The sequence below is a fragment of the Salmonella sp. 3C genome, from assembly GCF_025426275.1.
Taxonomy (GTDB): Bacteria; Pseudomonadota; Gammaproteobacteria; order Enterobacterales; family Enterobacteriaceae; genus Salmonella; species Salmonella enterica.
In genome coordinates, this window is record NZ_CP104858.1 from 1,499,081 (window position 1) to 1,556,751 (window position 57,671).

A 57,671-nucleotide genomic window follows, 5' to 3' on the forward strand; every position below is an offset into this window, starting at 1 on the left:
TCCGCCGGGATCAAATTCATCAGCGGATAACGCGGCATGGTACGGTTGCGGGAGTGCGACCAGGATACCGAGCCGCCCAGCTCCCACGACCAGTTTTCCGTACGCTGCCGCCACATCACCGGCACCGCAAACGACAGGTATTCCTGCGGGCTATAATAACCGCCCTGACCCAGTGAATAACCGCTCAAATCTTTGTCGTAATGCCAGATCATGTTATTCAGCCCGACGGTAACGCGGCGGTTATTCTCGTTAATCACCTTATAGTAATAACCGGTCATCCAGCGCACGCGCCAGTTATCTTCCACATTTTTACCGCTCAACTGGTCGCCGCTGAGCGACGCCCAGACACCGTTTGCTTCGCCTTTATCATAGCTGAGACTGACGCCGCCGCCGTTGGCCCGCACGCCGCCCCATTTGGTGCCGGTATTGCTGCTGGCGTCCTTTTGCCCGCCAAACGCCAGCAGCGAGCTGGAGATCGGGCGACGATGCGCGTTCAGGGTATAACCCAACGGCCCGATATCGTCGCTATAGCTGACGCCGCCGACCACATCAACGACATTAAAGCCCATCGGCGTCGTGCCGATATCCCAGCGCCAGGTCTCATTCTGCCAGCCGACCGCCACGCTCGCGCCCGTATCGGCCTGGCTACGATGTCCGCTGCATTTCTCCAGCGTACAGGTACCCCAGTTATTATCGTATTTTCCATCCGCATCCGTAGAGAAGCGGCCAACATCCATATTCACCATATCAGTACGAAAGAACGCCCGTCCGTCCGACCAGGGCGCATCCACCTGAAGCATCGTGGTATGCGCCTTCAGATCGGAGTAGCCGCCAGTCCCGCTCGACCCCCAATAATCGTGCGCCAACGTGACATTGAGATCCTGCTGACGGTACAACTCCGCCGCATCGCTACGCACGCCGCGTTTTAGCCAGTCATCTTTTTCATCATTGCGCGTCAGGCGGGTAAAGGTATCGTTATCCAGGGGACGAACCGGCGTAATCGCCGCGGCGACCATTGCCTCTTTGTAGGTTTCCAACGCCCGCTGCGGCTCGCCCGTTTGCGCCTGAAAAGCGGCGGCGTCACGCAATACCATCGCGCTTTCCATTGATGGCGGCTGTGCTTTTGCCTGCGGCGTAATGCGGTTGAAGGTCCGCGCCGCCGCCGTGATATCGCCAAGCTGGAGCTGCGCCAGCGCGACGCGGCGCTGCATGTTAATAGAGGTGATTTGCGACGCAGGCAGCGCCGCCAGCTGAGCGCGCGCCGCAGCGTTATCGCCCTGTGCGATGTCGATTTCCACCCGCCCCAGCATGGCATCGACATTACCCGGTTCCCGCGCCAGAACGGCGTCATAAGCGGCGCGGGCCGCCGCATTATCGCCACGCTGCTGCGCCCAGTCCGCCAACGTTAACGCAATGCGCGTAGAGGGCGGCTGCTGACGTAACAACGCTTCCGCTTCGCGTTCTTTGCCGCTATCGCGCAAGCGGTTAGCGCTTTCCAGCACCTGGTTACTTTGCAATCGGCCCGCCAGTTCCTGAATATTGCTGTTCCACTGGCTGGTCGGTAGGGTATTGAGATGCGCCAGCGCCGCCCGGTCCCGATCGCTGCCGGAAAGATAAAGCCCATAAGCATAGACCTGTTCCGGATCGTTTGGCTTCTGCTGCGCCAGAGAGCGCATTTGCGCATCGGCCTGGGCGTGCTGCCCGGCCTGCCACAGATCGCGTGACAGTCGGTACGTCACCCACACGCTCCCCGGATCTAATGCCAGCCGGCGACGGTGCAGTTCTGCGGCCTGCGCCCATTTGCCCTCGCTTTCCAGCGTTTCCGCCTGCTGCGCCAGACGGTCATTTTCCAGACTGCGTTCGATATCGTCGATACTGCGCCGCTGGCTGGCGGAAAGAGAAGCGATAAACGCGGCGGCTTTTTGCGGCGACTGCTGGCGATAAAGATTCGCCAGCCCGCGTACAGCATTGGTATTACCGCTATCCATACGCAGCGTCTGCTGATAATAACGTTCGGCGGCGGCATTATCTTTGCGCGCCATCGCCACATCCCCCAGCCCCAGTACCGCGTAGCTGTCGGTGTTATCCACCGCTCGCGCCTGCTGATAGAAACGCTCCGCCTGGGCCAGATTATTCGCTTTTAAGGCCGCGTCGCCCTGCTGAATTAACAGCCAGTAGCGATTGACCTTCAGCAGGCTCTCCCACTTATCGCGGCTGCTGCTGTGCGGCGCCATCGCCAGCGCTTTTTCAAACTGCGCGACGGCGCGGGCGCGATCGCCACGCTGTGAGTATGCCTGCCCCAGCGCGCCGACCGCCTCGCTGTCGTCCTGCCGGGCGCTCACCGCCTGCTGCAATTGCGCAATGGCCTTACCGCCTTCTCCGGCATTAACCGCCGCGATGCCCTGCGAGCGCGCGCGGAACGCCGGATCGGCTAACTGTTTTTGCTGCTCGCTAAGCTGGGCGCGGGCGGCAGACACGCTATCGCCTTCGCTAAACTGCGTCAGATAGTCTTGCAACGCTTTTACGCTGGCGTCGCTCACCGGGAGAGCTTTTATCTGCTGGTACCAGATGGCGGAGGCCGCGCTGCGTCCCGTACTGGATTTCGCCATCTGTTTTAGCACCGCAAATCCCTCATCGCGCCGCCCGCTGGCGAACAACAGTTGCGCCAGCGCATTTTGCAGAGCGTTATTACCCGGACTGACGGCATTGATTTTCTGTAGCTGGTTAATCGCTTCGTGACGGCGGGCGGGCAATTTCGCCACGGTCGTCCAGTATTCGACCGCCAGTTCGCCCTCCGGCGGATAACCTTTAAACAACTTGTCGTAGCTGGCGATCGCTTGTTCAGTATGGCCGGTCGTCGCCAGTAAACGCGCCTCCTGCAAAGACTGACGTCCTTGTGGCGTGGAGAGCAGCATCGCGGTGCGGGAAGATTGATACGCCGTCGACTCCGGCGCCAGTTGCGCCAGCCGGTCAAGTAGCTTCTGTGCCCCGTCGCTATCCCCCTGGCGCAACAGATAGCGGAAACGGGCGGCGATAACCTGTGGATCATTGGGGTCGATCAGCTCCAGGCGATAGAGCGACTGACGGACTAAGTCCTCACGGTGCGTGGCCTCGCCCAGCCGAACCTGCTCCAGCAACTGTTGCTGCGCGGAGGTCGCTGCGCCGGCAAGCGGTGTTAGCACCATACCAAGCGATAAACCCAACAATGCCCGAGAAACGCCTCTTTTGCCAGGTAAAGCGTTTCGACCGCCAGCCGGCAAAAAAGCGTGCATGAGACTTAACGTGAACTTACGCATTCCTGGCCCCAGTCAGGTAATAATTCACCTTTGACGGTGAAGCGAAAACGGTGCTGATCCCAGCCTTGTCCAAAGAGAGTCAGCACATAGTTGTAATAGGCATCGCTGCCAGGAAAATGGTCTGCGACCCGCTGTCGCTGCACGGCCTGGGCGTCGCGATTTTGCAGGAAAGGCAGTAAAGCGGCGGAAAACCCGACCGGCCCCGTCCCCTGCGCATTCCCGCTGACGACATCCACTTTCTCCGGTGGAACGCCGTTTTTCATCGTTAACGTCGCCATCGGTTTAAATCGCGCCAGTAAACGCGCTTTTTGCGGATCGCCATCATGCATCATTCCCGTCCATAAATAGACGCGAATCGCATCGTAGCTACTGATCAGCGTCTTTTCCGCTTTCAACTGCCAGCCTTGCTTGCTTTCATAACGCACCCAGTCCGGCGAGAAACCTTTCGGCGCGGTTTCCAGCAAAAGCCGCAAATTGGTTTCCCGTAGCGTCGACCACGGCGCGCCAAAACGGCTAAAGTATTGCGCCAACTGCGGCGGCAGATAGCTTGGGTTAAAACGCCAGCTATTCGCCTCGGCAAAGCCGATTTTGCCAGGTAGCAGCATTGAGCCCAGCCCCGGCACATTCACGACCTCTTCGCGGGCGATGCGTTTTAGCAACGCCGTGCCCACCTCGGTATAACGCGTCTCTTTCCACAGGCGACCGGCCTCCAGCAGCGACCATGCCATCCAGATATCGCCGTCGGACGCGGAGTTGCTGTCCAGCACCGACCAGGTGTCGGGATCTTTTTGTCCCCACAGCCAGGCGGGCAGATGTTCACGCAGCGATCCCTGCGCCAGATTGTTTTGCGTCCAGTTAAACAGTTGCGCGAACGCCGGTCGATCGTTCGCCGCCAGGGCAAAGAACATGGCGTAGCTTTGCCCTTCGGAGGTGGTAATTTTTCGCGCATCGCCCGGATCGATAACGCGTCCCTGCTGGCTAATGTAATCTTTCTTGAACTGTTCCCACGCAGGCCAGCTACAGGCCGCCTGCGCATTTATTGCCGTCAGCATGACGATCATCGTTATCCATCCGCGCAGCATAGTCATCATGCGTTACTCATGGTCAGGGTCGAGACGACGGCGACTGAGAATACGTAGCAGACGCCACAATACCCACGCCAGTAATACCACACTGAGGGCCGCCAGTACCGCCAGCAGCACCGGGTGATTCGCCAGCGCATACCACAGCCGCTCAAACCACGGCAGATGTCCGACGTAATAGATATCGCCAACGCGCAGACTGTGAACGCCGGACTCGCGGATCACCGCCACGGAACCAAACATCGCGGCGCGTTTACCGCTGTCGTTCACAGCGTCGTTCAGTAGCTGGTAACCGCGCGGGCTATCAGCCAGCAGAGCAATCACGCTGCGCTGATCATTAAACGGCGACTGGAAGCCCACCACCGCCGCCATCGGGCCGCTGGCGGTGACGGTGGACTGCGCATCCGCCGCGCGATCGGCCTCATCCGGCATAATCGACGGGAAAGCGGTCTGCCGCATCGGGGTTTTTACCCAGCTTTGTGTCGCCTGCACCAACAGATCGATACGCTTATCATCTTTTAGCTTGCCCGGAATAGCGCCAATAATCAGCAGATCGGCGTCTTTGTCGGCTATCTGAGCGCTATCATCGGTGATGGTCAGATTAATTGCCGGGAAACCGGTCTGCCCGCCAATGGCACCGACCGTATTCAGCAGCGTTTCCATTTGCGCTTCGGTTGGGGTCTTCGGCATCACCGCCAGCGTGTCAGACAAGTCGGCCATCCGGCTGAACGGGAAACCCGCATTGGCGAACGCGCGTAAATCCGGCATCGCGATAAAGTGGTAATATTTCGAAAAATCGATAGTGGAGTCATCCCCTATCACCACATGATTCGGTACCGGCTGGAAGGTAATACAGTTGTCCACCGACCCGCCCGGCATCGGATTCATGTAGCGGAAGTCAAAACGTAGTTGGTTCATCGCCCCCAGTTTGAGCGCCGGAATAGACACATCTGTTTTACCATCCAGCAGTCCCTGAAGTACCGGCAAGCGCAACAGGAGTCGATTAGTTTCCTGCGTGCTGTTAAGGCTAAAGGCTTGCAGGAACTGGTTATTCAGACTGATGTCCAGTCGTGAACTGTCTTTGGTCGGCGGCGAGGTATAACGGTAGTTGAGATCCATATCAATACCGTTGCTACGCAGCAAATAGAGGTCCGGCGGCAGATTCAAAGAAACATTGATGGGCGCCGGCTCCAGCCCACTCGACTGGAGCTGCTCTTCATAGGTTTTCAGCTCGCCAAAAGTGACCGGGCGATCGGTACGCACCCAGTTCGGCGCATCATACGGTTTGCGCGCCAGCAGCGGTTTTACATCGTTGACCACCACGCTGGAACCACGGAAGAGAATATTCCCTTGCGCGATACCTTTTGCCGCTTGCAACAGGTCTTTATCATCACGGCCAAACACGACCAGCAACTTCACATACGGATTATCCGGATGGCTCATCATCTCGATAACCGGCGCGTTAACCGCAGGATGATCGCGCAGGAAATCGGGGCGTCGATCGTTGGTGGCGAACACGATCGCATTGCGATCCGGCAGGTGATTATACAACACCGGGAAGCGCTGACCGCGCCAGCCCGCCCGCGAGCCAAACCAGGACGCGACAATAGAAGCCGCCTGCTGCTGCGCCAGATCCGGCATGTCAGCAAACACTATCGGCAACGTCACCGGACGGTTATCCCGCGGCTCGAAAAACGGCACCGGGAAGTGGGACAGATCGTTATTCACCGCCAGCATGTTATAGGTCAGATCCAGGGCGCTATTTCGCCCGATGTCTAACCACAGAGTACTGCTGGCCGGATTTTCACACACGTCGCGATAGTGGCCGACAAACTCCAGCCGCACCCGGTTAAAATCGGTGATAAATAGCGGATTGATAGGTACCTGCGCCAGCGTCTTTTTCCCCAACTGCTCTTTTGTCACCGGCAGTACGCCCATCAGTTCATCATTGAGATAAACCTTGAGCTGCGACTGAACCGGCAGGAGCGACGGCGAGGGCGTATATTCCAGATTCAGCACCGCTTTCGACGCCACTTCATCGCTGCGCATACCAAATTCAATGCCGCCGTTAGGGTTAACGCCACGCAGCGCCATACTACCCGGCGGCGGCGCGATTTGCGCAAAGGTCAGCTTGACCTCGCGCGAAGGCGCGGTCTGTGCCACGACGGGCGCCTCAGTTGCGGGCGACGGCGCAGGCTCGGTGGGTTCAGCATTTATCAATGGCGGCGTAGCAGGCGCCGCCGCCGTCATGAAAGCAGGAAACGCGCTTAATCCTATTACCGCCGCACACATCCAGGACAATTTTCTTTTCATCGCATTATCATCATTGTTGAGCCTGAGCCATAACCCGATCCGACGGCTGTATCGCCGCTTGCCGCTCCGGGCGACGCGGAATAAACGATACAATCCAGGCAATTAACGCCGTCAACGATCGGAAAATTACTTTTACTGAAGGCGGCGCGAATTCCGCGAGGTGGCGATATCCGCGGAAGCCCAGCTTCAGAATATCCAGCAAGCTTTCCAGCGGTTTATCTTCCGGGAAGCTATCTTGCCAAAGCGCCCACGTATCGGCGCGAGCGAAGGTACACTGCACAAAATCAATATGTTGTTTGGTGGTGAGCGGCATCAGTTGCAGCCCGACCTCATTGCCCGTTACGCGCACCACCTGCGTTGGAAAGACATATTCCTGCTGCCCGCGTTTAAGCAACAGATTCACTTTCTGCCCTTCCAGCACCTGCGCCTGACCGTTGATCTTGATGCCTAACCCGCCGTCGGAGAAGTCATGTACGGTACAGGAGAACAAATGTCCATCTTCGCGGGCGATGGCCCCCGGCATGGCAATCTCGACCCGATGCGCGCGTCTGACCTGTTTACTCTCTACCGAAACCGCAACCGCGCCGCCGAGAATGACCAGGTTATAGAAGACCCACACCAGGCTAACGATGACGGTCAGCGTTTCATTTTCCGGCCCGTAATAGTATCGCCATACGCCCGCCGCCACGCCGAGCAGGTTAAGCAAGACAAGGAAGATATACGGACGCGAGATTACCCAGTCGACGTACTTCTCTTCCACCAGCCCGCCTTTCGCCGTGACGTTAAATTTCCCTTTGTGCGGATTGATCAACGCGACCAGAGTCGGCGGTGCGATATACCATGCCAGTACCGTTTCATAGATTTCACTCCAGAAAGAGTGACGATACTTGCCCTGAATCTTCGAGTTAGTCAGGCTGGCGTGGACCATGTGCGGTATCACAAATAGCGCAATCATCAACGCAGGCGCATAAATGATATAGGCGTGCAGCAGCAGAAAAGCCAGCGGCGCGGTCAGAAAGATCAGGCGCGGAATGCCGGACAAGAAATGGAACATCGCGTTGAGGTAGCACAGCCGCTGCGCCAGTTTTAAGCCTTTACCAAACAGAGGGTTATCGAGGCGGAAAATTTGCACCATGCCCCGCGCCCAACGAATACGCTGCCCGATATGCGCCGACAGGCTTTCCGTCGCCAGCCCCGCCGCCTGCGGAATGCGCATATACGCTGAGGTATAACCTCGCCGGTGCAGCCGGAGCGAAGTATGCGCATCTTCCGTCACCGTCTCAACGGCGATACCGCCAATCTCATCCAGCGGCTTACGGCGAATCACCGCGCACGATCCGCAAAAGAAAGTGGCGTCCCACATATCGTTACCGTCCTGTACCAGTCCGTAAAACAGCGTGCCTTCGTTAGGCGTTTTACGAAAACGTCCCAGGTTGCGCTCAAACGGGTCCGGGGAGAAGAAATGATGCGGCGTCTGCATCATCGCCAGCTGTTTTTCTTTCAGGAACCAGCCCATTGTCATTTGCAGAAACGAGCGTGTCGGCACATGGTCGCAATCGAAGATCGCCACAAACTCGCCTTTCGCGTGTTTTAGCGCATTGTTGATGTTGCCGGCTTTGGCGTGTTCATGCGTGGCGCGGGCAATGTAATGCACGCCAACATGTCGGGCAAAATGACGAAATGATTCACGCCCGCCGTCATCAAGGATCCAGATATTCAGCTTGTCCTTCGGCCAGTCAATGCCAAGCGAAGCATAAATGGTATTTTTGACCACATTAAGGTCTTCGTTATAGGTCGGTACAAAAATATCCACCGTCGGCCACTGCGACATTTCTTTCGGCAACGGCACCGGTTGACGATTTAACGGCCACACCACCTGGAAGTACCCCAGCACCAGCACAATCCAGGCGTAGGTTTCCGCAAACAGCAGAATCAGCCCGCACACCAGACTGACCGGGTCGTCCCAATTTAGCGTCGAGGTATAGCGCCACCAGATATAACGACAGGAGACCGTTAGCGACAGCACGATGAGCATCAGCGCGGAAAAGCGTCCCGGCATACGTCGTACCAACAGCGCAACGCCCCACAGCAACAGCAGAAAGATAAATTGCGATAGCGGGTTAAATGGCTGCGTAATACAGATCAGCGCCAGTATCAGTGAAAAGGTCACGATAACGCCCAGAATAAAACGCCGGGCACCGTTGCTAAGATGTCCCAGCTCTTTTTCCTTTTCCAGGTGCGTTGTCTTTTGGCGCACCCGTTCCGGTAAGGTATCCATCCATTGATGGTAACGTCCACGAACGTCCTTCAGGCGCGCAAATGACCGCCAGCGCGGTTCATGACGTTCTTTAGTCGACGAGATCATCACCAGCCAGAGGGTCTGAATGAGGTAACGGGCCGGGTCCAGCGGGCGCGGGCGGGCGGCGTTAATATGCGGATAAAGTGCTTTATGCTCGTCGCGAATACGCTGCCAGCGCGGATGCTCAAGCGGAAAAACTATCCACGCCAGAATCATCCACAGGCAGCCGAGCGCTGCGCTAAACGGCGACGCGCCGTGGCGGCGGTAACCCTGATAGCGCTCGCTCAAACGCGCGCTAACCGGCGGGATAAGCAGCCACCGGGAAAGGGCGCTCATCGCAGGCTCCCGGCGGACGTTTTGTCGCCCGCATCATGCAGCGGGCACCAGTTCGCCAGCGTTAACACCTCTTCGGCAGCTAACGAATCGCTGCGATATTCGCCTAACGGCTGTTTCGACGCCATGCACTCCGCCATCGCCTCATCGCGATGGATCACAATGGGCAGCAACCGGCGCTGGCTTTGCAGCCAGACCTGGTACAGATCGTCCTGTAACTGACTGCCAATGCGTAAGTCATTGATCAGAATATGCGCTCCGGCAGGCAACGCCTGCTGATGAAGGCGAATATGGCAGTTAGCGTCAACCCGGGCTACCGCCAGCGTATGGTCGCAGAGGCTCACCAGCTGCCGTGTCAGCGGTGACGCGCCGTAGGGCAAGTCCAGTAAAATCCAGCTATAACGCCCGCTCGCTTTCAGCGCCTGGATAGCCGATCCGATCTCTCCCAGCGTCTCCTGCCAGGACTGCGGATTTTCCCGCTCTTGCGCGGTGAGCTGTCCAAACGGCAGTAGATCAAGCTGTGAGGTATAACGTAATCCGGCATCGCGCCAGTCCTGGCCGTCCAGCAACGATCGCGCCCAACCGCCCTGATGGACGAAGTCGACGTTAAACGACATGCGCAGCAGGTTATCGGGGCTGGCGTCAATCACCAGGACATTTTCCCCTAAGATTTGTAACGCCCAGGCGAGTGCTGCGGTGAGAGATGTGGTTCCCACCCCGCCGCGCACGCCCTGCAGTCCCAGAATCGCCATTCATGGCTTCCTTAATGAATGTGGTTGCGCAAATTCAGCCAGGAGCGGCCATCTTTTAATCGCCGCCGCCAACTGTTCGCGTTGGGAAATATCGGTATAATCTATTTCGGGTAGTGAAAACGCCTGGCTTAATGCCAGAAAATCATTTTGAAAAGTGTAGCCCAACGTTGGATCGGACTGAGCGCCAGGTTCATTGTTATACATTCTGGTTGCTCCTTTTTAAATATTTCTCACTGGCAGCATTACGCCCCGTCGTCAATACGGGAGAACGCGCATTTTTCATCTTTCCGTGACATCATTTATAATGTGTAAAAATGCAAAGCGCAGAGTTACAGGGCATCCTGCCGGGCAAATTGATTCACATGCTAAATCTGATGCGTTTTAATTTCAATGTTAGGTTTATTTCTGTGCTTTCGCTAGTAAACTGATAAACAGTTAAAATAGTGACATGAGGGACACTGTGGACCCCGTATTTTCTCTCGGCATCTCATCATTATGGGATGAACTGCGCCATATGCCAACCGGCGGCGTCTGGTGGGTTAACGCCGATCGCCAGCAAGATGCCATCAGCCTGGTGAATCAAACGATTGCGTCACAAACGGAGAATGCAAATGTCGCCGTCATCGGCATGGAAGGCGATCCTGGCAAAGTAATCAAATTAGATGAATCTCACGGTCCGGAGAAAATCCGCTTATTTACCATGCCGGATTCAGAAAAAGGGCTATACTCTTTGCCCCACGATTTGCTTTGTTCTGTTAACCCGACGCATTACTTTTTCATTCTTATTTGTGCAAATAACACGTGGCGGAATATAACGTCAGAAAGCCTGCATAAATGGCTGGAAAAAATGAATAAATGGACTCGTTTTCATCACTGTTCATTGTTGGTTATTAACCCTTGTAATAATAGCGATAAACAGTCCTCGTTGTTGATGGGCGAGTATCGCTCACTTTTCGGCCTCGCCAGTTTACGTTTTCAGGGCGACCAACATTTGTTCGATATTGCCTTCTGGTGTAACGAAAAAGGCGTCAGCGCCCGACAGCAGTTATTGCTGTGTCAGCAGGACGAACGCTGGACGCTATCCCATCAGGAGGAGACGGCAATTCAGCCGCGTAGCGACGAAAAACGCATTCTTAGCCACGTCGCCGTCCTTGAAGGCGCGCCGCCGCTCTCGGAACACTGGACGCTTTTCGACAATAACGAAGCGCTATTCAACGACGCGCGCACGGCGCAGGCCGCGACAATTATTTTTTCGCTTACACAGAACAACCAAATCGAGCCGCTTGCTCGTCGCATTCATACTTTGCGGCGCCAGCGGGGAAGCGCGCTGAAAATTGTCGTGCGCGAAAATATCGCCAGTTTGCGCGCCACCGATGAGCGCCTGCTGCTGGGCTGCGGCGCGAATATGATCATTCCCTGGAACGCCCCGCTTTCACGCTGCCTGACGCTTATTGAAAGCGTGCAGGGACAGCAGTTCAGCCGTTACGTACCGGAAGACATCACCACGCTACTGTCAATGACGCAGCCGTTGAAACTGCGCGGTTTTCAGCCGTGGGATATCTTCTGCGATGCCATCCATACGATGATGAGCAACACCCTGCTCCCCGCCGACGGGAAAGGCGTTCTGGTCGCGCTGCGCCCGGTGCCGGGCATTCGGGTTGAGCAGGCGTTAACATTATGTCGGCCAAACCGAACCGGCGATATTATGACCATCGGCGGCAACCGTCTGGTGCTGTTTTTATCATTCTGCCGGGTCAACGATCTGGATACCGCGTTAAACCATATTTTCCCTTTGCCGACGGGCGATATTTTCTCTAATCGTATGGTCTGGTTCGAAGATAAACAAATCAGCGCCGAGCTGGTGCAGATGCGCTTATTGTCGCCGGAACTGTGGGGAACGCCGCTACCGCTGGCAAAACGCGCCGACCCGGTAATAAATGCCGAACACGATGGCCGCATCTGGCGTCGTATTCCTGAACCCCTGCGATTGCTCGACGACACCGCGGAGCGTGCATCATGATGACCATCAGCGATATCGTGCAAATTATTCTTTTTTGCGCGCTGATTTTCTTTCCGCTGGGGTATCTGGCGCGTCATTCGCTACGCCGTATCAGTGATACGACCCGGCTGCTATTTGCCAAACCTCGTTATGTAAAACCAGCCGGAACTCTGCGCCGCGCTACGAAAGTCAAGGCAGACAAAAAATGACTCAGCATACTCAAACTCCATCAATGCCTTCTCCGCTCTGGCAGTACTGGCGCGGTCTTTCCGGCTGGAACTTCTATTTTCTGGTCAAGTTTGGCCTGCTGTGGGCAGGCTATCTGAATTTTCATCCTTTACTGAATCTGGTATTCATGGCGTTTCTGCTCATGCCAATACCAAAGTATCGCCTTCACCGGTTGCGCCACTGGATTGCCATTCCCGTCGGCTTCGCGCTGTTCTGGCACGATACCTGGCTGCCCGGCCCGCAAAGCATTATGAGCCAGGGGACGCAGGTGGCGGAATTCAGCTCCGGTTATCTGCTCGATCTGATCGCCCGTTTTATTAACTGGCAAATGATCGGCGCCATCTTCGTACTGCTGGTTGCCTGGCTTTTTTTATCACAGTGGATTCGGGTCACGGTGTTTGTGGTCGCCATCATGGTATGGCTGAATGTCCTGACATTAACCGGCCCGGTTTTTACGCTGTGGCCGGCAGGCCAGCCAACCGATACGGTGACGACAACTGGCGGTAACGCGGCCGCTACCGTCGCGACAGCGGGCGATAAGCCGGTCATCGGCGATATGCCTGCGCAAACCGCGCCGCCGACGACCGCGAATCTGAACGCCTGGTTGAACACCTTCTATGCCGCGGAAGAAAAGCGGAAAACGACGTTCCCGGCGCAACTTCCGCCTGATGCGCAGCCGTTCGACCTATTGGTCATCAATATTTGTTCGCTCTCCTGGTCGGATGTCGAAGCGGCAGGCCTGATGTCACATCCGCTATGGTCGCACTTTGACATTTTGTTTAAACACTTTAATTCCGGTACGTCTTACAGCGGCCCGGCGGCCATTCGTCTGCTACGCGCCAGCTGTGGTCAACCTTCGCATACCCGACTTTATCAACCAGCCAATAACGAATGTTATCTGTTTGATAATCTGGCGAAACTGGGCTTTACTCAGCATCTGATGATGGATCATAACGGTGAATTTGGCGGCTTCCTGAAAGAAGTTCGCGAAAACGGCGGTATGCAGAGCGAACTGATGAACCAGTCCGGCCTGCCAACCGCCCTGCTGTCATTCGACGGCTCGCCGGTATATGACGATCTGGCGGTCCTGAACCGCTGGTTGACAGGGGAAGAACGTGAAGCCAATTCCCGCTCCGCGACTTTCTTTAACCTGCTGCCGCTGCACGATGGCAACCACTTCCCCGGCGTCAGCAAAACGGCGGATTATAAAATCCGCGCGCAGAAACTGTTCGATGAACTGGACGCCTTCTTCACCGAACTGGAGAAATCCGGGCGTAAGGTGATGGTGGTCGTCGTACCGGAGCACGGCGGCGCGCTGAAGGGCGACAGAATGCAGATCTCAGGCCTGCGCGATATTCCCAGCCCCTCCATCACCAACGTCCCGGCGGGCGTGAAATTTTTTGGCATGAAAGCCCCGCATGAGGGCGCGCCGATTGATATTAACCAGCCGAGCAGCTACCTGGCGATTTCCGAACTGGTCGTACGCGCCGTGGACGGTAAGCTCTTTACCGAAGACAGTGTGAACTGGAACAAGCTGACCAGCAATCTGCCGCAAACCGCGCCGGTTTCAGAAAACGCTAATGCGGTGGTGATTCAGTATCAGGGTAAGCCCTACGTTCGTCTGAATGGCGGCGACTGGGTGCCTTACCCGCAGTAAACCGAAAAAGGCCGCAAGGTTTCCCCTGCGGCCTGGTTCGGGCGCATGTTGCCATTACGGCGGACAGACGCTCAAAACGCGTTACTTCCTGTCACGTAGCCAGTTGACGATCACACTGGCGATAATGCCAGCAATGATCGGCGCTGCCAGATCGTGCCAGAAGACCACGCCCAACTGCGTAAGCGTCATATAGCCGCCTTGTTGCAATGGCAACCGTTCGCGGCTATCCTTAAAGTGTTTGGGTTCAAGTTAGCCCCCGTCAGGTTGCCAAGTTTATACCAGTCAACGTGCGGGGGTTTTCTCTATCCAGCAACCTATGCCGCCGGGGATCAACCCCCCGCAACATTGCGCCTCACCGGGTAAACCCGGCTTGCTGCTGATATTACGGCAAAATCCCCGTCCCGGCACGGCGCTAACGTGCAATCTGCGTGACGCTTCGCAGACGATTACTTTTATTTGCCAGAATACATTCAGCATTTCTGAGGCTGGCAGTCAGCCGCTCAATTCTGTAAATTATGCCTCCTCGCGGCCAGTCCCGGTGATACCGAAACCCTCGTTCAGCATCCTGCGTCTATGACATATTCGCCTGTTGCGCCAGAGGAATGGCTAAAAGCAGGTATTACCGACGAACTTATCCGTCTTTCAGCGGGACCTGAAGATCCCGACGATATTATTCATGACCTTGAACGCGCCAGCAGAAAAGCAGCATTCTGACGATTGCTCGGCGAACCGCTGTCACCGGTTTGCCGCATCGGGTATCAAGGCACTATAGCCTGGTTATAGGCAGCATTCTTTATGAGAGAGCTGCCTATATTTTGGGCAGGGGGCTCTATGCAGGACGACACATTACCATTAAATAACAGTAACGCTACGACCACACCGCTTTCAACGAGATTACCGTTTACAAAATATGATTTTGGCTGGGTGCTCTTGTGTATCGGTATGGCGATCGGCGCAGGTACCGTCTTAATGCCAGTGCAAATCGGTCTCAAGGGGATCTGGGTATTTATTACCGCTTTTATCATCGCCTATCCCGCTACCTATATTGTGCAGGATATTTATCTAAAAACGTTATCTGAAAGCGAAACCTGTGACGATTATACGGATATTATCAGTCACTATCTTGGCAAAAACTGGGGCATTTTTCTCGGTGTAATCTATTTTCTTATGATTATCCACGGGGTGTTTATTTATTCCCTGTCGGTGGTGTTTGATAGCGCCTCCTATATCAAAACCTTCGGCCTTACTGAGGTCGATCTTTCGCAGTCTATTATCTATAAAGTCGCGATTTTCGCCGTGCTGGTGGCGATTGCCTCCGGCGGGGAAAAGTTATTATTTAAAATTTCCGGCCCGATGGTGGTGGTAAAAGTCGGGATCATTCTGATATTCGGTTTCGCTATGATCCCACACTGGAATCTTGATAATATTTCCGCCTTTCCCGCCGCATCGGTTTTCTTTCGCGACGTACTGCTCACTATCCCATTTTGCTTCTTTTCTGCGGTCTTCATTCAGGTGCTAAACCCAATGAACATCGCCTATCGTAAGCGCGAGCCTGACCGTGTGCTGGCCACCCGGATGGCGATTCGCACGCATCGCATTAGCTATATTACGCTGATTGCCATTATTCTCTTTTTCTCGTTCTCGTTTACCTTTTCGATTAGCCATGAAGAGGCGGTATCAGCGTTCGAGCAGAATATTTCCGCCCTTGCGCTGGCAGCTCAGGTAATCCCTGGCCATATCATCCACATTACCTCTACCATCCTCAATATTTTTGCCGTACTTACCGCGTTCTTTGGTATTTATTTAGGTTTTCACGAAGCGCTTAAAGGTATTGTACTGAATGTATTGAGTCGTATTATGGATGTCAAAAACGTCAACCCACTGTTACTGACATCTGGTATCTGTGTCTTTATCGTGGTTACTCTGGTTATCTGGGTTTCGTTTCGCGTCTCAGTATTGGTCTTTTTCCAGTTAGGCAGTCCGCTTTATGGCATTGTCGCGTGTATTATTCCTTTTTTCCTGATTTATAAAGTAGCGCAACTGGAAAAATTACGCGGCCTGAAAACCTGGCTTATTCTGTTATATGGAATATTGTTGTGCCTGTCGCCGTTATTAAAATTGATTGAATAAGTCGTACCGGAGAGCCATGCCCGGTGGCGCTACGCTTACCAGGCCTACAGGTACGGTGTAGGCTTGATAAGGCGCAGCCGCCATCCGGCATAAAACGCAATTAACTCAACGGTTTCTGCGGGTTTTCATCCTGATCGACGGCAAAGCAGGCCACCAACTGGCCGTCGTACTCTTTAAGCTGCGGCTGTAACTGCGTACAGGGTCCGAAGCGACGGCTGCAGCGGGCGTTGAAGGCGCAGCCCGGCGGCGGGTTCAGCGGACTCGGCAACTCGCCGGTCAGCTTAATCCGCTCACGGCGATCGTCCGGATTCAGCCGCGGCGTGGCGGAGAGCAACGCCTGGGTATAGGGATGACGTGGATTGTTAAAAATCTGCTCTTTGGTCCCTTTCTCCACGCAGCGGCCTAAGTACATGACCATCACTTCATCGGCGATGTGTTCCACCACCGACAGGTCGTGCGAGATAAAGACATAAGACAGCCCCATATCCTGTTGCAAATCCATCATCAGGTTCAGCACCTGGGCGCGCACCGACACGTCGAGCGCGGAGACCGGTTCGTCGGCAATCACTACGTCCGGATCAAGCATCAGACCGCGGGCGATAGCGATACGCTGACGCTGGCCGCCGGAGAACATATGCGGATAGCGGTCGTAGTGCTCGGTTTTCAGCCCCACCTTCGCCATCATCGCCAGCGCTTTTTCACGACGCTGCGCTTTACTCAGGCTGGTATTGATCAGCAACGGCTCTTCCAGAATTTGCCCCACTTTCTTGCGTGGGTTCAGGGAACCGTAGGGGTTCTGAAACACAATCTGAATTTTCTGCCGCCGCAGTTTCTGCGCGTGCGGATCGTGTTTGAGCAGATCCTGCCCCTGGTAATAAAGCTCGCCGCCGGTTGGCGTTTCAATCATCGTCAGCAGGCGGCCCAGTGTGGATTTTCCACAACCGGACTCCCCCACTACCGCCAGCGTTTTACCGCGTTCGAGATTAAACGACACGCCATCCAGCGCTTTTACCAGCCGTTCCGGAGAAAAGATCCCCTTCTTCACCGGATAGTGTTTTTTCAGGTCGATAGCCCGCAACAGCGGCTGTTGCAAGGTGGCCTCATGCGTACTCATAGTGTGGGCCTCCCGGCATCATCGAGTGGGTAATGACATTTTGACTGACGTCCATCGTCCAGTTGGTTGAGAGCAGGTTCTTCCGCACGACATCTGTCCGTGGCGTAGGGGCAGCGAGGGTTAAGCAGACAACCCGTCGGTCGGTCATATTTCCCCGGCACCACGCCCGGCAGCGACGCCAGACGCGCTTTATCTTGCGCAAACTCTGGTAACGCACGTAGCAATGCCTGGGTATACGGATGACGCGGCGCGCGGAAAATATCCTGCGCAGCGCCGGTTTCGACGACCTGCCCGGCGTACATGACGATAATTTTGTGCGCCGCTTCCGCCACCAGCGCCAGGTCATGGGTAATCAGCACCAGCGCCATGTTCTCTTTTTGCTGCAACTCCAGCAGCAGCTCAATGATTTGCGCCTGAATGGTCACATCCAGCGCCGTGGTCGGTTCATCAGCAATTAACAGCTTTGGTCGACAGGCTATGGCCATCGCAATCATCACGCGCTGACTCATGCCGCCAGAAAGCTGGTGCGGATAGACATCCAGACGAGAAGCCGGATCGGGAATACCCACCTGGTTCAACAGGTCAATCGCTCGCTGACGACGGGTTTTCTTGTTCCCGCCCTGATGTACCTTGATGGCTTCCATAATCTGAAAGCCAACGGTATAGCAAGGATTGAGGCTGGTCATCGGGTCCTGGAAAATCATCGCCACTTCAGCACCCACCAGGTTGCGACGTTCCTTCTCGGAAATGCGCTTCAGATCCTGTCCGTTAAAGAGCAGGTTTTCCGCCATCACGCGGCCTGGGTAATCGATAAGCCCCATAATCGCCAGCGAGCTGACGGATTTGCCGGAACCAGACTCGCCGACAATCCCGACCACCTCACCCTGCTTCACGCTGTAGCTAATGCGGTCGACGGCTTTGAACGGTGTCCCTTCGTCGCCGAAGTGCACCGATAATTGATCTACATTTAATAACGCCATCTCGAACCTCTTACTGCTTCAGTTTGGGATCGAGCGCGTCACGCAGCCCGTCACCCATCAGGTTAAATGCCAGTACCGTCAGCAGAATCGCCAGCCCCGGGAAGGTCACGACCCACCAGGCGCTTTGCGCGAACTGCAGAACGTCAGAGAGCATGGTGCCCCATTCCGGCGTAGGCGGCTGTGCGCCCATCCCCAGGAAGCCGAGGGCAGCCATATCGAGAATGGCGTTAGAGAAGCCCAGTGACGCCTGAACGATCAGCGGCGCAAGGCAGTTCGGGAAAATATTGACGAACATCTGACGCATCGCGCCTGCGCCCGCCACGCGGGAGGCAGTCACATAATCGCGGTTCACCTCTACCAGAACCGCCGCGCGGGTTAAGCGGACATAGTGCGGCAGCGCCACAAACGTCAACGCCAGCGCAGCGTTGCCGATGGAGGGGCCGAAGATCGCCACCAGCACCAGCGCCAGCAGCAGGCTCGGCAGGGCCAGCATAATATCGACCACGCGCATGATGATGTTATCGACCAGACCGCCGAAGTAGCCCGCGACCAGGCCGAGAATGATCCCCATTACCAGCGACAGGACGACCACCAGACAGCCGACCAGCAGTGACAAACGCGCGCCATACATCAGGCGCGAGAGGACATCGCGACCAACATCATCCGTTCCCAGAATATGCGCCCAACTGCCGCCTTCCTGCCAGACCGGCGGTGCCAGCAGCGCATCACGGAACTGCTCTGCCGGGTTGTACGGCGCAATAAAGTTGGCAAACACCGCAATCAGGATCACGATGAGAACATACGCCAGCCCGACGACCGCGCCTTTGTTGCGTTTGAAATAGTGCCAGAACTCCCGCAATGGCGTCATGGGCGCCGGTGCGGCATTAACATTATTTTCAGTAACCTGTGACATGATGGCCCCTTACTTCTTATGCCGAATACGCGGGTTCACCACGCCGTACAGCAGGTCTACCAGCAGGTTGACGAGAATAATCATCGTCGCTACCAGTAACACGCCGCCCTGCACTACCGGATAATCGCGGCGTTGCAGCGCATCGATCAGCCAGCGCCCCAGACCGGGCCACGAGAAGATAGTTTCTGTCAGAATCGCGCCCGCCAACAGCGTCCCGACCTGCAGGCCGATCACGGTGACGACTGGCAGCATAGCGTTACGCAGAGCATGGACGATAATGACGCGCATCCTGGTCAACCCTTTGGCGCGTGCGGTACGGATGTAATCCTCCCCCAGCACTTCCAGCATCGACGAACGGGTCATACGCACAATGACGGCCAGCGGGATTGTGCCGAGCACCATCGCAGGCAGGATCATATGCGCCAGCGCATCAATAAAGTTACCCTCTTCGCCCCAGATAGCGGTGTCGATCAGCATAAAGCCCGTCAACGGATTGGTATCATCAAGGAACACCATATCGCTCACGCGCCCGGAAACCGGCGTCAGGTTCCAGTGGACGGAAACCAGCATGATCAGCATCATGCCCCACCAGAAGATAGGCATAGAGTAACCGGTCAGCGCCAGGCCAACGGCAGTGTGATCGAAGATAGAACCGCGCTTCACTGCGGCCAGCACGCCCACCGGAATCCCCACGGCGACGGCAAAAATCATGGCGCAGACGCCAAGCTCCAGCGTCGCTTTAAAGCGAGGCACGAACTCGTCCCACACGGGGATTCGGCTTTTCAGCGAGATGCCTAAATCGCCATGCATCACCCCCCAGATATAATGGAGGTACTGCTGCCACATCGGTTTATCAAGACCGAGTTCAGCCAGCAGTTGAGCATGACGCTCAGGGGAAATACCTCGCTCACCCGCCATGATCATCACCGGATCGCCGGGGATCATGTGGACAAAGGCAAAGGTGAGAAGGGTAATACCGATAAACGTCGGGATAACGAGTCCCAAACGTCGGAGAATGAACTGCAACATAACCCGAATTCTCTCTCATGACGCACGGCCTGGAACCGTGAGTCTGTATTGCTCACAAATCTTATCCCACGCAAACTGCATCGCGGATAAAGCATTACGCCGGATGGCGCTGCGCTTATCCGGCCTACACAACACCGGGGCGCAGCGCTCTTTTAATTATTCGACAGAGACGTTTTCGAAGTGATGTTTGCCTAATGGATCAACCACATAGCCTTTAACTTCTTTACGCACTGGCTCATAAACCGTGGAGTGAGCGATGATCAGCGCTGGCGCCTGGTCATGCATCACAACCTGGGCCTGTTTATAGAGCTCAATACGCTTGTTGTGGTCATCGGTCGCACGCGCAGGCTGAATCAGGTCTTCAAACGGCTTGTAGCACCATTTTGAATAGTTGGAGCCTTGCTGGGCGGCATCGCAGCTGAACAGAGTGGCGAAGAAGTTATCCGGATCGCCATTATCGCCGGTCCAGCCCATCATCACCGTCTGGTGCTCGCCATCTTTAGCGCGCTTGAGGTATTCGCCCCATTCATAGGTGACAATTTTGGCCTGAACGCCAATCTTCGCCCAGTCCGCCTGGATCATTTCCGCCATACGACGCGCATTCGGGTTATAGGGACGCTGTACCGGCATCGCCCATAGATCGATGGTGAAGCCTTTTTCCAGACCGGCTTCTTTCAGCAGCACCTTCGCTTTTTCCGGATCGTAGCCGTAGTCTTTAATATCGTCGTTGTAGCCCCACATCGTCGGCGGGATCAGGTTTTTCGCCGCAACGCCCGCGCCCTGATAAACGGCTTTGATGATGGCCTCTTTATTCACGGCATAGGTCAACGCCTGGCGAACTTTGACATCATCCAGCGGTTTTTTCTGCACGTTATAGGAGAGATAACCCACGTTCAGACCGGCCTGCTCCATCAGGTTGATGTTTTTATCTTCTTTCATGCGCGCAATATCCGCCGGGTTCGGATACGGCATCACCTGACATTCGTTCTTCTGCAGTTTGGCGTAACGCACAGAGGCGTCAGGCGTGATGGAGAAGACCAGACGGTCAATCTGCGGCTTCGTGCCCCAGTAGCCGTCAAAGGCTTTGTAGAGAATGCGGGAGTCTTTCTGATATTGCACCAGTTGGAACGGGCCAGTGCCGACCGGGTTCAGATCCACTTTTTCCGGCGTACCGGCTTTCAGCATGTTGTCAGCATATTCTTTGGAAAGAATAGAGGCGAAGTCCATGGCTAAATCGGCAAGGAACGGCGCTTCCGGACGCGTCAGCACAAACTGCACCGTGTGATCGTCGACCTTCTTCACTTCGCTAATCAGATCCGGCAGCCCCATGCCTTCAAAGTATTCATAGCTGCCGCCAGACACTTTATGGTACGGGTTCTGCTCGTTTTTCTGCCGGTCAAAAGAGAACACGACATCATCGGCGTTCAGCTCGCGCGTGGGTTTGAAATCCTTGCTGGATTGCCATTTCACCCCTTTACGTAGGTGGAACGTATAGGTTTTACCGTCTTCGCTGATATCCCACTTCTCAGCAAGACCCGGGATCACTTCCGTGGTGCCGGTTTTGAATTCAACCAGACGGTTATAGATAGGTACGGAGCTGGCATCATAGGTGGTGCCAGACGTAAAGAGCTGTGGGTTAAAGCCTTCCGGCGAGCCTTCTGAACAATAAACCAGGGTTTTGGCCTGCACGCTTGCTGCAACGGTCATGGCCACCAGGCTCAAACCAAGCTTCAGCATCCCTGACTTCTTCAAGGAAATACTCATTCTTCTGCTCCAATTGTGATGTATGTTGTTTTGCCCTTTGCAAAGGCTTTTACCGCCCGGCCTTTTTTGTTTTTTACCTGGTCAGGTCAGTAGTGAGAGGTGGGGATTCCGTTCGCATAATCGACTGAGTTGCAGTGCGGATTCTCCATAAAATGCCCCTCATTCCCTACAATCTGTCAATAGAATGTCAAAACGTCAATACAGGTAACCAGCTTTTACAACAACGGTGAGAATTAACAAACAAAGATTAAAAAAAGTTCAGAAGGGTATTTTCAGCAGGGAAATTTGTGCTATGGCCAGAAAGGCAGAGTTATTCACTTAATATTTTGCAACAGTTAGTGATTAACAATTAGACATTAATTGAAAAATTTCTTTCGATATGTTGATTATCTGAGCGATTAATACCACTAACGCTAAAACGCACAGGCGAAAATGCTGAGGTTATCCATAAGCCGTGTGCAAAAAAGAGTTATACGGACATTGAAAAACACCATCGAATATGTCACAAAATTGTAAATAAGTAGGCCGTCGTGCGGCCTACCGCGATCACAAAAACTAACTTTTGACCCTGGCCTGCGTGCGCTTTTCGCTCCAGTTAAACAACGAGTTCACCAGAATCGCCGTCAACGTCCCCGCTGCCATGCCGTTGCCAAAGACCATCTGTACGCCCGCCGGGAAATTCTGATACAGGCCGGGTACCAGTATAGGTAGCATTCCCATGGCCAGCCCCATCGCCAGCGCGTAGGTTTTACCCGGCGTATGCAGTGGCTCACGCGCAATCATATCAATACCGATAACCCCGATAATGCTGAAGACAATCACCGCCGTACCGCACACCACCGAACCTGGCAGACAGGTCGCCAGACGTACCAACGGTGCGAATATGGCAATCAGGATTAACAATCCTCCGGCAGCCGCAGTCACGAAACGTGATTTCACATTAGTGGTGCGTACCACCCCAATATTTTCGCCGGAGGTGATAATTAAGGAGGTGCCAAAAATCCCCCCCAGCAGCGACATTACCGCATCACCACGAATGGTGTGTGGAATCGCCTGCTGCACATTTTGCGTGGAATTGACTATTTCCGCGGTCGCAATCGTTTGCCCGGTTGCTTCAGCCATAGAGATGACCGCGTAAATCAGTAACGGCAGCGAGGCGGAGAGATCAAAAATCGGCCAGCCGAACGGCAAAAGCTGTGGGAAACTAAACAGCGGCCCGTGACTAACACCGCTAAAATCGGTGCTGCCCAGCGCCATTCCCAGCAGCGTTCCCGCTAAAAGGCCGAACATCACCGCCAGCTGGCGTAAAATACCGCTAAACGCCAGCGCGAAAATCAGCGTTATCAGGATAGTCCCCAGCGATAAAATGATACTGGTTGGATGAGCGAAGTCGGCGCTCCCTGGCTGGCCAATGATCAACCCGCCGTACAGGCGAATAAGGTTAATCGACACCATTAGCAGCATGATGCCAATGATAAAGGGGGGAAAATGGTGCAGGCAGCGGCGGAAAATCGGCAACGCGATAAAGTAGAACAGCGAGGTCAGAATTACGGCGCCAATCGCGGTCTGGATATTGGTCTGTAAAGCGATCGCAACGAAAATCGCAATCGGCGCGCCCCCCGGTACCATAATAAACGGCAAACGCGCGCCCACCCCTTTCACACCCAGGCTTTGCAAAATAGCGCCCAGACCGCACATCAGAAAGGTCGCGCTAAGTACCGAGGCGGTCACCGTATCGGTAAAGTGGAGCGCTTTGGCGATCAGAAAGACGGAGGTAATGGGGGTGGAGGCAACGACCAGCACATGCTGAAGCGCCAAAAGTAAGGTGGTTTGCCAGGGTAATGCATCGTTATCCGGCGTAGTAAGGCCAGGCTGCGGCATGATTAACTCCCATAAAACATCAAAAAAATAACCGCCAGCGCGGGCTGGCGGTCTGCATTATTTCAACCAACTAATAGCATCAGCGGCATAGCGATGCGCACGGAAGGCGCTGTTCTGTTTTCCAGGAATAATGCCTTTACTGAGGTGCTCCGGATATTCATTAAAGAACGGAATGATATATTCCCATACCGTTTCGCCTTCCGGGGTGACTTCAAACAGGCGGCCAAACGCCGATTCACAGATAAAGGTGTTGCCGTTCGCTAGCCGCTGCGCGCTCCCCATATACGGCGAGAAAAACGCCGGCGGGAAGATATCGCGATACTGCCAGGTAATCGCTTTGGTCTGCGGATCGAACTCCAGCACCGTGGAATGCGGCGAGGTGACGCCGGGACGCAGGTTGCCGTTATCGAAAACCAGAATCGACCCGTTCTCCATCTCAACCGGCGTGTGCTGCTGCGCTACGACTTCCGGCCCTGCATGCCAGATAACCTTCCCGCTCTCTTTATCCACGGCAATGACGCCGGAAGTGGTACGCAGGCTCATCAGTACCAGGCCATCACGGGTGACGGACAGGCCGTTAATCATCGGCCAGTGGCGGCGGTCGAAAATATCATGAATCGGGAAATCTTCCGGATTCAAATGCTCCCAGGCACGCCATTCCCAGACCACTTCACCGTCGCGATTGACCTCTTTGACGACGTCGCTCTGAATGATGCCGTCCGACGCATCGCGGCGCGGGTCGCCGCCGGTAACACGGGCGGCGATATCGGCAGGTAACGGCGACGCGGCGGTATACAGCAGGTTACCGTTTTCCAGCCACTGAGCATCATGGTGATGGAAGATGTCTTCATAGTGCCAGACGATTTCGTTATCCGGCGTCACTTCGTAGAAGTCGCCGCCGTGCCAGAGATCCCACGCCGGATAGAGGTTCGCTGAAGTGCGGTGGCTGCCGTTATAACCCAGATTACCGTTCGGCAGCAGCACCGCATCACGCCCGGCGCGAACCGGAAGCTGCCACTGATGCGCGACTTCGCCCTGCTCGTCCACCAGGTAAACCCGCCCTTCGGCGGTTTGCGGCGCAAAAAGCGTATAGCCGCCAAAGCTCTTCGCCTTATCAGCGTAGATAAGGCCCGCCGGACGGCGTCCAAGGGTAAAAGTCGAGTCCTGAGTTAAGTGTGCCACATCGCCTCCTGAGGAATAAATTTGCGCCAAAATACCCCATTAAAACGTTTTAATGAAGAGTTTTTTACGATCCTCACTGAAAAAAAGCAAACGTTACCGTCTGGTAAATATGCTACCCTGTGCGCAAATTTTCGCAGGTCAGGAAGCAGATGGCTGTTCAAAATAAAAAACGCGCAAAGTTGATTGATGTTGCCCGCCATGCAGGCGTATCGCCAGGGACGGTATCCAATGCATTGCACAACACCCGCTTTGTCGAGCCGCAGACGCGACGGCGTATTGAAGAGGCCATTGTTGCGCTCAACTACACGCCGAATATTCGCGCCCGCCAGTTGCGAACCGGCAAAACCAATACCATTGCCTTGCTCTCTTCGGTGCCGCTGGCGATTGCCTCCGGCGCGTCACGACTGGGATTTATGATGGAGGTGGCGTTAACGTCCGCGATGATGGCGCTGGAAAAACAGCATGCGCTGATTCTGGTGCCGCCGGGGGCAAATCCACTGGATGCCGTCAGCTTTGACGCGGCGATCCTGATTGAGCCGGCGGAGAACGACCCGCAGCTCCAGGCGCTGGCGCAAGCGGGCATTCCCTGCGTCACCATTGGCCGCACGCCGGGGACCGACACGCCTGTGCCGTGGGTGGAGCTGCACTCGGCGGCAACAGCACAGCTTCTGCTAACGCATCTGGAGGCCTCCGGCGCCAGCAAATGTGCGTTATTTGTCGGTAACACACGGCGAACATCAGTTCTGGAGAGCGAAGCGGCTTACCAGCGCTGGTGCGCGGGACGCCAGGCCCCCGTCGTCTACTCTCTCAATGAAAGCGAGGGTGAAAATGCCGGCTACCAGGCCGCGCAGCAGCTATTACAGGCACATCCCGACGTTGACGGCGTGCTGGTGCTGATCGACACCTTTGCCAGCGGCGCGGTACGCGCTTTTCAGGAACAAGACATCGCCATACCTGAACAAATGCGGGTGGTCACCCGCTATGATGGTATCCGCGCGCGCGAATCGCTGCCGCCGCTGACGGCAGTGAATATGCATCTTGATGAGGTGGCGCGACAGGCAATCACGCTCCTGTTTGCCGTTCTGTCGGGTGAGAAGGTCAGCTACAGCGACGGGATCATGCCTGAACTGGTGGTGCGAGCGTCAACCTGCCGGTGACAGAGGATGACTTGCCACTGCGGGCCGTTGCTGACGCAACGTTCTCTCGCTTCGCTCGAGTCGAACCTCTTGCCCCCGGAGGTTCTCATCCTCGTCAGGCTTCAGATACAAAAAAAACCTGCTCGCTGAGCAGGGTTTCTGAATTTGGTCGGTGATAGAGGATGACTCGCCACTGCGTGGCTCGCCCTGCGGGCCGTTGCTGACGCAACGTTCTCTCGCTTCGCTCGAGTCGAACCTCTTGCCCCCGGAGGTTCTCATCCTCGTCAGACTTCAGATACAAAAAAACCCTGCTCATTGAGCAGGGTTTCTGAATTTGGTCGGTGATAGAGGATTCGAACCTCCGACCCCTTCGTCCCGAACGAAGTGCGCTACCAGGCTGCGCCAATCACCGAATGCGGGCGCATCTTACTGCTCAGGCGCACGCCCGTCAATCCCTTAGTCGCAAAATACAATTCAATCGGCGAGAAAGTCGGCAGACAACCTACTTCGCGGCGACTTTCTGCGCATCGGGAATATGGCACCAGTTGTTGTTCTGGTTAATGCCGCCATTCGGCGATGTATACCCCAGGCAGCCCATTATCGTATCGTACAGTTCCACATGACGACGCGGCACTTTGATCTCCGCCTGCTGTTTCAGGTGAGCAAACATCTGCGCATGTTGCGGACTGGCAAGATATTTATCCGACATCCATACCAGCATCGGAACACGGAATTGTTCCGGCGGCGCCATATTGCGCGGCGTACCGTGCAAATGTTCACGTTCGTTAATCGACTCGCCGTGGTCAGCGGCGTAGAACACAATCGCTTTTTTATCACGTAGCTGATCGAACACACTGGTAATAAAGTGATCAACATAGGTCACGGAGTTATCGTAAGAGTTGATCATCTGCGCTTTCGTGCAGCCGCTATCGACCCCAATACATTCGGGCTTCCACTGAGCGTAGCTGCGCGGATAACGTTGCGTATAGTTAAAATGCGATCCCTTAGTATGCAGGATAATCAGATGTTTACCCTCCGGGTTCTGGGCAAGCGAGTTCTGCATCTCATCAATCAACAGCATGTCATCAACCGTTTTACCACGGTTACGCGGCTCGGCGCCAATCTGCTCGCGGTAGGAGATATTATCCGCCATGGTATTGCTATAAAACCACATCTCGCTCTGCATGGCGTACAGATCGGAACTGAATCCGAGCTGTTTGAGTACGGCAAAAACATTCTGCTCTTTTAACGTACGCTGCGGGTTATTATCCGCCCCACCTTCCCGTACAAACATACAGCGTAAAGAAAGCTTCGTCGCGGTATCGCAGGAATAGCCGCGGAATGCCGCCAGATTTTTTTCCTGCGCCAGCTTCGGCGTGGTATTACGCTCGTAGCCGAAAATCCCCATGTGATCCCAACGGGTCGTCTCACCGATAATGAAAACGACGTAGGTGTCATCCCCATCTTTCGGCGCAACATAGGTAAATTTCCTGGCCGGGTTTATTAACGAATTATTGTCCGACGATTCATCTACCTGCGCCCAGGCATACAGCCCTAACGCAGATAACCAGTTTGAAGGCAGATAGGAGTTCGCCACCACGCCGCCATAGCTGGGTAAGTCGATGCCTGTCGCCCGTTCAACCTTTTTTTGCTGTATATCCAGCAGGCGGATAGGCGCCCACACCATTACGCCTGCGAGTACCACTACAGCGGCGCTGCGAAAACGCTGCCCCGGCGTACGTAGCTGGCGCAACAACGTGTAGCGACAGTGGTTACTCCAGATAAAGATGAGCGGAAGCACGCTCACGGCAATCAGCCACAATACAAAGTGCAGCCCCACCACCTCTTTCGAGAGATCGATATCGGTGGTCATAACAGACGCAATAATGCCGTAGCCAATCACCACGTTCAGGAAGGTCATGTAATAACTGGCGCCAGCGGAAAACAGCACCACCAGCGTGGCCAGCACACGCCAGACGCGTCGGCCAAACAGTGAAAGAAGACGAAGTAAGAAGAAAGTGACCAGCACCGTGGCGCCCAGTTCGACAACTGCGGAGAGGCCTTTCCAAATGGTAAATTCTTGCGCATAACTGCCGAAACGGCGGTAAAACACGGCGCAATTCATAAACAGACCGATATAGAGCGCAAGCAAGAAACTAAGTTTCTGTTGCGTCATCGATTTAATGTATCTCATGCAAACAAACCCTGGGAATCGGGATAAAAACGACCTGTACAACGATTCTGTAATCAAACAGGTAAATATGCGGCTAACGCAGATGTAAGAAAGTCTACAAGCACGGTTAAGTAGACCACAAGCAGAGGGGAAAGTGGCAACGGAGAGTGTGATCGGAGAAGATTTTTACAAAAAATCACTAAAAATGGAAAAGGGCCAGCGAACTGGCCCTCAGTGATTATTCGTATGTGACGCTAAAATTCACCGTCGCATTCGCTGTGCCAACGGTGGCATCCGGCTTAACAGGCACATAGCTGGCGATATAGTTCAGCTTGTTCGTACCATCAAACCAGACAGTGTGTTCGACAGGCGTAGAGTCGGTACTGGAGGGGTATTGTTGCTCCCCACCAGATGTTTTAATTTTTAACGCCACGCCCGTCGCGCCGCCGCTATCCAGGGCAAAAAGCGAGGGGTCAGTCGGGTCCGGAGAACCGTCCATCGTAACGCTGGCCTTTGTGGCATACGCGCAATCTTTTAAGCCGATGCTAAAGTTTTTCTGGTTCAGCTCTTTACCCACTTTTACCGGGCGCTGAAGCACCACGGTCTCCATATTGACGTCGATACTGTCGTTTTCCAGTTCACAGGTAGCCGCCTTAATAGTAATGGTAAAGTGGATATCACCAGCAGAACCGATATTAGACGGTGCCGCCATCGCGGAAGCGGTAAGCAGTAAACACGCTGGCATCAAAGCATGAAGGTTTTTCATCCTGCTTACTCCACATCAATACGCATGGTGGCAATTCCCTCGAAATCCCCGGCGGCCGGCAATTTGCCGGTGGTACTGATGGGGTAAGCCGAAATGGTCGTTGAGGCGGTACGGTGCGTGTCGTCAACAAGACCCGATACGCTCAGCTCCTGATTAACACTGGCGTCATTTGGCACCAAAATTTTACCGTTAGCGCCCTCAATGACGGCACCGATATCCGGGTTGCCCATGTCGATGGCATTCGAATCATTAGCGTTTGGCATTCCCTCAATACGCAGGAAGATCTTTATGCCATCCGAGATATTGGTGCATTTAAACTGCAGCTCTTTGGTGAATTTCGTGGCGTTCTTTGCAACTTGTCCTTTGCGATCTTTAAAATCAGTGGCCTTAAATTCCCCAAACGGAATTTCCAGCGTGCTGCCGCTGGAGAGTTCACAGCCCTGAGGTACCGTAATTGAACCACTGATATATACAGACGACGCAGGTATACTGCCATATACACTGGGTTTCTTTGTCACAAAAAGGTCCATTATTTTGGTGCTAGGTATAATACTTTCACCCACAAACGGATGGAGAATATAGAGCGATAAGTGACCTTTGCCACCGGATGTCCATATTGCATCTTTACTACTTGCATTTTGCGAACACTGAGAGCGGTTGTTTGTCAGGTTACCTACATTCTCAAACGGTGTGTTAACGTATTCTCCTCGTCCCCCCGAAATCAGTACATCGCTCGCAATGGCAATATTATTATTGATCTGGTAATAGGAGCGACTCTCTATATTCGTAACAAAGGCCAGAGGAACCACAGCCTTAAATAAGGTGTCATTTATAAGAGAGGTATCATCAGGGCATTCACAGGACATCGCATAGGTTCCACCTAAATTCCAGCTATCGAAATCTACGAAGGTCGCACCCGTTGTGTTCTTTGACGTATCTGAAACTGTTTTATTTATGGTGGCACTGAAGATATGTGTTCCACCTTCAGGAGTACATGGTCCAAAATCTGCCGCTGCCAGCGCCTGCCCCGAAAACAGCACCGACCCGCCCAACAGGCCCGTAAACATTATCAACTTTTTCAACATAATCGTTTCCTTCCCTGTTACCGGCAGACGGCATTCGCCATCACCACGCCGGTATTATCCTGTTGTTCCGGCAGCGTAAACGCCACGCGGCATTGCTGTGCCTGGTCTTTACCCCAGTTCACCTGAAGGGCACCTTTCTCCGGCATCCCGCTGATATAAAGCTGACCGTCTTCACCCACAATGCTGCTGGACTCTTTTGTGGTATCCAGCAGCGTGGCGGTAGCACCAAACGGCACCGCTTTGCCATTGGCCTGCGTCAGATTCATCAGCACGCGATAGCCCACTCGGGTATCGAAGCGGGCACGAACAATCGCGCCGCGTGTCGGCACTACGTTGACGGAGGCGGTATCCAGGTCAACCTGGTTGTTCAGGCTGTCGCTTCGCAGTGAGACTTCCGTTTCACGGTACGGAGTAAGGTAAGGCACGACCGCATTACCCATCCAGTCCACTTCCACACCACCGTTGTTGATCACGTGCGCGCCGCGCGCGCCCGGCGCGGAGATAATGGCCATGGATTCACCCAGCGGTTGAGAAAGAGTGATACCTTCGCTATGGGCTATCACACCGCCGCGCAAACCGTAGTTCACCTGCTGGCCGTCACGGTTGTAGTTGTAACCCAGGCTGGCGCTACCCACGCCGCCCTGGTAATCCAGGTTCACGCTGCCGCTGTTACCCACGCCGTTGCTGCCGTAGCCTTCCTGTACGCTATAGTTCAGATTGCGGTCTTCCAGCGCGGTGCCGCTCACCCCTAACTGCTGGTTGGTTCGGCCATGCTGATCGGTCGTGAGGTGGTAGTTACTCCACACGCGTCCCAGAGGAATCGACATGGAGAATGACAGTAAACGATCGCTCTCATCCCACTCCGGGCTTTTCGTCCAGGTGTAAGCAACGCTGTAGTTCACGCGGCCAATACGGCCGTTATAACCGGCATTCAGCGAACGCTGTTTACCTTCATCGTTCCAGTAATCCTGCTGCGTGACGTTAAAATAGACCGAGCCCCAGGCGCCCAGTTGCTGCGTCACGTTGCCCTGAATCTGACTACGTTTGTGGTACTGGCTATAAGAGCTGTCCGCATCGCTGCGCACATCCGTCGCTTCCTGGAAGGTGTAATAGCCGCTGGTCGAATACTTGTAACCCAGCAGACGGAAATCGGTACCGCTGTTAAAGCTCTTGGAATAGAGGAAACGATAAGACTGACCTTCCGAATTCTCCTCATTTGCCAGCTTGCTTTTTGCCTGGGTTACATCGATGGAGATCGCGCCGATATAGCCGAAGTTTTTACCTAATCCTCCCGCCAGCGAGTAATAGTTGTCAGAGAAGATCGCACCACCGTAAACGGTAAAGCCATACGGCAGGCCGTACATGGCATCAAGCTGCCCGAATTTTGGCTCGGCGCTGTTATAGTTCCCGGCACGGTATTCCCCGGCGGAAAGGCTGTATTTGAGATGGCCTTCACGCTGGAGGAGCGCCACCGAGGAGAACGGCTGAACGAACTTCTGCTCACTGCCGTCCGATTCTTTAATGGTGACCGTCAGGTCGCCGCTGTTTGAGGTTGGATACAGGTCGTTAATTTCAAACGCACCCGGCTGAACAAACGTACGGTAAATAACGTAGTTGTTCTGCTCAACGGTAACTTCGGCGTTACTTTTGGCAATACCCCGGATGACGGGCGCAAACCCGCGCTGGCTGTCAGGCAGCATCTCTTCGTCGGAAGTTAACTGCACACCGCGCATCTGAACGCTGTCAAAAATATCACCGGCGGTGGAGGTATCCCCCAACGTCAGCTGTGATTTCAACGGCACAATGGCACGGCTTAGAGATGTGCCAATGTTATCCCATGTGTTGTTACCGTCGTTTCGCGTCCAGGTGCTATAGTTACGTAACCGCCATGCCCCCAGGTTCATACCGCTGCGCAGATTCAGATAGTAGCTGTCGCTGTTGTAGCTGGTTTCACTGTCGTGTGCGTCATAGCTGGCGTTGCTGCCGGAAAAGTTATAATCCACCAGCAGGGCATTCACCCCTTCGTCCCACTGCGATTCTGGCACCGTACCGCGCGCTGTCTGCTTCATCGCAGCCTGCGGGAAGCTCATGATCAGGGTCTGGTCTGCAAAGTCGAAATGGCTGGCGGCCTGGGGAATAATGTCGTCAAAAGCAACACAGGCTTCAGGCGGGGCCATTTTCAGAGCCGGGAAGCTATCAATACGCACGCCCATATCTTCAAGCTGCACGCGGCTTAAGCACGGCACCAGGGATTCACCCATTTTTGCGCGCTGCGCCTCTGTCGCTGCCTTAAACTCCAGGGTGCGAGACTCCATTTTTTTTCGTTGACCACCACCGAGACGCGGTATTTACCTGGCAGGTGTTCAGCTTTATTGGATTCATACATTGAAAGGTCAACGTGCTGATCAATACCCGGCACATCCTCCAGAAAGCGCGGGTTAAATGTTCCCGCATACGCGGGGAGCGTATCCGCTATCATCAGCGCAAGCGCAGACTGCGTGAAACGCGAGGTCTTATTGCCCAGAGGAAGATGCGTCCATGTCATAGTAATAATCCTTTAAAACGTGTTAGTTAACGCGCTGTGTCAACATGTCGCCAGCCGTGCCAAAGTCATTAATAATGTTGTATTTAACTTCGCTTACCTTGCCGGTGCCGGCTGGCAGTTCAATATTCAATGAGCCTTTTGCCGGAACCATTCCCGTTTTTTCAATATCACGGCCGTTGGCATAAAATTTATTAAACGTCAGGTTAAAGGCAGATGGGTTTTCCACTTTGATCTGGTTAGCCCCTGCGCTGGTGAACTGCAGTTTGTTCCAGCCGTCCATGCTATTGCCTTTCAGGCCCGCCGGGCGATAGAACAGTTTTAAGCGGGTACGTACGGCGATCTGCAGTACGTTTTTAGCTTCCGCGTCTTCACTTTTGGCAGGAATAGCTTTTACGTTAATCCAATAAACGGACTCGCGATCCTGCGGTAACGTGTTCGTCGTATTAACAATACGTAAAACGTTATTTTTAGTCGGGCTTAATTTAAATAACGGTGGAGTGATGATAAAGGGCGTCTTTTTATTACCGTTAGCATCATCAATCCATGACTGAATGAGAAATTCATCCGTGGTGCTTTTATTATTTACCGTAAGAGAAGCTTCCTTTCTACTACCGTCATAAATAACACGCGTGCTGCTTAATGCCACGCCTCCGGCAAAACTGTTTTGAGCAATCAACGCCAGCACCAGTGCTGTGCAAGATATCAAACGTGAGCGGTTCATGATTCTCTTCCTGAGCCTCCGCTGGAAAAAATGGCAACGGGATTTCCGTTGCCATTATGATTGTCTGTATTAACGAAAATTCGATTATTCGTAGGACAGGTTGAAGTCCACTTCTGCGTTACCGTAACCAGTGGTTACAGTATCTTTTGTTGCAACGTAGTTAGCGGTGTAGTACAGCACGGTCTGACCAGCAGCCAACGTAGTGGTGGATTTACCGGTGTTCATTTCAACAAGCTTGTTAGCGTTGTCGTAGATACCGATGCCCACGCCAGTTGCCGCACCTGCTTCAGTGTTAACAGAAACCAGTGTCGCATCGTCTGTATCACCAACGCCATTGAAGCTTACGTTAACTTTGGTATTAGAGGTGATGTCACAGTCTTCCAGTTTGATCTGGAAAGGCTTAGAAGAAGACTTGTCGCCAATGGCTTTGAAGATATTTTTCTTAACCTGACCCAGCACAACTTCCTGGTTCTGAGAGTCAGTAGAAACGACGCATGGCGCGTCAACGATTTCACCGGTGAATTTAATGGTGCCGTCACCAGATTCAGCAGCGAAAGCAGAAGTGGAAACTACAGCGAGAGCAGACAGAGCAAAAACAACCTTTTTCATTAAAAACTCCATTTATGACGGTAGATAACAGAACGCATCCTTAGGATTATCTGCATTCTGTGAGGAAATGGAGTGTATAGAGGTGGGTATTGGATACTATAATTAGTATATATAAAAACAATTGTTAGTTAATCTTAAAAAGAATAGAAATCAATATGTTACAAATGCAACGTACATAAATGTAATTTTTTATTAAGAATAAATTAATATATTATTTCTTCCTATTCATAAATAAGTTAAATGTCTTCCTTATTTATTAGACGTTTTTTTAACTACAATTGATTAGGTATTTGTGCTAAATAAAAAAAAGGGCACCAAATGGGTGCGCTGTACGCCTGGTGTTGCATGTGTTACGCAGACGCTTCGCTAACCCCCTCCCACTGCGGCTGGCGAATAGTGGTGGAAAGTTCCAGCGAGATAATTAACAGCGCAAAGATAACGCAGAAGGTTAGCACCCTACTTCCGCCACAAGAGCTGTTATCACTGCGTTTCGATTATAATTTTTAAGTTAAAACCTGGCGCTCACCCCCAGGGTATACAAATAATCGCTATCCGTAGCGCTATTTTCCGCCTGGGAAAACGCCGCATACGCCGCCAGGTGCGGGTTAAGTAACACGTCCGCGCCTACGGTGACATCCAGCCAGTTTCCCGCCTGATTTCCTGCGGTCATACGACTCAACCCGGACTGCGCTTTCCAGATATTCTCCCCAAACTGTTGGTTATAGCTGATTTGCGCCCAGGGACGGACATCGCCGAACTGCGAGTTTACCCGCCAGCCTAACGTACTGACGCTGGCGTGCCATAACGGATCGGTAAACGCTAATGTCGTCGCGCTATCGCCATATTCGTTATACATTGATGACGTCGAACCGTCGTAATGCAGCGCCGCGACCGGCCCAGTGGTCACGCGTCGGGAAAGCGGAAAATTCCAGCCCATACTGATACCGCTGGTCGCATCAAGCGGGGTTTCATCCGCCAGGCTAAGCACCGGCCCCACTGTATTTTGCGTAGACTGAATACGTTCGGCCAGTATGTCGTTGTAATTCGGTTGGTGATCGCTGTCCCAGGTATAGCGTTCCGTCGTATGCCCCGGAGCCGCTTCAGCGATATATTCTTGTTGCCAGGCATACGTGGTATTGATAAAAAACGAGCAGGCCATAAGGCCCGCCAGACAACACAACGTCCGGCGACCACGGCGTTTTCTTACAATCATCAACGCGACTCCAGAGTAGAGCCGAATTCGGCGATATTATTGTCATTGAATGAAGGATGTCGGGCATCAGCCCTGTATTAACTATTGTCCTTTTAGCGGGCCCGTCAAGGCGGGTTGAAGGAAATTTTCGCGGTAACCACAATAACGAGGAAGTCTATGCAGCGTTGCGACTGGGTCAGCCAGGACCCCCTTTATATTGCCTATCATGATAACGAGTGGGGCGTACCGGAAACTGACAGCAGAAAGCTGTTTGAAATGATCTGTCTTGAAGGTCAACAGGCCGGTTTATCCTGGATCACCGTGCTTAAAAAGAGAGAGAACTATCGCGCCTGTTTTCATCAGTTTGACCCGGTACGCATCGCAGCTATGCAGGAGGAGGATGTTGAACGCCTGCTGCAGAACACGGGCATCATACGACATCGCGGTAAAATTCAGGCCATTATCAGTAACGCCCGCGCCTGGCTTGCGATGGAGCAAAACGGCGAGTCTTTCGCCGATTTTGTCTGGTCATTCGTTGATGGCCAGCCGCAGATCACCCAGGCGGCCAGCCTGGATAAGATCCCCACCTCAACACCTGCGTCCGATGCGCTTGCTAAGGCATTGAAAAAACGCGGTTTCAAGTTTGTCGGTACGACTATCTGTTACTCCTTTATGCAGGCGTGCGGACTGGTCAACGACCATATTACCGGCTGTTTTTGCCATCCGGGAGAAAAACATGATTCGCAAATCCCAGAGTGAAGACATGGCGTCTATTCTGGCGCTGTGGATGAAAAGTACCATTTATGCCCATCCCTTTATCGAAGAACGTTACTGGCACGAGAGCGAAGCAATTGTACGCGACGTCTATTTACCCGCCGCACAAACCTGGGTATGGGAGGAAAATGGACAACTGAAAGGCTTCGTCAGCGTACTGGAAGCCCGTTTTGTCGGGGCGCTGTTTGTCGCCCCCGACGCGTTAAGACACGGCATTGGCAAAGCGCTTCTGGAATATGTCCAGCAACGTTTTCCTCTGCTGAGCCTTGAGGTTTACCAGAAAAATCAATCCGCCGTAAACTTCTACCATGCGCTTGGTTTTCGTATTGAAGATAGCGCCTGGCAGGAGGATACCGCCCACCCCACCTGGATTATGAGTTGGCAGGCGGATCAAACGCCGTAAGCGGTAGCGCCGGGCCGGTATATTTCTCAAACCAGACCAGCGCGGTGTTGCCCGCACAACCGTTCCCCAGCCGGGAACTGGGAAGATCTTTTGTCAGGACGTTTACCGCGCCGTTTTTGCATATGCCGCCTGCGGTAGGTTCAGGGTCCGGCCATGCGCCTTCGTGAATACAGATAACGCCAGGCCGAATTCCGTCGGTAACGACCGCGCCCGCCAGAACCTGCCCGCGATGATTCCAGACGCGTACCGTATCGCCATCGACGATTCCGCGCGTTGTCGCATCCTGCGGATGAATCGTCACCGGTTCGCGTCCGGCCACCGCATACCGCTCCCGTAACGAACTGTAGTTAAGCCGGCTATGCAGACGGTGCGCCGGATGCGCGGAAAGTAGCTGAACCTGCCCCGCATCGGCGTTCCCGTGCCACTCATCCGGCGCCAGCCACATCGGATGACCGGGACAATCCGCATAACCATAGCTGGCAATGCGCGCAGAATAGATTTCGATTTTGCCGCTGGCCGTTTTTAGCGGATGGTTATCAGGATCGCGGCGAAAATCCGCGAAGCGCACAAACTGCGCGTTGGCGGGATTTTCCGGCATCTCCAGTAAACGGTTAGCCTGCCAGAATGCGGCAAACGGCGGCAGCGTCACCCCCTGGCTGGCGCCACGCTGGGCGGCAATATTGTAGAAAGTCTCCAGCCACGCCAGCTCGCTTTTTCCTTCGGTGAACCGAGCGTAACCGCCGGCTTCCCACCGTTCGCTCAGTTCAGCAAAAACGTCAAAATCATTCCGCGCCTCCCACCGGGGCGACACGACCTGCTTCATCGGCGCCAAATGCTGATTGCTATAGTCGCCGGTCATGGTTAAATCGTTACGCTCATAGCTGGTGGTCGCAGGCAGAACAATATCCGCGTGTTTCGCGGCGGCCGTCCAGAAACATTCCGAGATAACGACCAGTTCCGGTTTTTGCCACGCGCGAATCAGACGGTTGGTATCCTGATGATGGGTAAAGTTCGCGCCGCCCGCCCACCAGATAAAACGAATATCCGGGAAGCGGCGATCCATCCCATTGTGTTGGTAAAACCCACCGGGGTTTTCCAGCGCCTCGACAATACGCGCCACCGGTATTTTATCTACCGCATCGACCCCGCCAGGGATGCTTCCCTGCATCGAGGCTAACACGGCGGCGCGGCGCGTCGGGTTTCCGCCGTTAGCAAAATGATAAGAAAAACCAAACCCGCCGCCAGGCGTACCAATCTGCCCCAGCATTGCGGCCAGCGTAACGATCATCCAGTGCTTTTGCTCGCCGAACTGCTGACGCTGCATTCCCCAACCGGCCATCAACATGGTGGTGTTATGATGAAATATTTCCGCCAGTTCGCGGATTTTCACCGCAGAAACGCCGCAAATTTCCGCCGCCCATTCCGCTGTTTTGGCCGTACCGTCGGTCGTGCCCAAAAGATAGTCGGCGAAGCGGTCATAACCCGTTGTGCAGCGGGCAAGGAACGCTTCATCCTGCCAACCGTTTTCCACCAGCGTATGGGCGATCCCCAACATTAACGCCACATCGGTGCCCATATGCGGGGCGATCCACTCCATCTTATCGCCAAAAAAGTCGACGCTTTCCGATCGCATCGGATCGATGCAGATCAGGCGCTTGCCGCTTTGTCGCAACGCCGCAAAATAGTCGAGCCCCTGTTCATCCGAGGCATTCCAGGCAATTTTCAGAGTATTCAGCGGGTTCGCGCTCCAGAGCACCACCACCTCGCTGTGTTCCAGCACCACCGGCCAGCTAGTCTGCTGCTGGTAAACCTCGTTGCCACCCACCACATAAGGCATGATAGCCTGCGCCGCGCCGGTGGAATAATCGCCAAGATGGCCGGTATACCCTCCCGCCAGCGCCATGTAACGCTGCAATAGTGTAGCCGCTTTATGCAATACGCCGTTCGAACGCCAACCGTAGGAGCCGGCGAAGATGGACGATGGCCCATAACTTTCGCGAATACGTTTGTGCTGAGCGTGGATCAGGTCCAGCGCGTCATCCCAACTTACGCGAACAAACTCATCCTGCCCGCGTATGCCTTGCGGCTTATCGGGAGAAGCCAGGAACCCTTTACGCACCATCGGGAAGCGAACCCGCGTTTTACTGTGCACCTGGTCATGCACAACGGTTTGCAGGGAGTTCTGGTGTGCCGTCGGGAGTTCGCCATACGAGGCAAAAATGCGTTCTCCGTCGGTTTCAACGCGGACTGGCCCCCAGTGTGCGGCGGTCAATACCGAATGACGCGATGGTGCGTGGGTCAAGGTTCGCTCCTGAATTATTGGGATTATTTATTTTGCCGATCAATGTTACTTACAAATTTCAGAGTTTTCCCTGGAATTTTCTTCATGTGCAGACGTCATAATCAACCGCCACGGTCGCTGTGGTAAAAATAAAAAAGTGATAAGGATTTAAGATGAAAAAACGTGTATTTGTGATTGCTGCCATCGTGAGCGGCGCCCTGGCAGTATCTGGCTGCACAACAAACCCTTACACCGGCGAACGCGAAGCAGGTAAATCCGGCATTGGCGCGGGTATTGGATCGCTGGTCGGCGCAGGCATCGGCGCGCTCTCCTCCTCCAAAAAAGATCGCGGTAAAGGCGCGCTGATTGGCGCGGCGGCTGGCGCGGCGCTGGGCGGCGGCGTGGGTTACTACATGGACGTACAGGAAGCGAAACTGCGTGACAAAATGCGGGGCACAGGCGTTAGCGTGACGCGAAGCGGCGATAATATCATTCTGAATATGCCGAATAATGTCACCTTCGACAGCAGCAGCGCGACGCTGAAACCGGCAGGCGCTAACACGCTGACCGGCGTGGCGATGGTGCTGAAAGAGTATCCCAAGACCGCCGTCAATGTGGTGGGCTACACCGACAGTACCGGTAGCCACGATCTGAATATGCGTCTGTCGCAGCAGCGTGCTGACTCCGTCGCCAGTTCGCTGATCACCCAGGGCGTTGACGCCAGCCGTATCCGTACCAGCGGAATGGGTCCGGCGAACCCGATCGCCAGCAACAGTACGGCAGAAGGTAAAGCGCAAAACCGCCGCGTCGAAATTACCTTGAGTCCATTGCAGTAAACTACCGTACCGGGTAAGGCGGCATGCTTTACCCGGCCTGCATTATTCCCTCGCCAGACCGGATACACCTCGCATTATTCGGTATTCATTCACCATTTACCACGATACGGCTGCCGACAACGGGAAAATCGGCTGGTCGATTATTGCTAAGCGGGTTAATAATAAGCCTGTTCCGGTTGGCGCATGCCGCGCTTACCTTTTGATTTACGGAGAGTCGCATGAAGCCGTCCATCATTCTCTACAAAACCCTGCCTGATGATTTGCTGCATCGCCTGGAGGCGCATTTTACCGTCACCCAGGTACCGAACCTGCATCCGGAAACGGTAGCGCGACACGCGCAGGCATTTGCCAGCGCGCAAGGCCTTCTGGGCGCCAGCGAAACCGTTAACCGCGCGCTGCTGGAAAAAATGCCGGCGCTACGCGCGGCGTCAACCATCTCGGTGGGATACGATAATGTCGAGGTGGACGGACGCCCTTACTGCCCGCAAAATAGTCCTGATGCACACGCCTGCCGTTTTGACGGAAACCGTTGCCGATACGGTGATGGCATTGATGCTGGCCACTGCCCGCCGCGTGATGGACGTCGCAGAACGGGTTAAGGCGGGTGAATGGACAGAAAGCATTGGCCCGGCATGGTTTGGCGTCGATGTGCATCACAAAACACTCGGTATCGTTGGGATGGGGCGTATCGGGATGGCGCTGGCGCAGCGAGCGCACTTTGGGTTTACCATGCCGGTTCTCTATCACGCCCGTCGGCGGCATCAGGAGGCGGAGGACCGGTTTAACGCCCGCTACTGCGATCTGGATACGTTGTTGCAGGAGGCTGATTTTGTCTGCGTGATCCTGCCGCTAACGGCAGAAACGCGACATCTGTTTGGCGCAACACAGTTTGCCAGAATGAAATCGTCCGCCATTTTTATTAATGCCGGACGCGGCCCGGTGGTCGATGAAAACGCGCTGATTGCCGCGCTGCAAAACGGTGAAATATATGCGGCAGGTCTGGATGTCTTTGAACAGGAACCGCTATCTGTGGATTCGCCCCTGCTGAACATGTCTAATGTCGTCGCGGTGCCGCATATTGGCTCGGCAACGCATGAGACGCGCTACAACATGATGGCCTGTGCGGTGGATAATTTGATTGATGCGCTGCAGGGAAAAATAGAGAAGAACTGCGTCAACCCGCAGGCGGCGGGATAGCGCTACAGGCCCGATAAGCGCTGGTTTGCGCTTATCGGGCAGACTGTCATTACTGGGTTGCGTTTACCGCCGCCGTCCAGGCCTGATTAAACGCCTGATGCTGCGAGGCCAACGGCCCAATCAGCGCATTATATTGGCTGGCCTGCTGTGAGGTCGGGAACTGAATGCCGTTCGCGACGAAGCTCACCTGCTCGCCCTGTTGCGCAATATAATCGCCCACTTGTACCAACTGCTGCGTAAAGATCTGCGCCGCCGGGATCAGCGGCTGCAAAGCATCTGCCGGCACGGTGACTACTTTTTTGTAGACCTGATCAAACACAGGTTTCAGGTCATCGGCCTGCTTTAACGCGCCATGCGCGGCATCAGCCTGCAGTTTTGCATTCTGCAACTGTTGCGCCAGCACGCCTAACGAACCATTTGCCTGCCGCAGCGGCTCGCGTTGCGTCATATAATCCTGCGGAACGCGGATGGCGTTAACGCTATCGACCACCGGGCGCAGACCGGAATCCATCGCCTGGTTTACCTGCTGCGAGTAGCCATACAGTATCGCGTAATCAGACACGAACGGACCAAACTGTTTTTTCTGATCGGCCGTCAGCGTTGGTAAACGCTCTCCGCTACGCATTGCTGTATTCTGCAGGAAATCGACAAACGCTTTGCGCTGATCGCCTTCTTTATCAAAACACCCGCTCAGGCTAAACACCATTAATAACGCCACAACAGGCGCAAACCAGCGAGAGCAGGACTTACCTGTCGCCATTGTTAATACTCCTTTCACCCAAAAATGCGCACAACGACACCTGCGTGCCTGACGGCTTACAAGGATAGTCCAGGTCAGGCTTGCAGGATACCCTTTCCACGCGATCTTGTAGCGGAAAATTATGTTTATCTGCATCAATGCTTAATTTGTTATTTTATTGTTAATTTTTGACCTGACACTGCGATAAAAAACGCGGCAAGAAAGCTTTCCAGCGGGGGATGTAATATTTTTTTAATCTTTACAATTATTTTCTGAAAGACGGATATACCTTCCTGGATCAAATTGTTAGCGTCCTAAAAGTCGCGTAGCGTAAGGCATCGAAACGAATCGATAGCGCTTCCTGGCGGCGCGTCGCCCCCCACCCGCAAGTTTCCCGACTATTCTTAAGAGGCTTCGATGCATTTCACGATCCCGCTGTGTGATTTACAGGAGTTCTCAATGGAATATAAAGATCCGATGTTTGAGCTGCTGAGCAGCCTGGAACAAATTGTTTTTAAAGATGAAACGCGAAAGATCACCCTGACGCAAAAACCCAATCCTTTTACCGAATTTGAACAGTTACGGAGAGGAACGGGACTAAAAACAGATGAATTCGCCAGAGCGCTGGGCGTAACGGTTGCCATGGTTCAGGAATGGGAATCGAAACGCGAAAAACCCACGCCAGCAGAGCTTAAATTGATGCGCCTGATACAGGCGAACCCACGCTTAAGTAAGCAATTGATGGAGTAATTTTTACCCCTTTCTGTTTTAACGGTCCTGCGCAAGGACCGTTTTCCCCGCCCGATTACTGGCCTGGAGAAATAAAGTAAAATAAAAGTTGCATCGCCCGGCATTACATGAGTTAATGTGCTCAACGGTTTGACGTACAGACCATTAAAGCAGTTTAGTAAGGCAAGTCCCTTCAAGAGTTATCCATTAGATACCCCTCGTAGTGCGCATTTCCTTAACGCTTAAAAAATCTGTAAAGCACGCCATAACGCCGAAAGGCACACTTATTTTTTAAAAGGTAATACACTATGTCCGGTAAAATGACTGGTATCGTAAAATGGTTCAACGCTGATAAAGGCTTCGGCTTTATTACTCCTGATGACGGTTCTAAAGACGTGTTCGTACACTTCTCCGCTATTCAGAACGATGGTTACAAATCTCTGGACGAAGGTCAGAAAGTTTCCTTCACCATCGAAAGCGGCGCTAAAGGCCCGGCAGCTGGCAACGTAACCAGCCTGTAAGCTTAAAAAGCTCAGAATTTTGAATCCCTGCCTGATGGCGGGGATTTTTTTTATTCCAATTCCCCCCTCTCCCCCAGCATAACTTTGCATTACTTTACCCTGCGTCCCTTTGACCTTTCCCTTAGGGGAACCCCTATAGTAGGCAAGGAGATTGTTCACAAGGAATTGAAGTTATGTCGAAATCATCATGGTTATTACTTTTGGGTTTATGCGCCAGCGGCTCCGCGCTTGCGGCATCCTCAGAATCCGCTTTTCTGGCGCAACATGGGCTGGCGGGAAAAACGGTTGAGCAGATCGTGGATACGATTGATCAGACGCCGCAGAGCCGTCCTTTGCCTTACTCCGCGTCGATTACCAGTACCGAGCTCAAATTATCTGACGGAGAGCAGATTTATACGCTGCCGTTAGGCGACAAATTCTATCTCTCTTTTGCGCCCTATGAATGGCGGACACACCCCTGTTTTAACCACAGCCTTTCCGGCTGTCAGGGAGAAATGCCGAATAAACCGTTCACTGTAAAAGTGACAGACAGTAAAGGCGCTGTCATCGTACAAAAAGAGATGCAAAGCTATCGAAACGGATTTATCGGTGTTTGGCTACCGCGCAATATGGAAGGGACGCTGGAAGTAAGCTACAACGGTAAAACGGCGTCACATGCCATTGCCACCAAAGATGACAGCCAGACCTGTCTGACGGAATTACCATTACGTTAAAAAATGCCCGATAACATAATGGGTTATCGGGCCTATAAAACGCCAACAAGATAAAATTAACAGAGTGCCTTGAGAATGCATAACGCCACAAGAATGGCGGAGGTGGGCTCACTTTGTACTGACCCCAAAAACCTGGACAGATTAACCGAGGCATCAGCGAAAGAGTCCATTTAATACATGGGCTCTTTTTTGTTTCTGGCTATAACTAAATAACATTGTCCGCAATCGAATTATCCATTCCGTTGCTTTCTTGCATCACGCGGATTCCTGTCTCATCAATATTTTGTTCGTCGTATTCTTCCTGAATTTAACCTTAGACGTTCTATCAAATTATCGCTTATAGCGATTTGAACATAACAGTCTTTGCATTCTATTGAGGGAGCCTAAGGAACAATGTTCGCTGCTGAGTTTGTGATGATTTGAAACCATGGTGAATGTAGAAATTTTTGGCTTCTTCGGTAAGTGCATGAACCATGATTGCACGTACACCAATATTCTCGGCAACCCGATAGCAACGAAGCACTGCATCATGAAGTAAATCAGCACCAAGCCCTTTTCCATGGAATGAGAGATCGACAGCAAGACGGGCAAGTATAATGACAGGGATGGGATCTGGCATGTTACGCCGAAGGTTGCCTGTCGCTTCTGTATGGTTGACGCTACCGGTGGCCAGAGAGTAAAAACCGGCTACTTGCTTCGTGTCTTTCTTGCACACCACAAATGTTCTGGCCGCTCCGAGAGCCTGGTTTTTGAGGCCCTTTTGCTTCAACCAGTCATCGAGCACAGCTTCACCGCTGACGAACTCAGCTACCTGATGAAAAGCGGACAAAGGTTCTGGTGCTGTTACACGTCCCACTGAGGTTTCCTTGCCAGCAGTTTTTCGATAACGGGATCATCTGCGACTGGTGCATCAAGCAGATTGATGAACTCCTCATATTGCTCATCGTTAAAGTTAAATACACGGCGGTCAAGGATCACTTTCTCGGCAGCCTGGCAGGCCGTTTCCAGAATGAAATCTGTACGTGACTTGTGAAGGATTTCCGCAGCTGCATCAATGAGCGCCCGCTGCGATTCCTTAGCTCTAAGGTTAAGTTGAACATCTGATTTCATGAGACACCCCTTGTATAGCATTTGCTTTACAAGAATAGCACAACCACCATGTATAGCAAACGGTATACATCAAGTCGTCGTTTTTCATTTTTTGAATACTGATGTTCGCTTTGTGCCAGAAGCGGAAATTGCTCATTGTAGCGGTTTACTGAGTTCAACAAGGCAAAAGAACAATGCTGCCTTTCTGCAGGCTGACTATTATTTCGCCAAACATTTCCTCATCAGAGCATTTTGTAATGTCACTCCACGGCAAATAGGAAAGCCTCGCTCCACTATATGAAAGCCGTGTCGTAGAAAGAACACTTCCGCAGCCTTACTTACATTTGAAGTAAGTTCACTAATTCCACGCTGTCTGGCTTCCTCATGAATGCAATTCATCAGTAGTGTCCCTACCCCCTGTCTTGAATAGGTTCCTGATACAAAGAAATGATCAATGTATCCATTTGGTTGAACATCTGCATATCCAGCTATTTCACCATCCAGCTCTACAACAAAAGGTTGTAATTCCTTAATGTGATTGGCCCATCGCTCCAGGTCGATATCTGCTGGGGCCCAGGCATCAATTTGTTCACGTGTGTAGTAGTGTGATGCGATCGTATGTACAGATGAGAAAAAAACTCTGAATAACGATATTTCATCCCCATTACTGAACCTTCTGATTTTCATAAAACCTCATTGTGAGAGTTACTTGTAGAACAATACTAATTTTTGTGAAATAGGGCGTCCGTTCCTCGCTCATAGCAGACATTTGCGTGACCGTATCCACCAACGTTCAGGTTTCCTGATAGCATCCCTGTACAGACCTTGTTAATTTCTGCCTGGATAGCTCTTTAGGCGCTATTCAACCGGGCTGAGTCCGTTAAATTTAAGGCTAATTCGTCAGGTATTGTAGTATCGTATGTAATCCTCAATAGCTATCTTAAGTTCATCAATATCCTTAAATTTACTGGTGTAAAAACTTTCTGATTTTAAAGTCCCGAAAAAACATTCTGCACAGGCATTATCAAGGCAGTTGCCTTTGCGGGACATACTTTGGATGATGCCAAACTCTCGTAACTGATACTGGTACCATCAATGACGGTATTGCCAGCCCTGATCTGAATGAAGAACCGGATTGGTACCCGCATCAAGTCTGGCAAATGCCTTCATGAGCATGTCATCGATCATCGGCATAGTTGGACGTTCTGAAATACTGCAGGAGATCGCTTCGTTATTGAAGAGATCAATAATGGGCGCAGTGCACTTTTGATTTATATACCCTTCATACTTCAAGTTGCTTATGTGTTGGCTACGCTCGCTCACCCCAGTCACATAGTTATCTATGCTCCTGGGGACTCACTCCCTTGCCGCCTTTAAGCAACTCGAATTATTTTGGGTATAGTCAGGTGGGGATTTTCTCTGTCTGCCTTTTGGTGAATACCTGAGACAAACAGTCTCAAGCACCCGCAGCTATTCTAACGCCAATATCCGTACCGCCAGCGTTAATGTATTCCTGAAATAATTCTTGCCAATCAATAGAGATAACCGCGTCTATGAGTTACAGAATTATTAGCGAATCAACTAATACTATTTATGTTATAAAAAAACCTGCCCGAGAGCAGGTTTTTGTTTATTTAACTGAACGCTTATTGCAGTAACGAAATATCCGCAACCTGCAGGAACAGTTCGCGTAGTTTCGACAACAGCGTCAGGCGGTTGATACGGATATCTTTCTCTTCCGCGTTAACCATGACATTTTCGAAGAATTCATCCACCGGAGCGCGCAGAGCAGCCAGCTCAATCAACGCTTCCTGATAACGACCATCGGCAAAGTACGGCTGAAGCTTATCACGCAGCACAACCAGATGTCTGGCCAACTCAATTTCCGCCGCTTCTTTCAGTACGGAGGCGTGGACGATATCGTTCAGCGGCTCAGTGGCTTTCGCCAGGATGTTGGAGACGCGCTTGTTCGCCGCCGCCAGCGCAGAGGCTTCTTCCAGGGTGCGGAAATGAGACACCGCCTTCATGCGGGCATCAAAATCTGCCGGACGGGTCGGACGACGCGCCAGTACCGCCTGGATAGTGTCGACGGTGTAACCTTCATCCTGATACCAGGCGCGGAAGCGACCCAGCATAAAATCGATCACATCATCGACTACGTTGGCATTGGTCAGCTTGTCGCCATACAGACGCACCGCTTCTTCGGTCAGCGTTTGCAGATCAAGAGCGAGGTTCTTCTCAACGATGATGCGCAGCACGCCCAGCGCGGCACGACGCAGCGCAAACGGGTCTTTGTCGCCTTTCGGATGCTGACCAATACCGAAGATACCCGCCAGAGTATCCATCTTATCGGCGATCGCCAGCGCGCAGGCCACCGGGTTAGACGGCAGGTCATCACCGGCAAAGCGTGGCTGATACTGTTCGTTCAGCGCCACGGCCACATCTTCCGCTTCACCATCATGGCGCGCGTAGTGCATCCCCATCACGCCCTGGGTGTCGGTGAACTCGAAGACCATGTTGGTCATCAGGTCGCACTTGGAGAGCAGGCCCGCACGAGTGGCGTGGTTGACGTCAGCGCCAATCTGACCGGCAATCCAGCCCGCCAGCGCCTGAATACGGTCGGTCTTGTCGCGCAGCGTGCCCAGCTGTTGCTGGAACAGCACGGTTTGTAGACGCGGCAGATGGTCTTCCAGACGTTTTTTACGGTCGGTATTGAAGAAGAATTCAGCATCTGCCAGACGCGGACGCACCACTTTCTCGTTACCGGAGATAATCTGGGTCGGATCTTTCGACTCGATGTTGGCGACGAAGATAAAGTTCGGCAGCAGCTTGCCCGCGTTGTCATAAACCGGGAAATACTTCTGGTCGCCCTTCATGGTGTACACCAGCGCTTCGGCAGGCACGGAGAGGAATTTCTCTTCGAATTTCGCCGTCAATACCACCGGCCATTCCACCAGCGAAGCTACTTCTTCCAGCAGGCTTTCGCTCAGGTCGGCATTACCGCCAATCTTACGTGCTGCTTCTTCAGCGTCCGCTTTGATTTTGGCTTTACGCGCTTCGTAGTCGGCAATGACTTTACCGCGCTCCAGCAGAATTTGCGGGTACTGGTCAGCATTGTCGATAGTGAACTCCGGCTCACCCATAAAGCGGTGGCCGCGAATGACGCGGTCAGACTGAATACCCAGAATAGTCGCCGGAATGACCTTATCGCCCAACAGCAGGGTCACGGTGTGCACCGGACGCACGAAGTGTACGTCAGACGCGCCCCAGCGCATCAGTTTCGGGATCGGTAGTTTCGCCAGCGAGGTGGCTACCATGTTCGGCACCAGCGCTTCGGTACTTTCGCCCTTCACGTGGGCACGATACAGCAGCCATTCGCCTTTGTCGGTCTTCAGACGCTCGGCCTGATCAACGGTGATCCCGCAGCCGCGCGCCCAGCCTTCTGCCGCTTTGCTCGGTTTGCCTTCGGCGTCAAACGCCTGAGCAATCGCCGGACCACGTTTTTCGACTTCGCGATCGGGCTGAGATTCAGCAAGATTCGCCACTTTCAGCGCCAGACGGCGCGGGGCGGCAAACCATTCAACGTTACCGTGCGCGAGGCCGGCGTTATCCAGCTCCGCAGTGAAGTTCGCAGCAAAGGACTCAGCCAAACTGCGCAGTGCTTTTGGTGGCAGCTCTTCAGTGCCGATTTCCACCAGAAAAGTTTTCTCAGACATGGCCGCCTCTTACTTGTCTTTGTTGCACATCGGGAAGCCGAGGGCTTCACGGGAAGCATAATAAGCCTCTGCCACTGCTTTGGTCAGGGTGCGAATACGCAAAATGTAGCGCTGACGTTCGGTGACGGAGATAGCTTTACGCGCATCCAGCAGGTTGAAGCTATGGGCGGCTTTCAGAATACGCTCGTAGGCCGGCAGCGGCAGCGGGTTTTCCAGCGCCAGCAGCTGCTGGGCTTCTTTTTCATACTGCTCGAAGCAGGTGAATAAGAAATCCACATCGGCGTATTCAAAGTTATAGGTGGATTGCTCCACTTCGTTTTGATGGAACACGTCGCCGTAGGTGGTTTTACCCAGCGGGCCATCGCTCCAGACCAGGTCGTAAACGCTGTCCACGCCCTGGATATACATCGCCAGACGTTCCAGACCGTAGGTGATTTCACCGGTCACCGGCTTGCACTCCAGGCCGCCGACCTGCTGGAAGTAGGTGAACTGCGTCACTTCCATGCCATTCAGCCACACTTCCCAGCCGAGTCCCCAGGCGCCCAGCGTCGGGTTTTCCCAGTTATCTTCCACGAAACGGATGTCGTGAATGGTCGGGTCCATACCCAGCTCTTTCAGAGAACCGAGGTACAGCTCCTGAATGTTGTCCGGAGACGGCTTAATCACTACCTGGAACTGATAGTAGTGCTGTAAGCGGTTCGGGTTTTCGCCGTAGCGGCCATCGGTCGGACGACGAGAAGGCTGCACATAGGCAGTCGCCATCGGCTCTGGCCCCAGCGCGCGCAGGCAGGTCATTGGATGAGAAGTTCCCGCGCCGACTTCCATGTCCAATGGTTGAACAATGGTGCAGCCCTGGCGAGCCCAGTAATCCTGTAAGGTCAGGATCAAGCCCTGGAAGGTCCTGGTATCAAACTTTTGCATATTATTTCGTGCTGGATACGTGTGGATTTAAAGGAAGGAGCCAGTATACCCGCTGGATGCGAGATATACAGTATGAAACCGGTTTGTTTAGCGAAAATTGCCGGATTTCGCGGCATCACACCTCACCAGGCGCGGCTTTTACCGCATAGAAAGATGTAAAAACTGCCCATCTGCATCAAAAGAGCAGACAAAACTCTCTTTACGGAAGGTATTACCCCGCATCTCATAGCTCCCCTGAAACTGTTCGAAACCGGTAACAGCAATTTTCTGTGCGCCAGTATTGTAACGCTGCGCCGCCTGAGCTTTACACAATGCTTCCATATCCAGCGTGCGTGTTGGGCTCACTTTACTCTGCTGGGCTTTTTGCGTCGGTGGCGGTGTCGCAGTGCATCCCACCAGAGCGATGGCTATCATCACAGTACAGAAATACTTCATTATCATTTTTATTACCGTCTGGTTTGCTGGTCAGTCTTATTATTAAGGTTTGTGGGTAACAGAAACATTGTGCGAATCTCCTTACGCCATCACAAGATGTAGCGTAGAAAGTCGGATTTTTCCAGTGAGCCACCGCGCTGGAACTCTATTCAAACGGAAGCTGAGGAACTGATGCAGCCTAAAATTAACTGGATTGATAACCTGCGAGGGATCGCCTGTTTAATGGTAGTGATGATCCATACTACAACGTGGTACATCACCAACGCCCACAGCGTCAGCCCGCTAAACTGGGATATTGCGAATGTCCTGAATTCGGCTTCGCGCGTTAGCGTTCCCCTGTTTTTTATGATTTCAGGCTATCTTTTTTTTGGCGAGCGCTGCGCGCAACCGCGGCATTTTTTACGTATCGCCCTGTGCCTTATCTTTTACAGCGTTGTCGCCCTGGCTTACATTTCACTTTTTACTTCGATCAACGTCGAGCTTTCGCTAAAAAATGTGCTGCAAAAACCCGTGTTTTACCACCTGTGGTTTTTCTTTGCGATTGCGGTGATCTACCTGGTATCGCCATTAATCCAGGTAAAAAACGTGAGCGGCAAAATGCTCCTGATGCTGATGGTGATCATTGGTATTATTGCTAACCCAAATACTGTGCCGCAAAAAATCGGCGGCGTTGAATGGTTGCCCATCAATCTGTATATCAGCGGCGACACGTTCTACTACATTCTCTACGGTATCCTGGGCCGCGCCATTGGCATGATGGAGACGCAAAAGCCATCGCTGACGCTTATCTGCGCTGCCCTGTTCATCATCGCGGTATTTGTTATTTCTCGCGGCACATTGCATGAATTACGCTGGCGCGGAAATTTTGCCGATACCTGGTATCTGTATTGCGGTCCCATGGTGTTTATTTGCGCCGTCTCACTGTTCACGGTAGTTAAAAATAAGCTGAATGCGCGGACGTTACCTGGACTAGGGCTTATCTCCCGCCACTCGTTGGGCATTTATGGTTTCCACGCACTGATTATCCATGCGCTACGTACTAATGGTCTGGAGTTAAAACGTTGGCCGCCGTTAGACATCGTGTGGGTTTTTGCCGCGACGGTGACAGGAAGCCTGCTACTTTCCATGCTGTTACAGCGTATTGATAAACGGAAATGGGTTAGCTAAACGACAATGATGGCTCCGGCCATCATTCATCATCACTGTAGGAAGCGTAAAGATCGGTTCCATATATACTGACCCCCAGCGCCACCAGACACAGTATTTTCAGCGCGCCCGCCAGCGCCAGGTTAAATACGCCGACCGCGACCATGCCGATGCCAAGCAACAGCAAAGATTTGCAACGAGAAAGCAAGCGGCCATTTCCCGTGTGTTCCTGGCGAATTAAGACTGGAAAACCACACATGACGATTGCCGCAAAAAAATATCCCTTTTCGCTTAATGTATGACAGCCTGGCCACAGTCCCACCAGGTATACCACTGCACCGACAACTAACATTCCCAGGCCGAATATCCGTTTCCTGCGCGCAACGTGATCGTCCATCTCACTCTCCTTGTGGTTGTGTGAGACACATTAAGCGAAGAAATAGCGATGAAAAAGGCGCCTGCCCAGCAATAATATAAAAATCAGAAAACACACATACTTACTTCGATATAATTCAATAGAATTAATATTTACGGGAAATGCCTTTCGGCCAAAACCGAAAGGCATTCTGACTTATGACATCAACGGCAACAGCTGCTGATAAAGTCGACGGAAGGTTTCACGACGTTGTTGATAAACCGCATGATGCTGCGCATCAGGATAATGCGCCTGCTCCAGCGGCAACTGCGGCAATACATCGGCGAGCGGAGTCTGTTTATTCACCGCAATTTGCGCCAGACGCGCCGCGCCCAGCGCTGGCCCTACATCGCCGCCAGTACGATAATCAAGCTGTAGCCCGCTAATATCAGATAGCATCTGACGCCAGTATTCGCTGCGCGCCCCGCCGCCGATAAGCGTCACGCTGGCGGGTTTGACGCCGCAGGCGTGAACCACATCCATACCGTCCGCCAGAGCATATCCCACGCCCTCCAGTACCGCCCGCGCCAGTTCCGCCGGGCCATGCTGATGGGTTAAACCAAAGAAAACGCCTTTTGCCTGCGGATTATTGTGCGGCGTGCGCTCGCCGGACAGGTACGGCAAAAACCAGATCGAATCGGCATGCTCATCCGCCTGCTGTGCGGCGGCAATCAGCGCCGGGACGTTCTCCTGCCCGGTGAGTTTAGCCGCCCAGTCCAGACAAGAGGCGGCGCTCAACATCACAGACATTAAATGCCAGCGTTCCGGCAGCGCATGGCAAAAACTGTGTACTGCGCTCTCCGGTTTACTCAGAAAGCCGTCGCTGACGGCAAAATAGACGCCCGATGTTCCGAGCGAGAGCATCGCCTGTCCGGCATCGATCATTCCTACGCCGACCGCGCCTGCCGCATTGTCGCCGCCGCCCGCCACCACGGGTACTGTTGGCATTCCCCATGCGCTGGCTACCTCCGGCAGCAACGTTCCGGTAATGTCACTACCTTCAAATAACGCTGGCATCTGCTGTCGGGTTAAATGACAGGCGTTGAGCATAACGTCGCTCCAGTCGCGCTTTTTCACGTCCAGCCACATCGTTCCCGCCGCATCCGACATATCGCTGGCAAAGACGCCTGTCATTCGCAGCCGCAGAAAATCTTTCGGCAGCAGAACCTTGTCTATCTGGTAGAAAATATCCGGTTCGTGGTGCTGCACCCAGACTAATTTGGGCGCGGTAAAACCGGGCATCATCAGATTACCGGTTATCGCACGCGACTGCGGCACCTGTTTTTCCAGCCAGGCGCACTCTTCGCTACAGCGTCCGTCATTCCATAAAATCGCTGGTCGCAGAACCTGCTGACGGCTATCAAGCAATGTCGCGCCATGCATTTGTCCGGCGATGCCCAACGCCCGAACGCCACTTAACGACTGTTGCCGACCTAAACCTTTAACCGCACGATCCGTCGCCTGCCACCACTGCTCTGGTTCCTGTTCCGACCATAAGGGATGCGGACGCGATACGGTCAGTTTTTCAGTATGCGTAGCCAGCACATCGCCCTGCTCATTCAACAGGATAGCTTTTACACCCGATGTACCAAGATCGATCCCGATATACATATTGTGGGTTCCTTTACTGAAAGCGCCCGGCAGCGCTACGCTTACCGGGCTAATCACGACTACAGGCCGGGCTAACGCGGAGTCGCCCGGTAGATAGGGTTATTTATCAAACAGATAACGGTTAACCAGATTTTCTAACAGCTCCTGATGACCGCTTTGATGTACTGGCGCCAGATTATGCTGCTCCGCATACTGCGCCAGTTCGCCTAAGGAGAGTTGTCCTTTCAGAATCTGCTGACCCAGCTCGCTATTCCAGCCGGCATAGCGCTTCGCCACGCGTTTATCCAGCTCGCCGTCTTCAACCATACGCGCGGCGATTTTCAGCGACAACGCCATCGTATCCATCGCGCCGATATGACCGTAGAACAGATCGTATTTATCGGTGCTCTGGCGACGAACTTTGGCGTCGAAGTTGAGACCGCCCGTCGTGAATCCGCCCGCTTTCAGGATTTCGTACATCACCAGCGCGTTCTCTTCAACGCTAATCGGGAACTGATCGGTATCCCAGCCCAGTTGCGCATCGCCGCGGTTGGCGTCAACGGAGCCAAAAATACCCAGCGCGATAGCGGTCGCGATTTCATGGTGGAACGAATGGCCCGCCAGCGTCGCGTGGTTCGCCTCAATGTTCACTTTGATCTCTTTTTCCAGGCCGAACTGTTTGAGGAAGCCATAGACCGTTGCAACGTCATAATCATACTGATGTTTTGTCGGTTCCTGCGGTTTCGGTTCAATCAGCAGCGTGCCCTGGAAGCCCATTTTATGTTTGTGCTCGACCACCATTTGCATAAAGCGGCCAATCTGTTCGCGTTCCTGGCGCAGATCGGTATTCAGCAACGTTTCATAACCTTCGCGCCCGCCCCACAGGACGTAATTTTCGCCGCCCAGTTTATGCGTGGCGTTCATTGCCGTAACCACTTGCGTCGCTGCCCAGCTAAAGACTTCCGGGTCCGGGTTAGTGGCGGCGCCTGCGCCATAGCGCGGGTTGGTAAAGCAGTTCGCCGTTCCCCACAGCAGTTTTACGCCGCTCTGCTCCTGTTTCGCCGCCAGCACATCCACCATCTGCGCGAAGTTGTTTTTATATTCTTTCAACGACGCGCCTTCCGGCGACACATCCACGTCATGGAAGCAATAAAAAGGCACATTCAGTTTGTGGAAAAATTCAAACGCCACGTCCGCTTTGCGTTTCGCCAGCTCCAGCGCTTCGCCCGGTTGCTGCCACGGACGATTAAACGCGCCTACACCAAACATATCCGCGCCGTTCCAGCAGAAGGTATGCCAGTAACAGGCCGCGAAACGCAGGTGATCTTCCATACGTTTACCTAAAACCAGCTCGTCGGGATTGTAATGACGAAATGCCAGCGGGTTAGTCGATTGAGGGCCTTCATAGCGAACACGATCGAGTTGGTCAAAATAAGCCTGCATAGTGAGCTCCATAATCAGATAAGACGGCAAGTAAACGACATAACGTCATACTGGAATTTCCTGATTTATTGCTCAATTACGTTATTTCACACCGCTATTAAGAGAATCCCCAAATGTGCTCTGGCTCTCAAAAAAACGCTGAAAACCACAGAAGAAAAAAGCGATCGCGATCGAATCCTGGCAAATAAACAAAAAACCGTAATATATAGATAAGAAATGACAATTGTCATCCGCCGTTTGCTGTGATGAATTTCGCATAACGTTTGAGGCGCAAAATAATTTGTCATCATTCGCCAGACCGTTATGTCAGCCGTTTTGATAGTATCCATGAGTCCAGGTTCACTTTTGCAGGATATATCCTCATGTTTGATAAACGTCACCGTATCACTCTGTTATTTAACGCGAATAAAGCCTATGACCGTCAGGTAGTGGAGGGGGTGGGTGAATATTTACAAGCCTCGCAATCCGAATGGGATATATTTATTGAGGAAGATTTCCGTGCCCGTATCGATAACATTAAAGAGTGGTTAGGCGACGGCGTTATTGCCGATTACGATGATGACGATATCGCGCAATTATTGGCCGATGTCGACGTACCCATTGTCGGGGTCGGCGGTTCTTACCATCTTGCTGAAAATTATCCCGCCGTTCATTACATCGCCACCGATAATCATGCGCTCGTTGAAAGCGCTTTCCTGCATTTAAAAGAAAAAGGCGTTAACCGCTTCGCGTTTTACGGTTTGCCCGACTCCAGCCGCAAACATTGGGCGGCGGAACGGGAATACGCCTTTCGCCAGCTGGTCGCCGAGGAAAAATACCGCGGCGTAGTCTATCAGGGGCTGGAAACCGCGCCGGAAAACTGGCAGCACGCGCAAAATCGCCTCGCCGACTGGCTTCAGACGCTGCCGCCGCAAACCGGCATCATTGCCGTAACGGATGCCCGCGCCCGTCACGTATTGCAGGCCTGTGAACACCTGCATATTCCGGTGCCGGAAAAACTTTGCGTTATCGGTATTGATAACGAAGAGTTAACCCGTTATCTGTCGCGCGTCGCGCTTTCCTCCGTCGCGCAGGGGGCGCGGCAAATGGGCTATCAGGCGGCGAAGCTGCTGCACCGTTTGCTGGCGCGCGAAGAGATGCCGTTACAGCGCATTCTGGTGCCGCCGGTGCGCGTCATTGCGCGCCGCTCGACAGACTATCGCTCCCTGACCGATCCGGCGGTTATCCAGGCGATGCACTTTATTCGTAACCATGCCTGTAAGGGCATTAAAGTCGAGCAAGTGCTGGACGCGGTTGGGATTTCACGTTCAAACCTGGAAAAACGTTTTAAGGAAGAAGTTGGCGAGACGATACATGCGCTGATCCACGCCGAAAAGCTGGAAAAAGCGCGTAGTTTGTTGATTTCCACCACGTTGGCGATAAACGAAATTTCGCAAATGTGCGGCTACCCGTCACTGCAATATTTCTATTCGGTGTTTAAAAAGGAGTACGTCACTACGCCTAAGGAGTATCGCGACCAGCATAGTGAAGCGTTGTTGTAGTTTATCCAGCCTACAGACGCCTTGTAAGCCGGATAGCGTAGCGCCATCCGGCACACAGAATTACATATGCGCGGCGATCAGACGCTGGTTGTCCTGGTACATCGCGAACAAGTAGTTGTTATAGCGCGACCCCTGGGTAGAGTAACCCTTCAGCTTATGAATCATCGCCGTGGCGGTGACTTCCTGATCCGCCTTACGCAGTTGGGCGCGCGACTTGCGGAAAGAGGAATAAGCCGGATGCGTGTTCAGGTTAGCGACATACGCGCTCACCGACTCCTCAACCGACGCGAATTGCGAGTAACCTTTCACCTTACCCGGCGTATTGGTACAACGCCCTTTCGTGCACTTCATGCCGAACAGGTTATTGTTGCTACGCGCCAGTTTAGAGGTTCCCCAGCCGCTTTCCGCCGCCGCCATCGTCGCCACCATGCTGGTTGGGATAATGTCGACGCGCTCCAGCAACGTATTCCACGGAATACGACGCGTGTTGCCGGACCAGCTCACTTTATAGCGCTTCGCGATATCTTTCATACGCGCGCGTTCAGACGGCGACCAGCGGTTCTGGTACTGTTTTGAGATCAGCCAATTACGGTCCGCGGTAATCGCGGCATTTTGGCTGGTGATGTAAGGCATAACGGTCCGGAGAAACGCTTTTTTTCTGGGGGTTCCGGAAGGGTATTTTCGCAAATCAGGAAGTGAACTGCTCTTTGCACTATTGCGAGAATACTCTTGTTTACTGCTAACCTGTTTATAACTTGTCTCAGTTATGTGGGACTTTTGACTCGTTTGTGTTGCGTGCGTCTTTGCCAGCACCTCACCCGAAAATGCGATGGTGAGTAACATAAGAATCATTGCCCCATATCGTCGCATGGGAGTCAATATCATTAGGTCTCCTGGTCGGATTGATACATTCCAACACCTTTTATTTTTCACGAAGTTGAGGTTTGAACCCCAAATTCTAGCAAAAATAGGCTTAAAAAGCACCTCAGGGAATAGTCTTAATCCGAAACTATGTCAACTATTAACGATAACAGGCAGCAATAATGCCAATAAAATGTGGTGCTTATCGCAAATAGAGGCGTTTTTTTGCGCCTCGTCGCTCACCCTCGCGCCTCCTCCTGCGCGACTCTCTGCTGAGGAGGAGTTCATTCGCCTAAAAACCAGGCAAGCTGATGAATATTGCCCACAAAGGATAGCGTGATGAAACTTGCCGCCTTCGCTCTGACGCTGATACCCGGTATCGCGATCGCCTCATCATGGACCTCACCCGGTTTTCCGACGTTCTCGACGCAGGAAACCGGGCGCTTTACCAGCCATGCTGCATTAACAAAAGGTACACGCGCGTTAACGCTCCATATTGACCAGCAGTGCTGGCAGCCCTCCGGCGCCATAAAACTCAACCAAATGTTGTCGTTAAAACCCTGCGAAGGCGCGCCACCGCAATGGCGTTTGTTTAAAGATGGCGACTATACGATAACGGTAGATACCCGCTCCGGTACGCCGACCCTGTTGTTATCGATAAAAACTGAACCTGAGCGCACCGCGCAGCTCGCCTACCAGTGTCCCGTCTGGGATGGTTCGCCGCTCACGCTGGATGTTCGCCAGACCTTTCCGGAAGGGACGGTAGTGCGCGATTATTACAGTGGTCAAACCGATACCGTCCAAAACGGGCAAATCACGCTGCAACCTGCCGACAGCCACGGGCTTTTATTGCTGGAACGCGCGGAAACCCATGCGTCAGCGCCTTTTAACTGGCGCAACGCCACCGTTTATTTTGTGCTTACGGATCGCTTTCGCAATGGCGATCCAACCAATGACCACAGCTATGGTCGCCATAAGGATGGTATGCAAGAGATTGGCACTTTCCACGGCGGCGATTTGCGTGGGTTGACGAGTAAACTGGACTATCTACAGCAATTAGGCGTGAGCGCCTTGTGGATAAGCTCGCCGTTTGAACAGATCCACGGCTGGGTCGGCGGCGGAGCAAAAGGCGATTTTCCTCA

At 53.3% G+C, this 57,671-nt stretch carries 46 protein-coding genes, 1 tRNA gene, 2 other RNA genes and 5 pseudogenes (2 of these 54 running past the window's edge); 16 read left to right on the forward strand and 38 right to left on the reverse strand.

Going from position 1 to position 57,671, the window contains the following annotated elements:
* The 6 genes in view from bcsC to bcsR are tightly spaced (at most 10 nt apart) and all read right to left on the reverse strand, a layout consistent with a single transcriptional unit that may run on beyond the window.
* Nucleotides 1-3,296 carry the 5' portion of a cellulose synthase complex outer membrane protein BcsC gene (bcsC, locus tag N7E69_RS07155; RefSeq protein ID WP_001225215.1) on the reverse strand. It extends 247 nt beyond the left edge of the window, so only the first 3,296 of its 3,543 coding nucleotides appear in the window; the start codon lies at nucleotides 3,294-3,296; its stop codon lies off the left edge, out of view.
* Nucleotides 3,278-4,387, reverse strand: coding sequence for a cellulose synthase complex periplasmic endoglucanase BcsZ (bcsZ, locus tag N7E69_RS07160; RefSeq protein ID WP_000988803.1), 1,110 nt, complete (start codon nucleotides 4,385-4,387; stop codon nucleotides 3,278-3,280). Before bcsZ ends, bcsC begins: the two co-directional genes overlap by 19 nt.
* A 3-nt stretch (nucleotides 4,388-4,390) precedes the next feature.
* A complete protein-coding gene (gene bcsB, locus N7E69_RS07165; protein WP_000823816.1) occupies nucleotides 4,391-6,691 on the reverse strand; it encodes a cellulose biosynthesis cyclic di-GMP-binding regulatory protein BcsB in 2,301 nt (766 codons plus the stop codon).
* Between the two features lie 10 nt (nucleotides 6,692-6,701).
* Nucleotides 6,702-9,326 (reverse strand): UDP-forming cellulose synthase catalytic subunit, encoded by a 2,625-nt coding sequence (gene bcsA, locus N7E69_RS07170; RefSeq protein WP_001275324.1) that lies wholly within the window; start codon nucleotides 9,324-9,326, stop codon nucleotides 6,702-6,704.
* Entirely contained in the window at nucleotides 9,323-10,075 is a 753-nt protein-coding gene (gene bcsQ / locus N7E69_RS07175; protein ID WP_000996128.1) for a cellulose biosynthesis protein BcsQ, read from the reverse strand. The genes bcsA and bcsQ overlap by 4 nt, the downstream gene beginning before the upstream one ends.
* Nucleotides 10,076-10,279: a cellulose biosynthesis protein BcsR gene (gene bcsR, locus N7E69_RS07180; protein ID WP_000282616.1), complete on the reverse strand. Its 204-nt coding sequence runs from the start codon at nucleotides 10,277-10,279 to the stop codon at nucleotides 10,076-10,078. It lies immediately after the preceding gene.
* Between the two features lie 244 nt (nucleotides 10,280-10,523).
* Here bcsR and bcsE point away from each other — a divergent pair, with 244 nt between their 5' ends.
* The 3 genes from bcsE to bcsG are packed head-to-tail and all read left to right on the forward strand — an operon-like array spanning nucleotide 10,524 to nucleotide 13,959.
* Nucleotides 10,524-12,095: a cellulose biosynthesis c-di-GMP-binding protein BcsE gene (bcsE, locus tag N7E69_RS07185; protein WP_001205767.1), complete on the forward strand. Its 1,572-nt coding sequence runs from the start codon at nucleotides 10,524-10,526 to the stop codon at nucleotides 12,093-12,095.
* Nucleotides 12,092-12,283, forward strand: coding sequence for a cellulose biosynthesis protein BcsF (bcsF, locus tag N7E69_RS07190; RefSeq protein WP_000988321.1), 192 nt, complete (start codon nucleotides 12,092-12,094; stop codon nucleotides 12,281-12,283). Before bcsE ends, bcsF begins: the two co-directional genes overlap by 4 nt.
* Complete coding sequence (gene bcsG / locus N7E69_RS07195) at nucleotides 12,280-13,959, forward strand: cellulose biosynthesis protein BcsG (protein WP_000192026.1); 1,680 nt, start codon at nucleotides 12,280-12,282, stop codon at nucleotides 13,957-13,959. The genes bcsF and bcsG overlap by 4 nt, the downstream gene beginning before the upstream one ends.
* An 81-nt stretch (nucleotides 13,960-14,040) precedes the next feature.
* Here the strand turns inward: bcsG and N7E69_RS07200 are convergent, their stop codons facing one another.
* On the reverse strand, nucleotides 14,041-14,148 hold the full coding sequence (locus N7E69_RS07200) for a type I toxin-antitoxin system toxin Ldr family protein (protein ID WP_001669334.1): 108 nt from the start codon (nucleotides 14,146-14,148) through the stop codon (nucleotides 14,041-14,043).
* A gap of 372 nt (nucleotides 14,149-14,520) precedes the next feature.
* Here N7E69_RS07200 and N7E69_RS07205 point away from each other — a divergent pair.
* A pseudogene (locus tag N7E69_RS07205) lies at nucleotides 14,521-14,673 on the forward strand (PLP-dependent transferase); the annotation flags it as partial.
* A gap of 117 nt (nucleotides 14,674-14,790) precedes the next feature.
* Complete coding sequence (locus tag N7E69_RS07210) at nucleotides 14,791-16,089, forward strand: aromatic amino acid transport family protein (RefSeq protein ID WP_001150168.1); 1,299 nt, start codon at nucleotides 14,791-14,793, stop codon at nucleotides 16,087-16,089.
* 100 nt (nucleotides 16,090-16,189) lie between these two features.
* Here the strand turns inward: N7E69_RS07210 and dppF are convergent, their stop codons facing one another.
* The 7 genes from dppF to N7E69_RS07245 form a co-directional block, all read right to left on the reverse strand.
* Complete coding sequence (gene dppF, locus N7E69_RS07215) at nucleotides 16,190-17,203, reverse strand: dipeptide ABC transporter ATP-binding subunit DppF (protein WP_000103563.1); 1,014 nt, start codon at nucleotides 17,201-17,203, stop codon at nucleotides 16,190-16,192.
* The gene (gene dppD / locus N7E69_RS07220; RefSeq protein WP_001196509.1) at nucleotides 17,200-18,183 is read right to left on the reverse strand and encodes a dipeptide ABC transporter ATP-binding protein; all 984 of its coding nucleotides are present in this window, start codon (nucleotides 18,181-18,183) and stop codon (nucleotides 17,200-17,202) included. The genes dppF and dppD overlap by 4 nt, the downstream gene beginning before the upstream one ends.
* Nucleotides 18,184-18,193: 10 nt before the next feature.
* Nucleotides 18,194-19,096, reverse strand: coding sequence for a dipeptide ABC transporter permease DppC (gene dppC, locus N7E69_RS07225; protein ID WP_000084690.1), 903 nt, complete (start codon nucleotides 19,094-19,096; stop codon nucleotides 18,194-18,196).
* Between the two features lie 9 nt (nucleotides 19,097-19,105).
* The gene (gene dppB / locus N7E69_RS07230; protein ID WP_000938843.1) at nucleotides 19,106-20,125 is read right to left on the reverse strand and encodes a dipeptide ABC transporter permease DppB; all 1,020 of its coding nucleotides are present in this window, start codon (nucleotides 20,123-20,125) and stop codon (nucleotides 19,106-19,108) included.
* Nucleotides 20,126-20,281: 156 nt separating this feature from the next.
* Nucleotides 20,282-21,889 carry a dipeptide ABC transporter periplasmic-binding protein DppA gene (gene dppA / locus N7E69_RS07235; protein ID WP_000028048.1) on the reverse strand — a complete coding sequence of 536 codons (1,608 nt, stop codon included), beginning with the start codon at nucleotides 21,887-21,889 and terminating at the stop codon, nucleotides 20,282-20,284.
* 555 nt (nucleotides 21,890-22,444) lie between these two features.
* On the reverse strand, nucleotides 22,445-23,770 hold the full coding sequence (locus tag N7E69_RS07240; RefSeq protein WP_001136087.1) for a uracil-xanthine permease family protein: 1,326 nt from the start codon (nucleotides 23,768-23,770) through the stop codon (nucleotides 22,445-22,447).
* A 57-nt stretch (nucleotides 23,771-23,827) separates the two neighbouring features.
* On the reverse strand, nucleotides 23,828-24,952 hold the full coding sequence (locus N7E69_RS07245) for an aryl-sulfate sulfotransferase (protein WP_000940815.1): 1,125 nt from the start codon (nucleotides 24,950-24,952) through the stop codon (nucleotides 23,828-23,830).
* A 149-nt stretch (nucleotides 24,953-25,101) separates the two neighbouring features.
* On the opposite strand from N7E69_RS07245, the gene N7E69_RS07250 reads away from it, so the two are divergent.
* On the forward strand, nucleotides 25,102-26,109 hold the full coding sequence (locus N7E69_RS07250) for a substrate-binding domain-containing protein (RefSeq protein ID WP_000290704.1): 1,008 nt from the start codon (nucleotides 25,102-25,104) through the stop codon (nucleotides 26,107-26,109).
* Here N7E69_RS07250 and N7E69_RS07255 read toward each other — a convergent pair.
* From N7E69_RS07255 to N7E69_RS07300, 11 genes and pseudogenes are all read right to left on the reverse strand, one after another.
* Nucleotides 26,100-26,218: non-coding RNA, RtT sRNA (locus N7E69_RS07255), on the reverse strand. The two genes, N7E69_RS07250 and N7E69_RS07255, sit on opposite strands and share 10 nt — an antisense overlap.
* A gap of 36 nt (nucleotides 26,219-26,254) precedes the next feature.
* Nucleotides 26,255-26,388, reverse strand: a non-coding RNA gene (locus tag N7E69_RS07260) — RtT sRNA.
* Nucleotides 26,389-26,423: 35 nt separating this feature from the next.
* Nucleotides 26,424-26,500: transfer RNA gene (locus N7E69_RS07265), tRNA-Pro, on the reverse strand.
* Nucleotides 26,501-26,590: 90 nt separating this feature from the next.
* The gene (gene eptB / locus N7E69_RS07270; protein WP_001269258.1) at nucleotides 26,591-28,282 is read right to left on the reverse strand and encodes a kdo(2)-lipid A phosphoethanolamine 7''-transferase; all 1,692 of its coding nucleotides are present in this window, start codon (nucleotides 28,280-28,282) and stop codon (nucleotides 26,591-26,593) included.
* Nucleotides 28,283-28,499: 217 nt separating this feature from the next.
* Complete coding sequence (gene lpfE / locus N7E69_RS07275) at nucleotides 28,500-29,027, reverse strand: long polar fimbrial protein LpfE (protein WP_000792957.1); 528 nt, start codon at nucleotides 29,025-29,027, stop codon at nucleotides 28,500-28,502.
* Between the two features lie 5 nt (nucleotides 29,028-29,032).
* On the reverse strand, nucleotides 29,033-30,112 hold the full coding sequence (gene lpfD / locus N7E69_RS07280) for a long polar fimbrial protein LpfD (RefSeq protein WP_000914254.1): 1,080 nt from the start codon (nucleotides 30,110-30,112) through the stop codon (nucleotides 29,033-29,035).
* A 17-nt stretch (nucleotides 30,113-30,129) separates the two neighbouring features.
* A pseudogene (gene lpfC, locus N7E69_RS07285) lies at nucleotides 30,130-32,498 on the reverse strand (outer membrane usher protein LpfC).
* A 181-nt stretch (nucleotides 32,499-32,679) separates the two neighbouring features.
* Complete coding sequence (gene lpfB, locus N7E69_RS07290) at nucleotides 32,680-33,378, reverse strand: long polar fimbrial chaperone LpfB (RefSeq protein ID WP_001082123.1); 699 nt, start codon at nucleotides 33,376-33,378, stop codon at nucleotides 32,680-32,682.
* 84 nt (nucleotides 33,379-33,462) lie between these two features.
* Nucleotides 33,463-33,987, reverse strand: coding sequence for a long polar fimbria major subunit LpfA (lpfA, locus tag N7E69_RS07295; protein ID WP_001519917.1), 525 nt, complete (start codon nucleotides 33,985-33,987; stop codon nucleotides 33,463-33,465).
* A 350-nt stretch (nucleotides 33,988-34,337) separates the two neighbouring features.
* Nucleotides 34,338-34,463, reverse strand: a pseudogene (locus N7E69_RS24535) (oxalate/formate antiport family MFS transporter); the annotation flags it as partial.
* Between the two features lie 32 nt (nucleotides 34,464-34,495).
* Entirely contained in the window at nucleotides 34,496-35,200 is a 705-nt protein-coding gene (locus N7E69_RS07300; RefSeq protein WP_000637059.1) for an autotransporter outer membrane beta-barrel domain-containing protein, read from the reverse strand.
* 156 nt (nucleotides 35,201-35,356) lie between these two features.
* Here N7E69_RS07300 and tag point away from each other — a divergent pair, with 156 nt between their 5' ends.
* Together tag and N7E69_RS07310 are read left to right on the forward strand one after the other, a co-directional pair.
* Entirely contained in the window at nucleotides 35,357-35,938 is a 582-nt protein-coding gene (gene tag / locus N7E69_RS07305) for a DNA-3-methyladenine glycosylase I (RefSeq protein ID WP_001188418.1), read from the forward strand.
* Nucleotides 35,916-36,356: an N-acetyltransferase gene (locus N7E69_RS07310; RefSeq protein ID WP_000619902.1), complete on the forward strand. Its 441-nt coding sequence runs from the start codon at nucleotides 35,916-35,918 to the stop codon at nucleotides 36,354-36,356. Before tag ends, N7E69_RS07310 begins: the two co-directional genes overlap by 23 nt.
* Here the strand turns inward: N7E69_RS07310 and N7E69_RS07315 are convergent.
* Nucleotides 36,325-38,658, reverse strand: a complete 2,334-nt coding sequence (locus N7E69_RS07315; protein WP_000148454.1) for a molybdopterin guanine dinucleotide-containing S/N-oxide reductase — start codon at nucleotides 38,656-38,658, stop codon at nucleotides 36,325-36,327. The two genes, N7E69_RS07310 and N7E69_RS07315, sit on opposite strands and share 32 nt — an antisense overlap.
* Before the next feature lie 152 nt (nucleotides 38,659-38,810).
* Here N7E69_RS07315 and N7E69_RS07320 point away from each other — a divergent pair, with 152 nt between their 5' ends.
* On the forward strand, nucleotides 38,811-39,473 hold the full coding sequence (locus tag N7E69_RS07320; RefSeq protein WP_000747548.1) for an OmpA family lipoprotein: 663 nt from the start codon (nucleotides 38,811-38,813) through the stop codon (nucleotides 39,471-39,473).
* 218 nt (nucleotides 39,474-39,691) lie between these two features.
* Nucleotides 39,692-40,670 (forward strand): annotated as a pseudogene (gene ghrB / locus N7E69_RS07325) (glyoxylate/hydroxypyruvate reductase GhrB).
* A 49-nt stretch (nucleotides 40,671-40,719) separates the two neighbouring features.
* On the opposite strand, the gene N7E69_RS07330 reads toward ghrB, so the two are convergent.
* Nucleotides 40,720-41,430: a DUF3053 domain-containing protein gene (locus N7E69_RS07330; protein ID WP_000190524.1), complete on the reverse strand. Its 711-nt coding sequence runs from the start codon at nucleotides 41,428-41,430 to the stop codon at nucleotides 40,720-40,722.
* A 438-nt stretch (nucleotides 41,431-41,868) separates the two neighbouring features.
* Between N7E69_RS07330 and N7E69_RS07335 the strand changes: the two genes are divergently transcribed.
* From N7E69_RS07335 to cueP, 3 genes are all read left to right on the forward strand, one after another.
* The gene (locus N7E69_RS07335) at nucleotides 41,869-42,159 is read left to right on the forward strand and encodes an HTH-type transcriptional regulator (RefSeq protein ID WP_000455790.1); all 291 of its coding nucleotides are present in this window, start codon (nucleotides 41,869-41,871) and stop codon (nucleotides 42,157-42,159) included.
* 287 nt (nucleotides 42,160-42,446) lie between these two features.
* The gene (gene cspA / locus N7E69_RS07340; protein WP_000014594.1) at nucleotides 42,447-42,659 is read left to right on the forward strand and encodes an RNA chaperone/antiterminator CspA; all 213 of its coding nucleotides are present in this window, start codon (nucleotides 42,447-42,449) and stop codon (nucleotides 42,657-42,659) included.
* A gap of 173 nt (nucleotides 42,660-42,832) precedes the next feature.
* Entirely contained in the window at nucleotides 42,833-43,372 is a 540-nt protein-coding gene (gene cueP, locus N7E69_RS07345) for a copper-binding periplasmic metallochaperone CueP (protein WP_000047147.1), read from the forward strand.
* A 370-nt stretch (nucleotides 43,373-43,742) separates the two neighbouring features.
* Here the strand turns inward: cueP and N7E69_RS07350 are convergent, their stop codons facing one another.
* From N7E69_RS07350 to N7E69_RS07380, 7 genes and pseudogenes are all read right to left on the reverse strand, one after another.
* The gene (locus tag N7E69_RS07350; RefSeq protein ID WP_000533909.1) at nucleotides 43,743-44,228 is read right to left on the reverse strand and encodes a GNAT family N-acetyltransferase; all 486 of its coding nucleotides are present in this window, start codon (nucleotides 44,226-44,228) and stop codon (nucleotides 43,743-43,745) included.
* On the reverse strand, nucleotides 44,216-44,503 hold the full coding sequence (locus tag N7E69_RS07355; protein ID WP_000965886.1) for a DUF1778 domain-containing protein: 288 nt from the start codon (nucleotides 44,501-44,503) through the stop codon (nucleotides 44,216-44,218). The genes N7E69_RS07350 and N7E69_RS07355 overlap by 13 nt, the downstream gene beginning before the upstream one ends.
* 177 nt (nucleotides 44,504-44,680) lie before the next feature.
* Nucleotides 44,681-45,148, reverse strand: coding sequence for a GNAT family N-acetyltransferase (locus tag N7E69_RS07360; RefSeq protein ID WP_000702452.1), 468 nt, complete (start codon nucleotides 45,146-45,148; stop codon nucleotides 44,681-44,683).
* 216 nt (nucleotides 45,149-45,364) lie between these two features.
* A pseudogene (locus N7E69_RS07365) lies at nucleotides 45,365-45,718 on the reverse strand (transposase); the annotation flags it as partial.
* 389 nt (nucleotides 45,719-46,107) lie between these two features.
* Nucleotides 46,108-48,177, reverse strand: a complete 2,070-nt coding sequence (glyS, locus tag N7E69_RS07370; RefSeq protein WP_001291741.1) for a glycine--tRNA ligase subunit beta — start codon at nucleotides 48,175-48,177, stop codon at nucleotides 46,108-46,110.
* 9 nt (nucleotides 48,178-48,186) lie between these two features.
* A complete protein-coding gene (gene glyQ / locus N7E69_RS07375) occupies nucleotides 48,187-49,098 on the reverse strand; it encodes a glycine--tRNA ligase subunit alpha (protein WP_001168551.1) in 912 nt (303 codons plus the stop codon).
* A gap of 138 nt (nucleotides 49,099-49,236) precedes the next feature.
* On the reverse strand, nucleotides 49,237-49,539 hold the full coding sequence (locus N7E69_RS07380; RefSeq protein ID WP_000605592.1) for a YsaB family lipoprotein: 303 nt from the start codon (nucleotides 49,537-49,539) through the stop codon (nucleotides 49,237-49,239).
* Nucleotides 49,540-49,704: 165 nt separating this feature from the next.
* On the opposite strand from N7E69_RS07380, the gene N7E69_RS07385 reads away from it, so the two are divergent.
* A complete protein-coding gene (locus N7E69_RS07385) occupies nucleotides 49,705-50,700 on the forward strand; it encodes an acyltransferase (protein WP_001182581.1) in 996 nt (331 codons plus the stop codon).
* A 22-nt stretch (nucleotides 50,701-50,722) separates the two neighbouring features.
* On the opposite strand, the gene N7E69_RS07390 is transcribed toward N7E69_RS07385, so the two are convergent.
* From N7E69_RS07390 to xylA, 3 genes are all read right to left on the reverse strand, one after another.
* Entirely contained in the window at nucleotides 50,723-51,076 is a 354-nt protein-coding gene (locus N7E69_RS07390) for a YiaA/YiaB family protein (protein ID WP_000340935.1), read from the reverse strand.
* 174 nt (nucleotides 51,077-51,250) lie between these two features.
* Nucleotides 51,251-52,705, reverse strand: a complete 1,455-nt coding sequence (gene xylB / locus N7E69_RS07395) for a xylulokinase (protein ID WP_000275315.1) — start codon at nucleotides 52,703-52,705, stop codon at nucleotides 51,251-51,253.
* Nucleotides 52,706-52,804: 99 nt separating this feature from the next.
* Nucleotides 52,805-54,127, reverse strand: a complete 1,323-nt coding sequence (gene xylA, locus N7E69_RS07400; protein ID WP_001149563.1) for a xylose isomerase — start codon at nucleotides 54,125-54,127, stop codon at nucleotides 52,805-52,807.
* Between the two features lie 362 nt (nucleotides 54,128-54,489).
* Here xylA and xylR point away from each other — a divergent pair, with 362 nt between their 5' ends.
* Nucleotides 54,490-55,668: a D-xylose utilization transcriptional activator XylR gene (gene xylR / locus N7E69_RS07405; protein WP_000459824.1), complete on the forward strand. Its 1,179-nt coding sequence runs from the start codon at nucleotides 54,490-54,492 to the stop codon at nucleotides 55,666-55,668.
* Between the two features lie 60 nt (nucleotides 55,669-55,728).
* Here xylR and N7E69_RS07410 read toward each other — a convergent pair whose 3' ends face one another.
* The gene (locus tag N7E69_RS07410; protein WP_001575119.1) at nucleotides 55,729-56,553 is read right to left on the reverse strand and encodes a protein bax; all 825 of its coding nucleotides are present in this window, start codon (nucleotides 56,551-56,553) and stop codon (nucleotides 55,729-55,731) included.
* A gap of 315 nt (nucleotides 56,554-56,868) precedes the next feature.
* Between N7E69_RS07410 and N7E69_RS07415 the strand changes: the two genes are divergently transcribed.
* Nucleotides 56,869-57,671, forward strand: partial view of an alpha-amylase gene (locus tag N7E69_RS07415; RefSeq protein WP_000761308.1) — the beginning only. 1,225 nt of this gene lie beyond the right edge of the window; the window shows 803 of its 2,028 coding nt (coding positions 1-803); it begins with the start codon at nucleotides 56,869-56,871; the stop codon falls past the right edge of the window.

Bases quoted from the DNA above. Each gene is read 5' to 3' on its own strand.
- xylB (WP_000275315.1), bottom strand. From the start codon at position 52,705: ATGTATATCGGGATCGATCTTGGTACATCGGGTGTAAAAGCTATCCTG.
- N7E69_RS07390 (WP_000340935.1), bottom strand. From the start codon at position 51,076: ATGGACGATCACGTTGCGCGCAGGAAACGGATATTCGGCCTGGGAATG.
- N7E69_RS07250 (WP_000290704.1), top strand. From the start codon at position 25,102: ATGGCTGTTCAAAATAAAAAACGCGCAAAGTTGATTGATGTTGCCCGC.
- cspA (WP_000014594.1), top strand. From the start codon at position 42,447: ATGTCCGGTAAAATGACTGGTATCGTAAAATGGTTCAACGCTGATAAA.
- dppA (WP_000028048.1), bottom strand. From the start codon at position 21,889: ATGAGTATTTCCTTGAAGAAGTCAGGGATGCTGAAGCTTGGTTTGAGC.
- N7E69_RS07330 (WP_000190524.1), bottom strand. From the start codon at position 41,430: ATGGCGACAGGTAAGTCCTGCTCTCGCTGGTTTGCGCCTGTTGTGGCG.
- dppD (WP_001196509.1), bottom strand. From the start codon at position 18,183: ATGGCGTTATTAAATGTAGATCAATTATCGGTGCACTTCGGCGACGAA.
- N7E69_RS07210 (WP_001150168.1), top strand. From the start codon at position 14,791: ATGCAGGACGACACATTACCATTAAATAACAGTAACGCTACGACCACA.
- bcsA (WP_001275324.1), bottom strand. From the start codon at position 9,326: ATGAGCGCCCTTTCCCGGTGGCTGCTTATCCCGCCGGTTAGCGCGCGT.
- N7E69_RS07310 (WP_000619902.1), top strand. From the start codon at position 35,916: ATGATTCGCAAATCCCAGAGTGAAGACATGGCGTCTATTCTGGCGCTG.
- lpfE (WP_000792957.1), bottom strand. From the start codon at position 29,027: ATGAAAAACCTTCATGCTTTGATGCCAGCGTGTTTACTGCTTACCGCT.
- N7E69_RS07300 (WP_000637059.1), bottom strand. From the start codon at position 35,200: ATGATTGTAAGAAAACGCCGTGGTCGCCGGACGTTGTGTTGTCTGGCG.
- bcsR (WP_000282616.1), bottom strand. From the start codon at position 10,279: ATGTATAACAATGAACCTGGCGCTCAGTCCGATCCAACGTTGGGCTAC.
- bcsF (WP_000988321.1), top strand. From the start codon at position 12,092: ATGATGACCATCAGCGATATCGTGCAAATTATTCTTTTTTGCGCGCTG.
- xylA (WP_001149563.1), bottom strand. From the start codon at position 54,127: ATGCAGGCTTATTTTGACCAACTCGATCGTGTTCGCTATGAAGGCCCT.
- N7E69_RS07380 (WP_000605592.1), bottom strand. From the start codon at position 49,539: ATGATAATGAAGTATTTCTGTACTGTGATGATAGCCATCGCTCTGGTG.
- dppB (WP_000938843.1), bottom strand. From the start codon at position 20,125: ATGTTGCAGTTCATTCTCCGACGTTTGGGACTCGTTATCCCGACGTTT.
- glyS (WP_001291741.1), bottom strand. From the start codon at position 48,177: ATGTCTGAGAAAACTTTTCTGGTGGAAATCGGCACTGAAGAGCTGCCA.
- bcsB (WP_000823816.1), bottom strand. From the start codon at position 6,691: ATGAAAAGAAAATTGTCCTGGATGTGTGCGGCGGTAATAGGATTAAGC.
- N7E69_RS07320 (WP_000747548.1), top strand. From the start codon at position 38,811: ATGAAAAAACGTGTATTTGTGATTGCTGCCATCGTGAGCGGCGCCCTG.
- lpfB (WP_001082123.1), bottom strand. From the start codon at position 33,378: ATGAACCGCTCACGTTTGATATCTTGCACAGCACTGGTGCTGGCGTTG.
- N7E69_RS07360 (WP_000702452.1), bottom strand. From the start codon at position 45,148: ATGAAAATCAGAAGGTTCAGTAATGGGGATGAAATATCGTTATTCAGA.
- bcsQ (WP_000996128.1), bottom strand. From the start codon at position 10,075: ATGGCGATTCTGGGACTGCAGGGCGTGCGCGGCGGGGTGGGAACCACA.
- dppF (WP_000103563.1), bottom strand. From the start codon at position 17,203: ATGAGTACGCATGAGGCCACCTTGCAACAGCCGCTGTTGCGGGCTATC.
- N7E69_RS07200 (WP_001669334.1), bottom strand. From the start codon at position 14,148: ATGACGCTTACGCAGTTGGGCGTGGTCTTCTGGCACGATCTGGCAGCG.
- cueP (WP_000047147.1), top strand. From the start codon at position 42,833: ATGTCGAAATCATCATGGTTATTACTTTTGGGTTTATGCGCCAGCGGC.
- N7E69_RS07385 (WP_001182581.1), top strand. From the start codon at position 49,705: ATGCAGCCTAAAATTAACTGGATTGATAACCTGCGAGGGATCGCCTGT.
- dppC (WP_000084690.1), bottom strand. From the start codon at position 19,096: ATGTCACAGGTTACTGAAAATAATGTTAATGCCGCACCGGCGCCCATG.
- lpfA (WP_001519917.1), bottom strand. From the start codon at position 33,987: ATGAAAAAGGTTGTTTTTGCTCTGTCTGCTCTCGCTGTAGTTTCCACT.
- N7E69_RS07355 (WP_000965886.1), bottom strand. From the start codon at position 44,503: ATGCTATACAAGGGGTGTCTCATGAAATCAGATGTTCAACTTAACCTT.
- tag (WP_001188418.1), top strand. From the start codon at position 35,357: ATGCAGCGTTGCGACTGGGTCAGCCAGGACCCCCTTTATATTGCCTAT.
- glyQ (WP_001168551.1), bottom strand. From the start codon at position 49,098: ATGCAAAAGTTTGATACCAGGACCTTCCAGGGCTTGATCCTGACCTTA.
- N7E69_RS07240 (WP_001136087.1), bottom strand. From the start codon at position 23,770: ATGCCGCAGCCTGGCCTTACTACGCCGGATAACGATGCATTACCCTGG.
- bcsG (WP_000192026.1), top strand. From the start codon at position 12,280: ATGACTCAGCATACTCAAACTCCATCAATGCCTTCTCCGCTCTGGCAG.
- lpfD (WP_000914254.1), bottom strand. From the start codon at position 30,112: ATGTTGAAAAAGTTGATAATGTTTACGGGCCTGTTGGGCGGGTCGGTG.
- eptB (WP_001269258.1), bottom strand. From the start codon at position 28,282: ATGAGATACATTAAATCGATGACGCAACAGAAACTTAGTTTCTTGCTT.
- N7E69_RS07410 (WP_001575119.1), bottom strand. From the start codon at position 56,553: ATGATATTGACTCCCATGCGACGATATGGGGCAATGATTCTTATGTTA.
- xylR (WP_000459824.1), top strand. From the start codon at position 54,490: ATGTTTGATAAACGTCACCGTATCACTCTGTTATTTAACGCGAATAAA.
- N7E69_RS07335 (WP_000455790.1), top strand. From the start codon at position 41,869: ATGGAATATAAAGATCCGATGTTTGAGCTGCTGAGCAGCCTGGAACAA.
- bcsZ (WP_000988803.1), bottom strand. From the start codon at position 4,387: ATGATGACTATGCTGCGCGGATGGATAACGATGATCGTCATGCTGACG.
- bcsE (WP_001205767.1), top strand. From the start codon at position 10,524: ATGAGGGACACTGTGGACCCCGTATTTTCTCTCGGCATCTCATCATTA.